We start from the raw sequence: 47,251 nt of genomic DNA on the forward strand, positions 1-47,251 counted from the left end.
GAAACATAAATACAAAAAACATCTTTACCTTTCTGATTTATAATTGTATCTATAGCTATAGCGGTTTTACCAGTTTGTCTATCTCCGATTATAAGTTCTCTTTGACCTCTTCCTATAGGAATCAAAGAATCCAACACTTTTAAACCGGTTTGAAGAGGGGTATCAACAGGTTTCCTAGTTACAACACCCATAGCCTTTCTTTCGATAGGATAAAAATCCTTGGTATTTATTTCACCCTTCCCATCCAAAGGCATACCTAAAGGATTAACCACTCTACCTAACATCTTTTCTCCGACAGGTACTTCTATTATTCTGTTGGTTCTAACTAATTTGTCTCCTTCCTTTATTCCTTTGTAATCCCCCAAGGTTATTATACCAACGTTATCTTCTTCTAAATTCATAGCTATACCGTAGACCTTTTCACCTTCAGATGTTTCTATTTCAACCAATTCGTTGGTCATGATATCCTTTAAACCGTAAGCCCTAACGATACCATCGCTTACCTGCATTACCCATCCTATTTCTTTTATCTCTCCACTTTCATAACTTTTTATACGTTCTTCTATTACTTTTGTCAACTCATCTGGATTAACTCTCAAATATTTTCACCTCCACCAACTGGGGCATAGGCGGATTGAATGTTCTGTAAAAATCCCTTTACGGAGAAATCAAAAAACTTATCCCCGATGTATAACTGTAATCCACCTATAAGATCTTCATTGAATTCTGTTACTAACTTAATTTCTCTTCCTGTTTTATTATGAATTGCCTGCTTAATTTGATTTATCACTTTATTAGTCGTCCTACTCGGAAGTATAAGCCGCACTTCTACAACTTTTTCTCTCTCTAAACTCTCTTGATACAAAATAAGAGACATAAAAGGGATCAAATTTTGACGCCTTTTATCAACTAAAGCTTCCAAAAATTGAATAAAAATCGTATCTTCAAATTCTGATACCTCTTTCATCCTTGTAACTATATGTTTTGTAGGAACCAACGGACTATAAACCAAATCTCTAAGAGTTTCACTACTATCGAGAGCTTTTTTTAACCTTTGAAACGCTTCTACGTACTCATCTAATCTAGAAATTTCACCCTTCTTTTCCAAAGTATTCAAAAGGGCTTGGGCATACTTTGAAGCCAAAAAATAAGAAGCTTTCATCACAATTCTCCTTTGTCTTTTAAACTGTTTATAGCCCTTCTTATCAACTCTTCGTTCTTCTTTTTATCGATCTGTTCCTTTAATATCATAGAAGAAATAGCAACAGCTAGAGAAACGATTCTCGATTGTAATTCTCTTGCTGCACTTTCTTTAATATCCTCAGCCTCTTTTTCTGCTTTGGCTAAAATAATTTTCCTTTGCTCTTCAGCCTCTTGTTGAGCAGACTTTACTATGGATTTGGCTTGTTCATCAGCATTCGCCAAAATTTCGCGTCTTTTATCGTCCGCTTCAGCCAACTGCTTATCCAACTCTTCTTTCTTTGATTGGGCTTCTAACCTCAATTTTTCCGCTTCGTTTAAATTCTTTTCTACTTCTTTTTTTCTTTTATCTGTGATATCAAAATACGGCTTGTACAACAACCTGTACATAAGAAACATAAAAGCCAGAAAACCTACTAGATTTACTATTGATGTTAAGTTAAAAGATATCATACTCTCACCTCTTTGGGGGGAAACTAAAAATTCTCAGCAAAATAAACACTTAAGGAAGAACAAACAACAAAATCAAAGCAACAACCAAAGAATAAAGACCGGTTGACTCTGTAACCGCCATTGCCAATAACATCCTCGTTGTTAAATTCCCACTCATCTCCGGCTGCCTTGCCATAGCGTCCATTGCGTGCGCACCAACGTTACCTTCTCCAACACCAGGACCTATAGCTCCTATTCCCATTGCAACGCCTGCTCCCAATAACTTTCCTAAATAATATAAACCCCATCCAATGGAACCACCTTCAGAAACTAAATTTTGAAGCATAGTAGATAAATCCATCTTTTTCTCCTCCTTAAACTAGTTTTTTCAGATTTAATAAATTTTGTTTTATTCTAATAAAGAACCAATATACGCAATAGTTAACAAAGCAAAAACAAAGGCCTGAATGAGCCCAATAAACCAACCAAAAAAACCCCATAAGAAAACTGGCAAAAGAAAATATTTCAGCATATAACTAATAATCAAAACCAATATCCCTCCACCCATGACGTTACCAAATAACCTTAATGAATGGGAAATTGGTTTAGCTAATTCACTTATTATGTTAATAGGGAACAACAACGGGTTTGGCTCAAAGAAAGATTTAAGCCATCTCAGCACACCTTTGGACCTTGCAGCAAAAAAATGACTGACCACTAAAACCATCAAGGCATATGTAAGATTCACATTTAAATCGGAGGTAGGTGTGTACCAGGTATCCGTGAATAATTGCAGATTTAACCCATTCTCAACAGGAACAACGTTTATTCCAGGTATTCCTCCAAGTACGTTTGAAACAGCTATATACAGAAAAAAGCTCATAGCTATAACGAAAGTTTGTTTCCTATACTTAGGATTGGGAACAGAATCTTCCACCATTTCCCAAAAATAATCAAAAAAGGTTTCTACAGCAGCCTGTAAGCCTCCGGGGATTCGCTCAAAATGTATGCTCCTTGCAACTAAAACCAACAGAAACATAATCCCAAATGACATAATTAGAGTCATGGGGTTCAATTGACCAAAGAACCCTCCATCACCAAAATAAACTATCCATCTATCCCCAACACCTTCTAAACTCATGTCAAAAACGAAAAAATTAATTAATCCCAAAACTATATAAGCACCAAAAAGAAAGATGGTAAATTTCTTCAATCTATCGTTCGTCAAAAGAACACCTCCTCCAACTACTTACCAAACTTATTTATATGATAAAAATGGAACAATCTTCAGATTAATCAAACCTACAAAAGCTAACAAAAGGGCATATGCTGAATTAATAGCAGCGATTCCCAATATCACACCATACAAAAGATACCTCATAAAAAAACCTGGTAAGATCTTCTTTGGTTTTGAACCAACCGTCATTTTTTTTATTTCTTCGGCAAGTGAATAAAAACCTATAACTGCTCCAATTCCTCCCCATAAAACCCAAAGAGCTTCGAAAGAAAAGAACAAAGAAAGAACAAAGGTCTCAACCAGAATTATCGCTATTGTTTTCATCTCTATCTCTTTCAGCTTTTTTTTCAGCTCTTTCATACTTCTCTACCTCTTTCAAAAGCTCCCTTATTCCAGAATATAATCCGGAAATTATTCCTAAAAACATCAACAAAACCATCCATATCTGCTGGTCGGTAAAACTGTATAATATATATCCTATCAAAAGACCAACAAATATATTTGACAGAACTATTACAGCAAAATAAATGATCATGTTCAAATGACTAAGTGAACGTAGATCGTGTTTTTTCAAGATAATACCTCCAAAAAACAACCATAAACAATTATACTATTTATTTGCCAAAATTTCAATTATTTTAAAATATTGGGGGCGGGGAGTGGGGAGCGGGGGAAGGGCGCTATAACGACTTTTATAAAGACAATAAAAAATTATTGAGAGGAGACGACCAACTAGTGCGTCTCCCAATTTTTGAAAGTATAAACTGTCGATGTTACTTTAAGGGGCTTCGCCCCTTAAGATCCCAAAAATCAAAGTTTATTGCATAGATCTGCAAAATGCATCATTTGCTTCGCAAATGAGAATTTGGAAGTTAATTCTAAGGCTTTATAAAAAACATTTTGCACAGATCAGCAAAAAGATTTTTTGCAAGAGTCAGCAAAAAACATTAATTAGAAAATGTAAAACTCTTTCTCAGCAACAATGGTTCACCATTTTTCTGTTCAATGGTCACAATCACTTCCCATTCTCCAACATCCAAAACTTCGTTAATTTCCACCCCTATTGAAGGATAAGTAAACGCTTGTGTGACCATTTCCCCTTTAGCTGGCACCTTTAAAAACAAATCTATAAAGATTTGAAAGTTCTCTCTGTTTATACTGATATCATTCAAAGAAAGATTGTACCCTCCAGTTTTTCTTTCGCCTGCACTAATACAAACAACGAACGGAACTCCAGTTACATTGTTAACTACAATATCATCTTTTTTGATTATAACATCAGGTATCTGACTCTTGTAATAACAATCTACAACCTTATAATTCTCCATACTTTCTCCTTTGTCAAAGGTGAATTCACCAAAAGTTCCTTCTTCTATTTTTGGTTTTTCAAGTTCATTTTCAACAATTGATTCATTGGTAACAGAAGGGAATTGATGAAGAAAAATATAGGTTCCTCCAATAATTAAACTAGATATCAAAATAATTAAAAGAATCTGATTAGTAGACAATCAACTCACCCCTTTTTTTGTTAAAAAGCCCATCATTTCTGATGGGCTTACTTTTGTATGTTGATTAAAACGTAGTAAACCAAGCATCTATTCCTTCTATTCCATCTATTATATTACCATCGTACAAGGAATGGACTATTTCTATTGCATTACCGTTAATATTTATGGTGCCAGTTATTGCATAGTCCATGTAATCTTCCGGCATTGGAACTATTTCAACGTTATCTATGTATGCAGTATCATCTCCCTCTGATACAGCTCCATCCTTCACATATGCGAAGGTTATTTCGTGTACTCCATCGGAAATTGGTAAAGAAACTGTATACCAACCTGTTTCTCCTGAATCAGAATATTTTAAATCACCATCAATATAGAGATAGAAGAAATCCCATCCCTCTTCACTTGAAACTTTAAGATCAAAATTCAAATTGTATCCATAAGTCGCATCAGGTAAGTCAAATGTTCCAGTTAGAGAACTATATTGGTCGTCTTTTAAAAGAGGACCTCCCAAAACAACTACTCCACCTTCGACATAAGGCAGTATATCTCCATCAAGGATCCAATCGTTAGGAATTCCTGCATCAAAATTTTCCTCGTAGAATGGCTCTGGGAACGTAAGTTCAGTGGTTACCTCACCGACTATATAAAATTGAAGAAAATTTGGTTTGCTAATTGTTAATTCATCTTTCAGTGGATACCTCACATACTTATCAGAGTTTACATCTAAAATTGTTATGGAGAAATCGCCCTCTCCAGATGGCTCTTTGAAAGTAGCTGAAAATTTACTTTTCAAATTTTCTATAACTACTTGTTCTCCATCTTGTACTTCATAATTATGATATTCACTAAATAATTGTTCTTCCATCCTGTAGTTAGGAGAATAAGGATCTAAATAATCTGGACCTCCTATATAAATGTCATATACATCAGGATCTATTTGATAGAATCCTGCTTCCCCATTGTAAACACTTCGACCATAATAACTAGGACCATCTTCTCTTTTTAAACTGACATAAACGTTGGGGATATTATATAAATAGTTACTAGCTGTAAAATAAATTACAAAATTTGCCCCTTTTTCTTCAGGCAAAGGCTGTTTTAGAGCCTTTTCGGCATCTATTCTACCATAACCATCATTCGCAGAAAAATCTTTGACGCCATCGACATCTACTGCACTGTTTTCAATCATTTTTCTTATTTGATAAGGTGAGGCATCGGGGTATTTTTCCAAAAGCAAGGCCGCCAACCCTGAAACAAAAGGAGAGGCCATAGATGTTCCTTGATAGTATTCCCAACCGCCAGGAACTGTGGAAAGTATTTTTTCCCCTGGGGCCACTACAGAAACAGAATCTCCTCTTGAAGAAAAACTGGAAATCTTATCATTCACATCTGTTGAACCCACTCCAATAACTCCAGGGATCGTGTTTGGAAAACCCCAATTCTCATCGATATGGGTATTTCCTGTTGAAACAACCACTACTACATCTTTTTTCAAGGCATAGTCGAAAGCGTCTTTTAAAATATTGGAAAAGCCAGGACCTCCCCAACTATTTTGAAGTATTTTGGCACCATTATCTACAGCCCATTTTACGCCATCTGCTACATATATATCCCCTATAAAACCCGGCTGAAAGATAGGTATAGGCATTATCAAAGCATCAGGAGCTAAACCAGCAACTCCATAACGGTCGTTCCTATTTGCAGCAACAATACCGGCGACGTGAGTTCCATGTGGATCGTAGGCAACCGATTTCCCTGCAGGGATAATATTCCCAGTAACAGGATTATAACCATCTACAAAAGAATTTAGAAAATCAGGATGAGAGGAATCCACTCCACTATCGATTATTGCAACAACCACATCTTTACCAGTTGATTCTTGCCATGCCTCTAAGGCTCCAACTTTTTGTAATCCCCATTGTTCTTCCCAATAGGGATTTGGGGGGTCCGCCAAGCCTGCTAGGGCATCTGTAGGATTGTATTTTGAATTCAATTTTTCACCGGATCTTTCATAATCAGGTAATTCTCTTTTTAAACTAGGTTCAATATATCTTATTCCATCAAAATTACGGTAATCTTTTAATTTTAAAAGAGCATTTTCAACCGTTGTATCTATTTTAATTAAAGCAGCTTTTTTGTTACCTTCGAATTCAACGACTTTTACTTCATCGGCTTTTAAATAATCTTTTAATTTTTCAAAGGATTCATCATCGGAATAGCCAACAATAAGCTCATTCTCATAGTAATCGTTTAAATTTATCTTATTAATAGCATCTCTTAAGATTGCTTCAGCACCTAATTGACTGTTGTTATTATTATTTGATAATGTATTAGATGAATCATTATTTAAATCTAACGTAGTACAGCCAGTAAAGATTAACAAAACAATTCCTAAAACCATTACAAACAAGTAAACCTTTTTCATAAATTACATACCTCCTTTCTAATGTCCAGTAGTAAAGTCTGCGTGAAGATCCGGTTCCATTCCATATGGATACGGATCTAACCCCCAACTATAATCTCTAAGTCTAAAATCAGCTGCTATCGATAACGCCCAACTGTCTTCATCTAAAACATCTGCATAGGCAACATTAACTCCCCAACCATAAGTTTTATTGGGTTGAAGTACTTCGTATTCATAAGGTACTACTGTCAGTCCGTATTCGTTAAAATGATACCAACTGTATCCCCAATTTTCTTCAGTATTGTAACCTGTGAATGGTGCAACTATTTGATTTGCTGAAGTAGTGGAAAATGTAAAGCCATTTAATTCCGAATCTAGATCTGAAAAAGGAGCTATTAAGTCGTTGTCAGCTTGAGTTCTATCGTAAATAAAGATGTTGTAATTATAGGTAACAGTGCCTTCAGACGAAGTTAATGTATTATCAGGTCTCCATTTGAATGTCGGAGCTCTTGAGACACCCGTACTTCCATCTAAAGGTTCTTCCAAAACAACATTGAATTTATCTAATGGCACAACCGATCCTAAGTCTACCATATCGGTTTCTTTGTCTCCATAAACCGATGTAACTCCATACCAAGTTTCCTTACCAGCTTCAAGTTCTGCAGAACCATCTACAAATAGAGGTGATAAATAATTCATAGGGTAACCATAATATAAATATAAATAACTCCAATAAGCATTTGCCATAACAAAGTCGCTACTTATATAACCAATCTTTTTGTAGTTTTCTCCATCAAAAGATCTATAAACGTTATAACCATCTGGTCTTAACTGACCTTCTTCGACAAGCCCAAATATACCAGATGAGTCATAATCAAACCAATAAAGTTGCACGAATAAATTCGCATCTTTCGGAGCAGAATAAGGTTCCCTAATTTCTTCTAATTCTTTAGAAATATTTTGTTTTAAATCAATTTTCTGATCAAAAGATAAGCCTCTTCCCTCTAAATTCGGTGTTGGAACTCCACCATAAAATTCAACACCTCTTCTTCTTGTAAAAGAGAATATATTGGGGAATCCTGCTTCACTCATAGGAATTGCCTCGTACATTTGATCAACTTCTATGTCTTTTTCAGACTTTAATACGTTAACATAAAAAACATATTGCAACCTATTGCCATTTTCGTCGTATAAAACAAGATAAAGCTTATTGAGACCATTATCTGCTGCGTTTATATCAACGTTGAATGTTGCTTCATCTCCATAAGCGATAGCCCTTTCAGGTGTCATCATCCCTGCCCTGGGAATTCTATTAAACAACGGAGAATATACGAACTGTGACTCCCATTTTGTCTTGTTAATTTTTACTGAAACTACAAAATCTCCTTTTATAATTTCTTCCTCAATATTGATCGGTGTTCCTTCAGGAGTCATAAATTCTATCTGAACTTCTGGAAACTCCTGGATAGAAGGATCTGAATTAAGTTCAGCGGTTTTTAAAACTATTTCTTCTTCGACCTTTTCACCATCTTCTAATTTTAAATCAACTAATTTACTGGCTCCGTGTCCTTCTTTTGTCACCAAGACATCTACAAATTCCGTTTCATGATACAACGGTACTTTGAGAAGAGTTGAATCACTTTCACTAGAGCTCTTAGAAGTCAACAGAACTTTGCCATCTGGGTCAACTACTTTGATATCTGCATCTTCTACCCTCGAACCTGAACTGTAACCAACCACTCTCAAATCCAAAGTAGCTTCATACGGAGCTTTTTCTTCAACTCTTGGTACACAACCAGCAATCAAAAATAGAACCAAAACCAACGAAACCATCCAAAAATACTTTTTCATACCATAATTCACCCCCATTCAACATTTTAAGGTCTTTCTTTGAAAAAAGGAAATCAAAAAACTTCTACAATAAACGTCTTTGTTAACTTGTCTTTTTTCAACCACCCCCCCTCGGCTTTATCAAAGTCACGTTATATTAACACCAATATTATTCTACCACAAAAAATTTACTTTTTTCAAGTATTTTTACATTTTTATTATTTTTTTATTCCAATTTTTAATGAAGTTAGAATTACTTATTTTACTTGTTCGTATCCTTTTTCCTTTTAAAAAATCAACTCATAAACGATATTTTATAGTATAATATCAATGAAAACAACCAAAGGAGTTGTGGATATGTCTAAAAAGCTTTTGAAGAATGCGTATGTTTTAATTAGTGCTGATGATGATGTAGAAAAATTTGATATATTAATAGACGAAGATGAGATCGAAGACTTACTTGTACCAGGTGATTCAACCCAGATGGATTTGGGAGATGTAGACGAGTATGATCTATCTGGGAAGTTGATCGTGCCTGGATTTATTAACACCCACACACATTCAGTTATGTCTTATTTTAGAGGTATTGCCGATGATTTATCACTTAACGATTGGTTGTTCAAAGAAATGCTGCCAAGAGAGGACTTTTTGGAAAGTGAAATGTCTTATTACGGCACTTTAGTTTCTATTTTAGAGATGATTTCTAATGGAATAACTACTTTTGTTGACATGTATATGTTTACTGATGAAATAGCCAAGGCAGCATACGATTTAGGAATTCGGGCATATATCTCAAGAGGGCTTTCTTATGATACCGACGAGGGCTGGAATAGGAGAATAAAGGAAAATATCGAAACATATGAAAAATACAGCGGATTAGATAACCGAATTTACATAGGTTTTGGGCCTCATGCCCCTTACACCGTTCCTATGGATAAATTAAAAGAAGTAGCTGAAATTGCAAAAAAGTATAATACTCACATTCAGATTCATCTGTTAGAATCAGCAAATGAAAGGGAGCAGTACAATCTTTTAGAGGTTGAAAATACGGGTTTGTTCGATCTTCCTACGATAGCTGCTCACTGTGTGCATGCTGATGAAAAAGATATCGAAGTTCTTTCAAGGAACGAAGTGAATGTGGCTTATAACCCTGTTAGTAATATGAAGTTGGGTAATGGGATCGCTCCCATAGTGGATATGCTTGATAAGAGTATAAATGTGACTTTTGGTACGGATGGTTCCGCAAGCAACAACTCTTTGAACTTTTTCAACGAAATGAAGTTTGGAGGTATATTGCAGAAATACAAGTATGGTCCTGATAGATTTTCAGTCGAACAGATTTTGAGGATGAGCTGGGAAAACGGAGGTTTTGCCTTAGAAAAAAATATCGGAAGGTTAGAACCTGAGTTCAAGGCGGATTTGGTTGTTTTAGATATGGATTCTTTTGAATTTTTACCTAAGGATTTATCAAGGTTAAAGTCTCATATAGTTTATTCTGCAAATCCTAAGAACGTTTTTGCAACGATGGTAGCAGGGAAATTCTTGTACTACGATGGAGAATTTTTAACTTTAAAAGAAGAAAAGGAGCAAATTTATGAGAAATTCCACAATTTTTACCAAAGAATCGAAGATAAGTATAATAATAGCGATCATTCTGATAGCCATAACGACGATAGGGATATCTAAACCCATCGATGATTACATAGAGTTTTCTCCTACAGGCTATGAGGAGATAAGTAGGATAGTCACCAGAAATGGGACGATAATAAACACAACGGTCCCAGATACTGGCGAACATTTGGAGATGAACTTCAAAAAGAATGGAGGTTTGTACGAAGTTCACATTGTTCATTTCGAGAATCCATTCGCTTTGTTGAATTTTTGGTATACCTTTGTTAGTGATTATTCTGATGGCTTAGCCGCTGCTTTTTCGGCTATTCCTTTTATATATGGCGAGTACAACGATGAGTATATGAAGATGCAAATCAGTGCATGGTATAGGGGAGTAAACAACTTATTTTTTGTCATTTATGGTCCAAAAAGAAGCGTTATAAACGACTTGAAACTTCAATTGAATAGATGGTGATTTTGTTGGATTTGTATAATAGGTTGAGTGAGTATTTTAAGAATAGATACGGTGAAAGGGTGCAAAGGTTACCAATCAACGCGGGATTTACTTGCCCAAATAAAACAGGTGAGAGAGGAAAAGGCGGGTGCATTTACTGCGATTTAACGGGGAGTGGGTTTGCAGCTTTTAAGCCTAAGGTGAGTATCGAAGAACAGGTTAAGGAAATGATTAATAGATACGAGAAAAAAGCTAATAAGTTCCTCGCCTATTTTCAGGCAAACACCAATACTTACGCCCCTGTTGATGAATTGAAAGAGAAGTATGAAAGTGCTTTGATAGACGATAGAATAGTAGGTTTGGATGTATCGACCCGACCTGATTGTGTCCCAGATGAAGTGATAACACTTTTAAAAACTTTTAAAGATAGGGTTGATGTTTACGTTGAGCTTGGTGTTGAGAGCACTAACCCTAACACGTTAAAGTATATGAACAGAGGGCATTCTTTGGCAGAGGTTATAGATTCTGTTAACAGGTTAAAAAAAGCTGAACTAGAGGTTATTCTGCATTACATAATAGATTTTCCTTGTGATACATTAGAAGATGTGAAAGAGATGGCTAAAGTTAGTTCAGCGTTGAAGGTTGACGGTGTAAAATTGCATTCTTTGTATATCGTTGAAAATACAAAGCTTGCGGATTTGTATAAAAGTGGGGAGTTTGTGCCCTTGACGTTGGATGATTTTGTAGAAAGGGCAATTACTTTCTTGGAATATTTGGATCCAAAGATTGTAATTCATAGGCTCGTTGCCGATCCTCCAAAAATTGGGACGTTACATGGAAATTGGGGGATTTCTAAAATAAAAATTTTAAACTTAATTGAAGATACGATGAGAGAAAGGGATTCCTATCAGGGAAAATTTTTTAATTATTTGAATAATTGAAGTAGGACGGTTGATCGCGAGTAGGCATACTTGGGCCTATTTTGAGGAAAGTCCGGACTCTAAGGGCAAGATACTGGTTAACAACCAGAGGGAGTGATCCCTGAATAGGGCCATAGAAAAGAAAACCGCCGAAAGGCAAGGGTGGAACGGTGAGGTAAGAGCTCACCAGTGTCAGAGCGATCTGGCAGCTTGGTAACCTCTATCTTGAGCAAGGTCAAACAAGAAGGCCAGAGGTTGCCCGCCGAGAGACTTTAGTGTCCGCCTTCTGGGTAGACCGCGTAGATTAATGGTCAACTTTACAGAATCCGGCTTATAGTCCTACTGATATATTTAACAATGACGCCCTTGCTGGGCGTCATTTTTTAAGTTATTCTTCTTTTGGGAGTAATTGGAGTATAGATAATTCCGAAGCGTCACCTTTTCTATAACCGATTTTTAATATTCTTGTGTAACCACCGTTTCTATTTTCGTATCGGGGTGCGATCTCATGTACTATTTTGTAGACTAGTTTTCTGTCGTTGAAGTGTTTGTTTATGTCTCTATTTAAAGCTACTCTTCTTTCTGGGAGATCGGTTGAATTAGCTTCCTTTGCCTTGGTGATTATTCTTTCAACAAGGGGCCTTACGGCTTTTGCTTTGGCGGTAGTAGTAATTATGCTTTCAGATTCAAATACACTTCTTGCCAAATTGTTCAACAAAGCTTTTCTATGGGAAGCATATCTATTTAATTTTTTAGTTTTGACTCTATGCCTCATCGAAGGTGTTCCCCCTTTCTTCTTGGTATAATTTTTCGTAATCTATATCAAATTTCTCTTTTAGCTCATTTTTTATCTCATCTAAAGATTTTCTACCAAAGTTTTTGATTTTGAGAAGGTCGGCGGGTTTTCTTTTTAATAGCTCTCCAATGGTGTCTATTTTTTCTCTTTTTAAACAGTTTTTGGCTCTTTTCGTTAAATCCAAAGAATCAAGCTGCGTTTCCATTAAATCCTTTGGCAATCCAAAAATATTTTCTTCCTCTTCTTCCTCTTCCTCTTCTTTTTCAACCGAAACTTCCATTTGTTCTATAGCGCCGACTTGTCCTTCTCTTTCCCAAAGTCTGGAAATGAAGTCAAAATGTTCCATCAAAATTTTTGTTGCTTCTTTCAATGCTTCAGTGGGGGTGATGTTTTTTTTCGTCCAAATTTCAAGTATTAGTTTATCGTAGTCGGTTCTTCTTCCAACACGGATATTTTCGGTTAAATAGTTAACTTTAAGAACGGGGCTGAACACTCCATCTATGAATATGTATTCGATGTCACTTTGAAATGTCAATTCTTGGGCAGGGATGAAACCTTTTCCTGCTTGAGCGTACAGTTCAAAGTCTACTTCCATATCTTTGTTCACATGAGCTATGACGAAATCTGGGTTAGCAACCTCTAATTCTGCCGGAGTTTTTATGTCTCCACTTTTTATGACTTGGCCTGCTTTGTACTTCTTTCTTAAACTTAATAAAATTGGATAATCAATCTCATTAATTTTTTCAATGTCGTCGACCTTTAATTGAACCTTTTTCAAGTTTAAAGTTATTTCTATGATGTCTTCTTTTATACCCTCAACTGTGTCGTATTCATGTAATTTTCCTGGGATACGTAGCCCGGTTATAGCCAAAGATGGAATAGAAGACAAAAGCACCCTCCTTAAAGCATTACCTAGAGTTATAGCGTACCCCTTTTCCAGAGGAAACAATTCGTATTTTGAGTAGTTATATTCATCTTGCTCTTCTTTTTGTACTATCCTAAATTTTTCTGGTTTTATTAATATCTCCATACTATCTCTGATCCTTATTAGGGAATCAGAGCACACCTCCTTTCCTGCCCTTATGAGCGAGGTGATATTTTGTGGTCCAAATAAATAATACTTTATTACTTAGAGTAAAGCTCTATGATGTTAGTCAAAGGTACAGGAACATCCATTTCATCAATCTTTGGTAGTCTTTGGAAAGTTCCTCTAAAATTTTCAATTTCAACGTTTAACCAATTGGGAATATTTCTATACCCTTCTTGCACTAGTTCTAATCCTTCGCGTACTTGTTGTATGTTACGGCTCTTTTCTTTGACTTCTATTACATCCCCTACTTTAACTCTGTAAGAAGGAATATTCACTTTTTTTCCATTAACTAATATATGTCCGTGAGTTACTATTTGCCTTGCGGTTCTTCTGTTTGGTGCGAACCCCATTTGATAAACTACTGAATCTAGCCTTCTTTCTAAGAGTTGCATCAAAACTTCTCCAGTTTCTCCACTTCTGGATCTTTCCGCTTCTTCAAAAGTGTTTCTGAATTGTCTTTCCATTAAGCCATACATTCTTTTTAAGGCTTGCTTAGATCTTAATTGTATAGCGTATTGAGTCAACTTTTGCTTTTGTCTTCCATGTTGCCCCGGAACATAATTCCTTTTTCTAAGGGCTGATTTCTCGGTGTAGCTTCTTTTCCCTTTTAAATAAAGGTTTATTCCTTCGCGTCGAGATAATTTTTCTAGTGGTCCTATGTACCTCGCCATTAATTCTTTCCCTCCTTAATTAGAATCTTTTCTTTTTTGGCCTACAACCGTTGTGAGGTATAGGGGTAACATCTTTTATACTTTCTACACTTAGACCAGCAGCTTGTAAAGCTCTAATCGCAGATTCTCTTCCTGAACCAGGTCCTTTAACATATACATCAACTCTTTTTACTCCCAGATTTATAGCTTCTTTTGCTACTTTATCTGAGGCCATTTGAGCTGAAAATGGAGTCCCTTTTTTGGCTCCTTTGAATCCAACATTTCCACCACTAGACCATATTATTGGCCTACCTTCAGTATCTGTTAATGTAACGATTGTGTTGTTGAAGGTTGAATGAATGTGTATTGCTGCTTTTTCAGGAGCAGCTTTCTTTTTTTTTGGTTCTTTGCTTTGCTCCACCTTTTGCCATTTATTTAAAAGCCTCCTTAAAAATTTTGTTTATTGTGTTAGCGCCCCTTCGCCCCGCTCCCCACCCATAAGGTTAAAGTAATTTTTATCCATTTACATAGCTTCCCACCCATGTGGAAGAGGGACCTGCGGTCCCTTAAACCCTACTACATACTTATAAGGATGATGTGAGGTTCCATTTTTGTTATCTCTTTTTGATCTTGGTTAGTCTTGGTCCCTTTCTGGTTCTTGCGTTGGAGTGGGTTTTCTGCCTCTTACGGGTAACCCCGCTTTGTGCCTTTTCCCCCTGTAACTGCCGATGTCTATCAAACGCTTAATATTTTTGTTAATTTCTTGCCTTAGTTCACCTTCAACTTTATAATTTTCGTTGATGTGGTGACTTAGTTTTGAAATTTCATCGTCGGTTAGTTCTTTTGCTTTTTTGTTTGGGTCAATCTCTAAGGTATTTAATATATCAAGTGCTGTTTTTCTTCCTATTCCATAAATATATGTTAATCCTACAAATAATGCTTTATTATCTGGTACTTCCACACCTAAAATACGCGCCATCCTTTTATCCTCCTTATAAAGAAATTCATATTATCCTTGTCTTTGCTTGTGCTTTGGATTTTTAGAACAGACAACCCAAACCTTTCCGCCTCTTTTTACTATTTTACAGTGCTCACATCGTTTTTTTACAGAAGCCCTCACCTTCATAATTAATTTCCTCCTTCTTGATTCTCATCATCTATATTAATCCATTTTTTCAATCTTTGTTGACTTTTTCCCTTTTAACAATTCTTCCTTTGTTTAAATCGTAAACGGAAACTTCCACAGTAACTCGGTCTCCTGGAAGTATTTTGATGAAATTCTTTCTCATACGCCCAGAAATGTGGGCTAATATTTCATGCCCATTATCTAATTTAACTTTAAAATTTGCATTAGGTAAAGCTTCAATGATGGATCCTTGCATAACAACGACGTCTTTTTTAGCCAATACAATCCCTCCTTTTTCAGGGATTTTTACTGTCATTAGAAACTGTAAAGTACGATTTAGCGTGCTTCCCCCGCTCCCCACCCATGTGGATGGGGGACCTGCGGTCCCTTAGACCCATTCGTTAAGGGGCAAGCCCCTTAAAAACCCCAAAATCTGTGTTTGTTTAAAAAAAGTTTTTTGCACAAGGCTGCAAAAGGGTAAACCCTTTAAGATCCCAAGTTCAAAATCAAAATCAACTTAAAAACATAGTTTGCATACTACAGCAAACAGTGCTCCGCCCTGTGACCCTTTTAAAACCAGATACTTAATTTTGGAAAATGATTTTTAGAACTTTTTATGTAAGCTGCGCTTAGTCCTTATTTGCGCCCCTTCGCCCCGCACCCCACCCTTCTTAGGAAAGGACCTGCGGTCCCTTAAACCCCTCAACTTACTCATAAGGATAAAAGAATTTTTATCCATTTCCACATCGCTGTCCGCCCATAAGGAAAAAGGGATGGAGGAGGGTTCCCCCGTGACCCTAAAAATAAACCCTTAAATTATAGTTGCGTTAGTATTTCTGGGCCATTTTCTGTCACGGCAATTGTATGTTCAAAATGCGCTGCTTTTGAGCTATCTCTGGTTACCGCTGTCCAACCGTCTTCTAAAATATCTACTTCATAGCTTCCCATAGATACCATTGGTTCTATTGCAAGGGTCATGTTTTTTCTTATTTTTGGACCCCTTCCTTGCCTTCCATAATTTGGAATTTGGGGATCTTCGTGCAATTTTCTTCCTACCCCGTGACCTACGTATTCCCTTATTACGGAAAAACCCTTACTTTCAATGTAAGTTTGAACTTCGTAACCAATGTCACCAATGGTATTACCAACAACAGCTTTTTTTATACCCATGTACAAAGACTCTTTGGTCGCTTCAACCAATTCTTTTTCCCTTTCAGAAACTTGTCCAATTATGTAGGTTCTGGCTGAATCTGCTATGTATCCTTTGTAAGTTAAACCACAATCTACAGATACAATATCTCCATTTTTTAAAACTTTACTTCTCAATGGAAATCCATGGACAACTTCTTCATTTACAGAAAAGTTGATCGCATATTTGTAACCATTATAACCTTTGAAGGTGGGTATAGCATCTTCCTTTTCCATGTATTCTAAAACATATTTTTCAATACTTTCTCCGTTAACGCCTTCTTTTACTATTTCAGGAAGTAAAGCGTCAAGAAGACGGGCAAGCTTCTTTCCAGCCCGTCTCATCATTTCTATTTCTTGATCAGTCTTAATTATTATCATTGTTTGTTAAAACTCCTTAGTATATTAAACAATTCTTTTGTAACGTCTTCAACATTTTGGGCACCGTCTATTGTAATTATTTTGTTATTTTTTCTATAATATTCTATTACGGGCTCGGTATTTTTCTTATATACTTTATACCTTTCTCTGACTACTTCTTCTTTGTCATCGTCTCTTTGAATTAATTTTGTACCACATACATCACATTTTTCGTCTTCTTTTGGTTGAAGGGTAATTAAATTATATACTTTTCCACAGTTTGGACAGACTCTTCTATTACTTATCCTTTTTACTATTTCTTCTTCGGAAACGTCAATTAGTACTGCCGCATCTATTTCTTTTTGTAACTCTTTTGTTGCTTGGTCTAAAAATTTTGCTTGGTCTAAAGTTCTGGGGTAACCGTCAAGAATAAAAGAATCTAATTCTTCCAATTTTTCTTTTACCAAACTGTTCATTATTTCATCCGAAACTAATTCTCCACGATCCATAATTGCTTTAGCCATTTTACCTAATTCTGTACCTTTGCTAACAGCATCCCTTAAAATATCTCCGGTGGATATGTGTACAATTTGAAACTCCTGGGCAACTTTTTTGGCTTGGGTTCCTTTACCTGCACCAGGCGGTCCGAAAAATAAAAGTCTCAAAGAAAATTCATCTCCTTCCTCGTAACCTTCCTTTTTTCATGAAGCCTTCATATTGTCTTACTATCATGTGTTGCTCCATCTGTTGGACAATATCTAAAGCAACTCCAACGGCTATTAGTGTACTGGTACCACCTATCCAGATTTGCTGCATCCCTGAAGCGCCTCTGATAAAGTAGGGAACCAAGGCAATTACTACTAAAAAGATCGCTCCTATGAAAGTTACCCTGGTCATGACTGAAGTGATGTAATTAACAGTCGGTTTTCCTGGTCTTAAACCTGGTATGAACCCACCATAATTTTGTATGTTATTTGCTACGTCGTTTGGATCCATAACAACAGAACTGTAGAAGTATGTAAAAAAGAAAACCAGCAAACCATACAACACAAGATAAAGTGGAGAACCTATGGCAAATAGTCTATCGTCTACGGTAGTGTTTGTTACCCCAGCAATCATACTGGGTAGGGTCATAATAGCGGAGGCAAAGATTATGGGAATTACCCCTCCACCATTTACCTTAATAGGTAAATATGTTGAGGAACCTCCATAAATTTTTGTGCCGACTACTCTTTTTGCATATTGAATATTAATCCTTCTTTCAGATGTTTGAACCGCTACTACAGCTATTACTATAAATATAGCAACAGCGGCTAAGAGTATCCATTCTAATGGGGTTAAACCTATGAGAGCTTCGGCTGCATATGTAGGGTATCTGGATACTATACCAGCAAATATTAAAACAGATACCCCGTTTCCTATTCCTTTTTCGGTGATTAATTCACCTATCCATAGTAAAAACATCGTTCCTGCAGCTATAGAAACGGTTGCTAAAGTTACAAAGAGAACTGGTGATAGATTGGGGGATCTGTAATTGTTGGCAGCTATGGACATTAGTAATCCTTGTCCAAAAGCTAATACTAACGTTAACATCCTCGTGTAGTGAGCGAATTTTTTTCTCCCACTTTCACCTTCTCTCAACATCTCTTTCAAACTAGGTATTATAGAAGAGAGAAGTTGAAAAATGATCGAAGCCGTAATATAGGGTGTCACTGAGAGAACAAATATTGATAAATTGCTTAACGCCCCTCCAGCAAAGACATCAAAAAAACCTATGAATCCTCCAACCGCTCCTTGGGATGCTCCACTTAAAGCAGCTTGCCAGGCTTCTACATTTATTCCCGGAATGGGGATGTATATACCTATTCTAAACCCTATCAACGCTAAAAAGGTGAATATAACTCTATCCCTTAATTCAGGAATCCTAAAAACGTTTCTAAAGGCTTTGAACATGTTATTCAATCACCTCTATTTTCCCGCCAACAGCTTCAATTTTCTCTCTAGCGGTTTGAGAGAAAATGTTAGCTTTGACAACAAGAGGTTTTGATATTTCTCCTTTTCCTAATATTTTTACTCCATCGTTCAATTTTTTTATCAATTTCTTTTCTAAAAGTATGTCTGGAGTTACTTCTTCATTTTCTGAGAAATACTTTTCTAATGTTTCTACGTTTACAACAGAATATACTTTTTTGAATGGTGCATTAGAGAATCCAAATTTTGGAGTTCTTCTAATAATGTTTGTTTGTCCACCTTCAAATGTTCTACCAATTTTACCTCTTCCTCTAGCCTTTTCACCTTTATGCCCTTTGCCAGCTGTTTTTCCTAATCCTGAGCCTATTCCTCTTCCTAACCTTTTTTTGGGTTTCCTTGATCCTGGTGTAGGTTTTAGATCTTCTATTTTAAGTGGCATGTATATAGCTCCTTATTTACAATTTGTTTAATTAAGAATCGATTTCTTCCCACTCAACTAAGTGATGTACAGTCCTTATCATTCCTCTAATTTGGGGATTGTCAGGTTTTATTACTACTTTATCTTTTCTAGTTAAATCTAAAGCATCGAGAGTAGCTAATTGTCTTTTGTCTTTGCCTGCTCTTCCTTTTACTAACTTTATCTTTAGACTTGACATTACTCATACCCCCTTGTGAGCGCCAAAGAATACTTGTTTAACAGTTAAATCTCTCAACTTTGCAATTTCTTGAGGAGATCTCAACTTTTTTAATCCATTGTAAGTGGCTTTAGCTAAATTTAATACGTTCGTTGAACTAATGGATTTACTTAGAATATTATCTATTCCGGCTAATTCAACAACAGCTCTTACAGCTGAACTGGCTATAACACCGGTACCTGGGCCTGCTGGGAACAGTAATACAGTGGAAGCATCTTGTTCACCGATTATTTCGTAAGGAATAGTTCCGTTTTTAACGGGGACTTCTATCATATTGTTCTTTGCATTTTCAATTGATTTTCTTATGGCTTGTGGAACTTCTCGGGCATTCCCGATTCCTAATCCTACTTTTCCATTTCGATTACCTACTACCGAAACTGCACGAAACGAAATGGTTTTTCCACCTTTAGTTACTTTGCTGACCCTTCGAATTTCGATTACTCTTTCTTCTAATTCATTTGCAGCATCAGTAGCTTTTACTTTCTGATCGTTCGGCATAAATTACCAACACCTCCTAAAACTTTAAGCCCGTTTCTCTTGCTGCTTCAGCAAGAGCTTTTACTTTTCCATGGTATTTGTAACCGCTTCTATCAAAAACAATTTCTGTTATACCTTTTTCTTTTGCTTTTTCGGCTATGAGTTTCCCTACTTCTTTTGCAGCGTTTTCATCCCATGTTTTTTCTAATTTTTCTTTCAGTTGTTTTTGGGTTGTTGAAGCTGACACCAAAGTAACACCTTTAGTGTCGTCTATAATTTGAGCATATATGTGCTTTTGACTTTTAAAAACTGTCAATCTTGGTTTTTCTGGTGTTCCTCTAACGTTTTTTCTCACTCTTAAATGCCTTTTTTGTCTAAGGGCTTTTTTGTCTAATTGTTTTATCAATTTAAAAGGGACCTCCTTTGCGGAAATGTTTTAAACTTTCTTTCCTTCTTTTCTTAAAACACTTTCTCCAACATATTTTATACCTTTACCACTGTAAACGTTAACTTTTCTTAAGCTTCTTATCCTTGCAGCGACTTCTCCGACTTTGTATTTATCTATACCTTTAACGACTACTATTGTGGGTTGTGGAACTTCTATAGTTATTCCTTCAGGGACTGGAAATTCTACGGGGTTTGAATAACCAAGATTCAAGATTAAGTTTTTACCTTGAAGTTGAGCTCTGTACCCAATACCGGCAATTTCCAATTCTTTTTTGTATCCTTCAGTTACACCTTTAATCATGTTTCTCACATGAGAGGTGAACGTGCCTCTTAGCGCTTTTAATCGCTTCTCGTCTGAACTTCTTTTAACTACGCCTTCTTTTGTTTTAATCATTAATTCGTTGTTATCTCTGTCAACTTCCAAATATTCGGGTAAATTGAGACTTAATTCACCATTTTTACCTTTGATTTTTATTGTTTGTCCATCCACAGATAATTCTACACCATCAGGAATAATTGTTGGTTTATCAGCTATTCTCGATTGTGGCATCTAGGCACCTCCTCACCATACATAACAGATTACTTCTCCACCAACTTTTTTCTCTCTTGCTTCTTTATCGGTCATTACTCCTTGGGATGTTGAGAGTATAGCTATACCTAATCCACCCTTGACTTTTGGTATGTTACGGGTATTAACATACACTCTTCTTCCGCTTTTTGAAACCCTTATGATCCCTTCCATTATAGGTTTTTTATCTCTTCTTGTACCTTTGTACTTCAAATAGACTTTGAGTATTCCTTGTTTACCATCGTCTATGAATTTATAATCATTGATAAATCCTTCTTTTTTCATTATTTCTAAAATGTCTTTTTTTAAGTTTGAAGCGGGTATTTCAACACTTTCTTTGAACACCGAATTGGCGTTCCTTATTCTGGTTAGCATATCAGCTACCGGATCGCTCCACATTCGTTTTTCCCTCCTTACCAGCTAGCCTTCTTAACTCCAGGAAGTTTACCTTCCAGAGCTTGTTCTCTGAAACATATTCTGCATAAACCAAATTCTCTATAAACAGCTCTTGGTCTACCACATACTTTACATCGTGAGTATTCTCTTGTTTTATACTTCGGAGTTCTTTTAGATTTTTCTATAAGTGCCTTTTTTGCCATTACTCACACCCTCCATTTATTTTTTTTGTAACGGGAAACCAAAATATTCTAATAATTTCCTGGCTTCTTCATCAGTTTTAGCTGTGGTTACGATTGTTATATCCATGCCTTGAATTCTACTTATATCATCAGGCCTGATTTCAGGAAAAATTAGTTGTTCAGGAATTCCGAAGGTATAATTGCCTCTTCCATCGAAAGAGTCGGCGGGTAGCCTCTAAAATCCCTCAATTTTGGGAGCACAACATGGTTTAATTTATACAAGAAATTATACATTTTCCATCCTCTCAAGGTAACTTTCACACCTATCGGCATACCCTCTCTAACCTTAAAATTGGCAACACTTTTCTTTGCTCTGGCTATTAAGGCTTTTTGTCCGACTATCTTCGTTAACTCTTGGGCATGTTTTTCAACAACTGCTCTGTTCCTGGAACCTTCTCCAACTCCCATATTAACAACTATCTTTACAAGTTTCGGCACTTGTAATTCGTTTTTGTAGTTAAATTCTTTCATCATTGAAGGTATTACTACTTCTTTGTACCTGTCTTTCAGAGGTATATACTGAACTTTCTCCATTGATAGTCCTCCTTTTTACTTCTTACCATACCTACTTGATTTTTACAAGTTTTCAAAATTTGAATGGATTAAGATTTTTCTACTATTTCACCACATTTTTTGCAATATCTTACTTTGCTTCCATCTTCAAGAAATTTAAATCCCACTCTGGTTTTTTGATTGCAGTTTGGACAGACTAACATAACGTTTGAAATATCAATAGGACTGGGTTGCTCAATAATTCCGCCTTCCCTCATCTTTTGAGTGGGCCTTTGATGCTTCTTGACGACGTTTACGTTATCCACAATGACTTTTTTGTCCTTTGGAATAACCCTCAAAACTTTGCTTCTCTTTCCTTTATCTTTTCCAGAGATCACTACTACTGTGTCGTCTCTCTTTATTTTATACATATTTTCACCTCACCAAACTTCTTTTGCTAACGATGCTATCTTCGCGTAGCCTTTTTCCCGTACTTCTCTGGCTACTGGACCAAAAACCCTCGTTCCTAAAGGTAACTTATTTTTATCAATCAGTACCGCAGCATTGTCATCAAATCTAATATAGGTTCCATCTTTCCTTCTTATCTCTTTTTTCGTTCTGACAATAACGGCTTGAACTACTTGACCTTTTTTCAAATCTGTGTGAGGTATGGCTTCCCTAACGGAGCAAACAACGGTGTCTCCGACGGTTCCTTTTGATTTATGAAACCCACCGAGTACTTTGATAACTCTTAATACTTTTGCTCCAGAGTTATCAGCAACTCTGATTTTACTCTCTAGTTGTACCATCAACCTCACCTCCAAAGGCTTCTTTTAATTCTTCTTCAACTGAGTCTGGTGTTTCAACTTCTTCCGATAAAATATTTTTTCTCACAATTCTTTTTAAAACAAAAGCCTTTGTTTTGGAAAGCTTCCTGGATTCTTCTATTTCAACAATATCTCCAATCTCACATTCGTTATTTTCATCATGTGCATGGTATCTTCTGGTTTTTCTGACAAATTTGTGGTATTTGGGATGTTTTGTAAGTCTATCTGTTTCAACTGTTATCGTTTTGTCCATCGCATTGCTTACAACTTTTCCAGTTATTATCTTTTTAGACATGAAATTTACCTCCTTATTCCGAGTTCCCTTTCTTTGAGGATGGTCTTTATTCGAGCTATATCTTTCTTAACTTGCTTGATACTTGAAGAATTTTTTAGTTGTCCAAGTTCGAGTTGAAACCTCAATTGAAATAATTTTTCCTTCAAATTGTTTAATTCTTGATTGAGCTCTTCGTCTGTTAATTCTCTCATCTCAGTTATTCTCATCAGAGCTCCCCTCCTATTTCATATCTTTGAACTATCTTAGTCCTTATCGGTAGCTTGGAGGCGGCATACTCTAAGGCCCTTTTGGCAGTTGCTTCATCGACTCCACCTATTTCAAACATCACTCTTCCTTTCTTTACAACCGCTACCCAACCTTCCACATCACCTTTACCTTTTCCTTGCCTTGTTCCAATTCCTTTAGAAGTTATTGGCTTATCGGGAAAAATGTTAATCCATATATTTCCCGTTCTTTTTAATGTCCTTACCATAGATAACCTACATGCTTCTATCTGTTGAGCGGTTATCCATGAGCTTTCCATCGCTTTTAATCCCCAGTCGCCGAAATGCACCAAACTAGCACCTTTTGTCATTCCCCTGACTGTTCCGCGTTGTTGTTTTCTGTATTTTACTCTTTTAGGCATCAACATTTAGGATTTCCTCCTTTTTACCATTTCTACGATCTTTAACTTGCTTAGCGCCCCTTCGCCCCGCTCCCCACCCATCAGGATGGAAGAAGGAGATCTTCACTACGTTCCCCACCTATAAGGACGGAAGAAGGAGATCTTCACTACGCTCTCTATCCATTTGGAAAGATTATTAAATCAGCGTATCACCATGATAGACCCAAACTTTTATCCCTATGGTACCATATTTAGTTTGAGAATGAACAACAGCGTAATCTATGTTTGATCTCAAGGTTTGAAGAGGCAATCTTCCCTCCATATACCATTCTGTTCTCGCTATTTCGGCACCACCGAGTCTACCAGAAACCATTATTTTCACACCTTTAGCGCCTCTTCTCATGGCGTTGGTTATAGCTCTTTTCATTGCAACTTTGTGCGAAACCCTTCTTTGCAGTTGACCGGATACATCTTCAGCTATGAGTTGAGCAACAACGTAAGGATTTTTTACTTCTTCAGCGTAGACCTTAATATTTTTATCCCCTACAATGTTTTTCAAATCATCTCTAATTTTTTTCATTTCTGCGCCTTTTCGTCCAATCAAAATTCCTAATCTGGCACCATAAATATCTATTCTTATTGACGAATCACTGGGTCTTTCAATTAATATCTCTGAAATTCCAGCAGCTTCGTAATTGGATTTTATATAATCTCTTATTTTTTCATCTTCATGCAAATAATCAGAATAATTCTTTTCGTTAAACCATACAGATTTCCAAGTTTTATTGTTTCCTAACCTGAAACCGTTTGGGTGCACTTTTGATCCCACTTATTTCACCTCACTTTATTTATCAGCACTTTTGTCTCTTACGGTTATATAAATATGGCTCATTCTTTTTTGAAGAATATCTGCTCTTCCATGAGACCTTGGCCATAATCTTTTGAGTCTAGGACCTTCATTCACCATTATCTCAGAAACATAGAGATTTTCAGCGTTTAATCCAAAATTATTTTCAGCATTCGCAATTGCGGACATCAAAGTTTTATATAGTATACGTGCGGATTTTTTTGGACTAAAAGTGAGTATTTGAAGTGCTTCACTTATATCTTTATTCCTTATTGAGTTTGCCATAGATCTAGCTTTTCTAGGTGATATTCTTACATATTTTGTGACTGCTCTAGCTTCAACAATTGGTTCAGAGGCTTCTTTCTCTTTTCTCATTCTGTGGTATACAGATCTTTTTACTTTTCTACCATCTTCTTGAACTCTGGAAACATTAGTATTAGTAGCCATGAACTACCCTCCTCAACCTTGCTTTTCTATCTTTCCTTTAACAGCTTTTTTGTCTGGATGTCCTCCAAACCTTCTGGTTGGAGAAAATTCTCCCAATCTGTGACCAATCATTTGTTCAGTTATATAAACCGGTATGTGTTTCATTCCGTTATGAACTGCTATTGTATGTCCAACCATTTCTGGCAGGATCATCGAGGCCCTTGACCAAGTTTTAATAACCTTTTTTTCACCCTTTTCGTTCATCTCTCTAATCTTTTTGATAAGACTTGGATGAACATAAGGACCTTTTTTTAAAGACCTTCCCACCTACTGCACCTCCTTGCTCTTCATTCTAGGTACCTTTAGAAACTCTAAAAGCTTGTTAATAGCGCCCCTTCGCCCCGCTGCCCACCCATAAGGAAGGGGTTTGCGGTTCCTTAAACTTCGCTCCCCACACATAAAGATAAAAATGCTTACTTTACTCTTCTTCTTACTATAAATTTATCGGATTGTTTTTTTCCTCTTCTTGTTTTATAACCTTTAGCAGGGGTTCCCCAAGGAGATTTAGGAATATGACCTTTGCTTCTTCCTTCTCCACCACCCATTGGATGATCTACTGGATTTTGTACCATACCTCTTACTTTGGGTCTTCTTCCTAACCATCTGATTTTTCCTGCTTTACCGTAAACTTCATTGGAGTGGTCTTCGTTCCCTACTACTCCGATGGTAGCCATACAACTTAAACGAACTCTTCTCAACTCACCAGAAGGCATTTTTAAAAGTGCATATTTGCCTTCTTTAGCCATTAACTGTGCATAAGTCCCTGCAGATTTTGCTATTTTTCCACCTCTACCAGGTTCAAATTCTATATTGTGCACAAGAGTTCCTAGAGGAATATTCTCCAAAGGTAAGCTGTTACCTACTTTGATTTCAGCTTTTGCACCACTCATTACAGTTTCTCCTACATGTAATCCCTTGGGAGATAATATATACCTTTTTTCTCCATCGGCGTATACCAATAGAGCTATCCTTGCACTTCTGTTAGGATCGTATTCTATTGAAGCAACTTTTGCAGGGATATTTATTTTGTCTCTTTTAAAGTCTATTATTCTGTATTTTCTTTTGTGCCCACCACCTCGATGCCTCATTGTAACTCGACCATAATGGTTCCTTCCACCTGTTTTTTTCAAGGGTTCGAGTAAACTTTTTTCGGGTTCGACTTTTGATAATTCAGAAAAATCAGATGTCGTCATATATCTTCGCGAAGGTGTTACAGGTTTGTATTGTTTTAACGCCATTATTTATCCACCTCTCTTACAGACTGCCTTGCAATTCTCTGATTACGTATCCTTCTCCTAATTTAACTATCGCTTTTTTCCATCCTCTTGTATATCCTTCACTTCTTCCCAATCTTTTTGGTTTGGGTTTCATATTCATTACGTACACTTTCTCTACTTTGACTTTGAATATTGTCTCAATGGCTTCCTTTATTTCTGGCTTGGTAGCTTCTTTCATGACTTCAAATGTATATTTGCGTTCTTGCATGAGAGAATAGGTTTTTTCTGTTAAGATCGGCCTAGTAATTATATCATAAGCTTTTTGAAGTTCCATCAGCCGATCACCTCCTCGATTTTATTCACCATTTCCTTGGTAAGCACAATTTTCTCGTTATTTATTAAATCAAATACATTTAAACCGTCTACATTCTTTTTGTTTTGACCAGGGTTATCCGCTATAATTACTTTGACTTTTGGCAAATTTCTTGCAGATAGCTTAAAGTTTTCGTATTGTTCCTGGTGATAAGGAAATAAAAATAAGACCTTTGTATCTTCCATACCAAATTTAGCTAAAATATTTTTTACATCTTTCGTTCTTGGTTTTTCGAATTTAACCTCATCTAAAACAATTAAATTGTTTTCTCTATACCTGACACTCAACGCAGATTTTAAAGCTAGTCTTTTCATTTTTTTGTTGAGATCTTTGTGAAATTCCCTAGGTTTTGGTCCAAAAGTTACTCCACCGTGTCGGAAAAGAGGAGATCTAATTGATCCGGCTCTTGCTCTACCTGTATGCTTTTGAGGCCATGGTTTTCTGCCTCCTCCACTGACTTCACTTCTTGTCTTTGTCGAAGCTGTTCCTGCCCTTTTGTTGGTCAATTGCATATCAACGTATCTATATAGTACATCCATATTTGGGTCTATATTAAAGATTTCGTCTTTAATATCTAACGTGCCAACTTTTTCATTTTGAATATTGTATATATCTATCTGCGACATTTACTAATCAACCTCCCTACTTCGTTTTTGGGCGTTTTGCCTTTACGGCTTCTCTTATTGTTACCAATCCGCCCCTCGCTCCTGGAACTCCACCTTTGACCGCTATTAGATTGTTTTGTACATCAATGTAAACTATCTCTGAGTTTTGAATGGTTACTCTTTCATTTCCGTATTGACCTGGCATCTTTTTTCCTTTGAAAACTTTTGAAGGAAATGTTGCCATTCCTGTAGATCCTAAACCTCTATGAAATTTTGAACCGTGTGTGTCTTCACCACCTCTAAAATTCCATCTTTTCATAACTCCTGAGTATCCTCTTCCTTTTGAATTGCCTATTAAATCAATCTTTTCTCCTTCAGAAAAAATTGTTACATCAATTTTTTGACCGATTTCGTAATCATCTACGTTGTCTACTCTAAATTCCCTTAAATACCTTAAAGGTTGCACTTGTGCTTTTTTGAAATGACCCATCAATGGCTTGTTTGCTTTTCTTTCTGGTATCTCTTCAAAACCTATCTGTATAGCGTTGTAACCATCTGTTTCTACAGTTTTCTTTTGAACTACCACACATGGTCCAGCTTTGATGACTGTCACCGGGATGGCTTTATCATCTTTAAAAACACGAGTCATTCCAACTTTTTTACCTAAAATACCTTTCATTTTTACACCTCCAGAGCCCGAATGATATCCGTCTTATTTTTTTAAAATTTACAATGACATCAAGCTTTTATGTCTACAGATACTCCCGCTGGAATATTAACTTTCAACAGTTTAGTAACCGTATCGGATGAAGCATTGTATATATATATCACTCTTTTATGAACAACCTTTTCAAATTGTTCCATTGAATATGAATATTTGTGCGGGGACCTTATAACTGAATACACGGTTCTCTTATTTGGCAGTGGAATTGGACCAGAAACTTTAGCTTCGGTATCTTTTACAGCATCGATGATTTTTTTTGATGATTCGTCGAGTAATCTATGGTCGTATCCTTTCAGCCGTATTTTTATGTACTTATTACTGGCCATATTTTTTTAAAAGCCTCCTTTTAACTCATTAGTAAGGGGAGCTGAAGCTCCCCGTACAATTATACTTTCAGATTTATTATTCAATTATTTCTGTAACAACACCAGCACCTACTGTCCTTCCGCCCTCTCTTATAGCGAATCTCATACCTTCTTCGAGAGCTACAGGATATATCAATTCTACTGTCATATTGATATTGTCGCCAGGCATTACCATCTCTGCACCACTGGAGAATTCTACAAGAGTCCCTGTAACGTCGGCTGTCCTAATATAAAATTGAGGTCTGTAACCTTTAGTGAAAGGTGTGTGTCTTCCTCCCTCTTCCTTTTTCAATACGTATACCTCAGCCTTAAATTTTTTATGTGGAGTGATTGAACCTGGAGCAGCAAGAACCTGACCTCTTTTTACTTCATCTTTTTCTATACCTCTTAAGAGACATCCAACGTTATCTCCTGCTTCACCTTCATCCAATATCTTTCTAAACATCTCAACACCAGTTACAACGGTCTTTTTTGTTTCATAGCTCAAACCAATTATTTCAACTTGATCTCCAGTGTGAACGACACCTCTTTCAATTCTTCCAGTGACAACTGTTCCCCTTCCAGTAATACTGAAAATATCTTCTATGGGCATTAAGAAAGGTTTGTCGATTTCTCTTACTGGATCTGGGAAGTAAGAATCAACTGCATCCATAAGTTCATATATCTTTTGTGTCCAAGGACCATCTGGGTTATCTTCTTCCAACGCCTTTAGGGCTGAACCCCTTATAACAGGAACTTCATCTCCAGGAAATTCATAGCTGTTTAGGAGATCTCTTACCTCCATTTCTACTAAGTCAATTAATTCTTCGTCGTCAACCATGTCAACTTTGTTAATGAATACAACTAAAGCTGGAACGTTAACCTGCCTTGCCAACAAAACATGTTCTCTAGTTTGTGGCATAACACCATCAGTTGCGGCTACAACTAAGATAGCTCCATCCATTTGAGCTGCTCCGGTTATCATATTTTTTATGTAGTCCGCATGACCTGGACAATCTATATGTGCGTAATGTCTTTTATCTGTTTGATATTCAACGTGTGAAACGTTGATGGTGATTCCTCTTGCTTTTTCTTCAGGGGCTTTATCTATCATGTCAAAAGGTGTGAAATCTGCCCCACCTTTGTAAGATAAAGCCTTGGTAATAGCAGCGGTTAAAGTTGTTTTCCCGTGGTCAATATGACCGATAGTCCCTACGTTCATGTGAGTCTTTGCCCTAACAAACTTCTCTTTAGCCATTGTTCTATCTCCTCCTTGTAAATTATATTATCAAACTTATTCTCTACTTAATAGTTTTTGAGTTACTTGCTCCGGAACTTCCTCGTAATGAGAAAATTGAATAGAACTTGTTGCCCTTCCTTGAGAAAGAGATCTCATTATGGTGGCATATCCGAATAATTCTGATAATGGAACCTGAGCGTGAACTACTCTGGTATTTGTCCCTCCAACGTTTTCAAAACTTTCTATTCTTCCTCTTCTTGAACTTAAATCTGCAATTATATCTCCCATATATTCTTCTGGAGTAGTAACGTCCACTTTCATGACTGGCTCTAATAAAACAGGCTTAGCTTTTTTTATGGCGTCTTTAAAAGCCATAGATGCAGCTATTTTAAATGCCATTTCTGAAGAGTCAACTTCATGGTAGGAACCATCAAAAACCTCGACTCTAATAGCAACCATCGGATAACCTAGTAAGACTCCATCTTGCATACTTTCTTTTACACCATTTTCTATGGCCGGTATATATTCTCTTGGTATGACTCCTCCTACTATTTTATCGACAAATTCGAATTCTTTTTCACTATTCAAAGGCAGTGGCTCAACTCTAAGTTTAACATGTCCATACTGCCCTCGACCTCCCGTTTGCCTGATATATTTGCCTTCAGCTTCGGATGGGAGTTTAATAGTTTCTTTGTATGCCACACGCGGCTGACCTACTTTAACGTTTACCTTGTATTCTCTTTTAATTCTATCAATTATTATTTCTAAGTGCAATTCTCCCATTCCAGATAATATGGTTTCTCCAGTATCGTGGTCGACGTAGCTTCTTAAACTTGGGTCTTCCTCTGTCAAAGCATTTAGAGCTTTCCCCAATTTAGCTTCATCATCTTTGGTTTCAGGTTCTATAGAAACAGAAATAACAGGTTCTGGGAATTCAAGTTTTTCTAAAACCAAATTGCATTCTTTATCTGAGAGTGTATCACCAGTGGAAGTATCTTTTAAGCCAATTAATCCTACGATGTCTCCAGCCCTTATGTAATCAACTTCTTCCCTTTTGTCGGCATGGAGAAAAACAAGTCTAGATACCCTTTCTGTTTTATTTTTAGTTGTATTAACTACGTAGCTTCCTTTATTTAAAGTACCCGAATAAACTCTAGCAAAAGTTAACTTACCAATAAAAGGATCCGCCATTATTTTAAAAGCCAACGCAAAAAAGTCTCCATCTTCGAATGGAAGAATATCTTTTACGAACTCTCCCGTCGTTCCATCAAAAGCCTTAACAGGAGGCATATCTAAAGGCGAAGGCAGGTAATCAATAACTGCATCCAACAAAGGTTGAACTCCTTTGTTTTTAAACGCACTTCCACAAAGAACAGGTACAATTTTGCTTTGTATGGTTGATGTTCTTATGGCTTCTTTTAATTTATCTACAGGAATTTCTTCCTCTTCTATGTAAAGCTCCATTATATTTTCATCAACTTCGGCAACTGCAGCAATTAAGTCTTCTCTCTTAGATTCACAAAAATCTATTAAATTGGACGGAATACTCCTTTTCTCAATTATTTGACCATTTTCATCTGTCCAATAAAGTGCTTCCATAGTTAGTAAATCAACTACACCTTCAAACTCAGCCTCAGAACCAATTGGAACTTGCAAAGCTATAGGATTAGCCCCCAACTTATCTTTCATTGTTTGTATAGCATTAAAAAAATTCGCTCCAATTTTATCCATTTTATTCATAAAGGCGATTCTCGGCACTCTATACCTATCAGCTTGACGCCACACTGTTTCAGATTGTGGCTCGACCCCAACTTGAGCGTCGAAAACAGCAATAGCCCCATCTAAAACACGTAATGATCTTTCTACCTCAACGGTAAAATCAACGTGTCCTGGTGTGTCAATTATATTTATTCTATGATCCTTCCAAAAAGCAGAAGTCGCTGCAGAGGTTATGGTAATTCCTCTTTCTTTTTCTTGCTCCATCCAATCTGTTTCGGTTGTGCCTTCATCAACATTTCCTAATTTGTGTTTTGTCCCCGTATAAAATAAAATTCTTTCGGTAGTAGTTGTTTTTCCTGCATCTATATGAGCAACTATTCCTATATTTCTTATTTTTTCTATGGGGTATAATCTTTCTTTCAAAACAATCCCTCCTACTAAGCTGCTAAACTACCATCTGAAATGTGCAAAAGCTCTGTTTGCTTCAGCCATTCTATGAACGTCTTCTTTCTTTTTCACAGAAGGTCCCGTATTGTTGTAGGCGTCTATCAGTTCTTGAGATAATTTACTAACCATATCTCTGCCTTTTTTTGATTGTGCAGAGGTAACTATCCATCTTATTGCTAAAGATGTGGCTCTGTTTTCCGGTACTTCAAAAGGTACTTGATATGTTGAACCCCCCACCCTTCTTGATCTTACTTCTACCACAGGTTTAACATTATCTATCGCTTTATGAAAAGCCTCTATTGGATTTTCTTTTGTAGCTTCAGCCAACCTCTCCAAAGCAGAATACACTATTTGTTGTGCTAAAGATTTTTTTCCATCATACATCAACCTGTTTATAAATTTGGAAAGTAAAATATCCCCATAAATAGGATCTGGAACTATGTTTCTTTTTTCAGCAGTCCTTCTTCTCATTCAGTAAAGAGCCTCCTTATTAAGCCTTGGGTTTTTTGGTACCGTATTTACTTCTACCTTGTTTTCTACCTTCAACACCGGCAGCATCCAAAGTCCCTCTGATTATCTTATACCTAACACCAGGTAAGTCTTTTACCCTTCCACCTCTTACCAAAACGTTAGAGTGTTCTTGTAGGTTATGACCTTCTCCAGGTATATAACAAGTTACTTCGATTCCATTCGATAGCTTAACCCTTGCAATCTTCCTTAAAGCTGAATTAGGTTTTTTCGGGGTCATAGTTGAAACCCTTACACAAACACCTCGTTTTTGAGGGTTACCTCGTAATGCAGGAGATTTGGTCTTTTTCTTTACAGATGTTCTTCCGTACCTTATTAATTGATTAATCGTTGGCACTTAGATTTCTCTCATTTCAAGGGAAGCCATTAAATAAATGCCCTCAAAAATGAGAGTTCACCTCCTTCTGCTTTATTTTAATTTATATTAGTGTAATATATATTTTTCGTATATTTGAAAAAATAAGAAAACGCCAGTGGATATTTTACATTATTGGACCTTAATTAAAAATTAATTAAATATAACAATTTAAATAATTTACGGTTATTTATATTTGATTTTCAAACGATTGACCGTTTCCTCCGGAATTTTTTTGATAAAATCGTTTTCTTTTTTTACAAAATAAAATGAATTTTTTAGATACGGGTTGGTTGTACCGGTTAGCTGTTTCAAAATGTATAATTCATTCTTTGCTCTTGTTATGGCAACATAGAAGAGCCTTTCTTCTTCATCTAATTTTTGTTCTTTAATTGCAAGTCCGTTGGGAAAATCTCCTGGATTCACCGATATGAGAATAACTACTTTCCATTCCAATCCCTTAGCCCCATGAATCGTTGTGAGCGTTAACTTATTCTCATCTTTATCCCTACTCGCAGGTATTACTCCTATCTCTTCACTAAGCGTCAAATCTTCTATAAAAGCGCTTACCGAATCATAACGACTGGCAATTTCACTGAATCTTTCAATATCCATGTTCCTTGATTTAGAATCTGCATAAGTTAAGAAAGAATATTCTTGGTAGAAATCTTTATAAATGGTATCTATCAACTCATCAGGACTACTTTCTTTATTATCGAAAAGTTTTGTTAATAATTCCAAGGGTGTTTTGAACTTATTTATTTCAGTTTCCTTCAATATATTTGAGATGTTATCTTTTTCTTCTCCTTGACCCCGCTCGGGGCTTTTCCCTATTCCAGTTTCAATCTCTTCATAGATCTTAGATGCAGTTTTGTTACCAATTCCAGGAAATAATTTTAAAATCCTACTCCACGAAATCTTATCTAAAGGATTGTTTAATACCTTTAAAAAAGCCAATATATCTTTTATATGTGCCGTTTCGATGAATCTCAATCCTGATAGTATTCTGTAAGGGATACCTTTTGAATCCAATTTTTGTTGTAACACCATAGATAACGAATGCGATCTATATAGCACAGCGATATCTTTATAATCTAAACCTTCTTTTAATTTATCTTCTATGATTTTGACTACGGCATCTGCTTGTTCCAAATCGTCAAAAGTTTCCACAACGAAAGGTTTTAAATAACTTTTTCTCTTAGGTTTAAGGACTTTAGGAACAGAATTAGAAGGTATTAGGTGATTAATCAAACCAACTATATCAGAGGTACTTCTGTAATTACTTTGTATCTTGAAAACCTTTGTTCTTTCATCGTCTATAAAATCTTTTACGTTTTTAAATAAAGCTCCTCTGAATGAATATATACTTTGAGAATCGTCTCCAACAACTATCAGATTCCCATGAACCGATGATAAAGCCTCAACCAATTCTATTTGAATTTTGTTGGTATCTTGAAATTCGTCAACTAAAACATATTTAAATTGGCTTGAACACTTGTTTAGTACTTCTGGATGAGTTTTGAATAAAACTAAAGTATTTACTAACAGATCATCATAGTCCATTGCATTCATATCTTTTTTTAATTGGATATATATACTCCATATTTGCTCAATATCTCTTTCAAAATTCAACAAATATGGGGCTCTTTCAAGTATTGATTCTCTTAAAGAGGTCAATGTGTTACATGAATAACTTATAATTTTCATTATTACTTCTTCTTTTGGAAGCTTGTAATTATCACTGATTTCTTTGATGTACTCGCTTTTAGCCATTTTTAACAAATCTTTTGAATCTTCTTTGTCGAGGATGCTGTAATTATTTTTATAGTCTAAAAGCGTGGCGTACTTTCTAAGAATAGAATTACATACATGATGGAATGTACCAGCTAGCATTTTATCTATATTTCTATTGGTAACATTCTTTACCCTTTCTATCATTTCCCTTGCCGCAGCCCTGGTGAAGGTGACTAATAAAATATTTTCAGGTTCAACTCCATTATTCAACAAATAAGCAATTTTATAGGTTATTACTCTAGTTTTACCAGAGCCAGGACCAGCAACTATTATCGATCTTCCTTCTGATTTTATAACAGCTTCTCTTTGTTCTTCATCCAACTCATTTTCGAATAAAGATGACGGGCTTCCGCCACTTAAGGAGGGGAATTTTTCCTTGACCCCGTTCGGTGTGTTTCCTTGAACTCCCTTCGGGGTGTTCTCCTCAACCTCGTTCGGGGTGTTTCCTTGAACCCCCTTCGGGGTGTTTTTTTCTCCCAAAAAGAGGAAATCATTCCCCTTGTTTTTCGCCATTTATTTCCACTCCCGTTATATGTCCTTCTTTTCTATCATATCGCTTATTTCTTTTAATTGCAAGCTTCTGGAGGGATGCCTTAACTTCCTTAAGGCTTTTACTTCAATCTGCCTTATCCTTTCTCTTGTTACGTTGAAGAAGTTTCCAACCTCTTCCAGTGTTTTCATTTTACCGTCAAGCAAGCCATATCTCATTTTTAACACCGTAGCTTCCTTGGGCCTTAAAGATTCCAAAACTTTTTCAATTTCTTCTTTAAGTATCATTCTCACCGCAATTTCCTCTGGTTGATCAGCTTCAGAGTCCTCTAAAAAATCACCTATATAAGCTTCTTCATCATCAGAACCACTTATTGGTGCATCAACGGAAATGATCTCTTTAGTTGCCAATAAAATTTCATCCATTTTTTCTAAAGGTTTATCCAGTAATTCTGCTAACTTTTCGGTAGAGGGGTATTCACCTGTTTCTTGGAGGTGTTTTCTAATAACTATGTTCATCCTGTTTATAGATTCAACCAAATGAACAGGTATTCTAATTGTTCTAGCTTGATCGGCTATAGCTCTGGTGATAGCTTGCCTAACCCACCAAGTAGCATAGGTTGAGAATTTAAAGCCTCTTTTCCAGTCAAATTTTTCTACGGCTCTAATTAAACCTATATTCCCCTCTTGAATCAAATCCAAAAAGGTTAATCCTCTTCCTGTGTATCTTTTGGCTATACTAATCACCAATCTTAGATTTGCCTTCACCAATTCGTCTTTGGCTTTTTTGTCGCCTTTCTTAGCTCTTATAGCAAGCTGCCTTTCCCTGGAGGGAGTTAAAAGTTTGATTCCCCCTATTTCTCTCAAATAAATCTTTATGGGTTCATTTACGGCAGAGTTGTCGAATATCTGAGATTCCCTTTCTTGAAAAAGCTCCTCTAACCCATCGTTAAAAAATTCTTCTTCCTCTTGGATTTGGTCCTCTTGGGAGGATTCTATAATTTCTATCCCTTCTGATTCGAGCTTTTCATGGATCTTATCTAAAAAGCTGCCGTCAATCACATCAGATAAGTTATGAGGTATGCATTCATCTATATCTCGATAAGTTATGGTATTGTTCTTCTCTTTAGCTATTTCAATAAGTTTTTCTAAACCTCTCTCAAGTTCTTCTATATAACATTCTTTGTCTCTTTTAACCCTTATTTTATCTTGATCAACGATCTCAATTTTTTCAATTTCTTCTATTAATTCTGAAAAATCCACCTTTTTCTCAAGCTTTTCCATAAAAAAATCTGCAGGGGACTCACCACTTTAATGGTGAGAGGAACGCAGAATCTTTCCTCCTTTTAAGATATTTGATATCCATAACCGTCATTTTTTTGTAGTAATGTAAGATATTTTGGATGTACATCACCAACACCATTTAATAAAAAGCTTGGCCTATGTCGTATTGCAATGCGTCCAATATGGATACCCATATTTTTTCCTTTTGGTATAACTGCCAACACTATATCGCCTGTTTTGTATCCCATATATGTTCGTTCTTTTGGACGATATTTTTTTGGGAATCCGTATTTATCTACAAAACACATTCTACGCATTCCATGACCCATTGCTTTGATCTCTAAAACTTGCATATCAGGTTCAATTTGAACGTTTTGACCACTTTCTCCAACACAAGCTGCATCTATCCAATGCTTTTTAGGATAGTTTTGTGTCTCACGATTGTACTTTGTTCGTCCTCCTGTTCCAACTTCAATAGGTAATTCTTCCTTACCTGCCGTGAGGCTGTTTCCTCGTAATTGATTGAATATATACCAACGTGTAGCATTGAGTGCTGCTGTATCTTTGAGTGGTCTCTTTGATTCTGATTTGATCTGTTTCAGCCTTTCTGGATTATTTGTTAAAAATTCTTCAATTGATTGATTACCTTTCTTCTGATTGCATTCGTGGCAAGCTAATGTAAGGTTACTTATCCTGTCACTTCCACCTTTAGATTTAGGTACGATATGTTCTATTTCTAACGGTACATTCTCTTTACCACAATATACACATTTCCTACCCCATTTCTCAAGAAGGTACTCTTTTATTTCGTATCCATACAACGTTCCTCGTTGATACTCTATTCCATTAATTTCTGGATCTTGTAGTTTTTGAGTATCAAAACGTACTAATTCCAATGAAATACCTGTAATTGGTGAAAAGCGTCGAATACGTTTAATCCATGTGAGTATATTTTCTACACGGCTTATAAGACTAGGTGGTAACCAACCTTTTGAACGTTTTCTGTTGTCAAACCTTGCTATACGATACCTTATCTTTCGGTTTCTTCGTGAACGTCTTACACCTCTACGAGTATCTAATGCTTTTTTGATACTTTGACCTCTGTGATGAATCTCAGCACCCCAAATTACTTTCTTACCGTTCTTAAAATCGCCTACTAAAGTAACTCCAGTGATCTTACTTCCAGGATCGATCTTAACCTGTATAGGTTGCGTGTCGCCGCCTTCACGATCTTTTAGAATAATTGTGAATGGATGGTATCGAAATACTGCTGCTTTACCTTTCTTCAATAACTCTCTTGCCCTAGCAGGATGACATGGCATAAGTGGTTGTTTGTTTTTATCTAATACAAAAACTCGTTGTACAGATTCCTTTTCCATGGAAGTTACCTTCCTCTCCCTTTCGGGTTAAAGTGAGCCTCGCCAATGTTATTCTGGCTTTTTACATTCAACACACTGGTTTCAACCCCGTATACCTGTTTAATGTTGAACGACAGGGCTTGGAACTGGCTCCAGCATTCCAAGGTGTCATGACCAGAATAACGTAGTTCTTCAAATTTGCCGTGAGGCTGTCTTCGAACTTAGGCTGGTCAACTCCGAGGCTTCAAGCCTCCGTCTTTAGACGGGGGTAGTTGACAGGGAACGTTATTAGATCGCTTAATAAACAAATAAAATTCTAATTTTAAAGTGTGTAATATACTATTCAATTGACTATTTTTAATTTTGAATAAAGTTGTATGATTTGAGACGTAATATTCGTCTTTTCCGAAAGATCTTTTGTTTCATGAAGTTTTTTCTTCAACTCTTCTATTTGTTCATTTATTTTTGTTCTCCTAATACTTTCTTTTAAAGAAGAAAGAATCCTCTCAGGATTAAAAAAATATTCAATCTTCCAAACCTCTACTATCAATTCACTTAGTTCTTTTGAAGAATTTTCAAGTAGAAACCCAATATCTGAACTTTGTGAGGTTAAAGTAAAAAATTCTTTGAGCAACTGACTAGAAAAATCTTCCTCGCTGAAATAATTTTTGAGTATCTCTCTATAGTGAGGATATTTAATCCATAGGTATAAATAAGATTTCGCAATATCGTATCTTATATCCTTTTCTACGTAAAGAGTATCTTTCGTTTGAGAATTAGACTCATTTGAAGCAGAACTTACAGGTATTAGTGCAGAAGTTCTTTCTAGTATTTTTTGAATATACTCGGTACCTTTTCCCGTTTTTTTTGAAATATTTTCAATAAAACTTTGTAAATAACTTATTCTTCCAACATCTTCAAATTTTTTGTACCATCTTGACATCTCTTTTAAGTATTTCTCTAAAGCAAATTCATTACTTAAATCGTATTTTTCTGAATAATAATCAACGATGAACTCATGAAATTTGTAGGAGTTTTTTAATATTTCGGCGATGTATTTGTTATCGTGCTTCTTGGTTAGTTCGTCAGGATCTTTAGTAGGATACTTTGAAACTGCTATTTGGAAATCCTTAGCAAATAAAGCATCTATGGTGGATAAAGTGGCTTTTTGACCAGATTCATCCATATCGTACATCGTAATTACTTTGTTAGTTGCTTTCAACAATTCAACGGCGTGATCTTTTGTAAAGGCAGAACCTAAAATACCCACAACATTTTTGAAATCTAATTTGTACATGGAAATTACATCAAAGTAGCCTTCAACCAGTATTACAAAATCATTTTCTTTTATGAATTTTTTGTTTTTATGATACCCGTAAAGTATTTTAGATTTTTTAAAAAACTTATTTTCAGGAGTATTCAGATACTTGGGTGCATTCGTGTCTTCTTCTATTTGCCTACCTGCAAAGCCAACTAGCTCTCCATCATTGTTTCTTATTGGGATAATTAAACGATTATAAAAAAACTCTTTTTCTCCATTGATCAACAAACCAGTATTCTTTGCAATGTCTTTATCAAAAAGATTTTCTTCGATCACTTTTTGAATTTCTGAGCCCGTGGCAAACCCTAATTCAAATTCTTCTACTAACTCTCTAGTTATCTCTCTCTTTTTCAAATACTGCCAAACTTTATGATTAGAAGAGAGGTTGAGAAGATTATAGTTATAAAGTTTGGAAACTTCTTCATTAAAAATTATCTCCACAGGTTTTTCTTTTTGAGTTATATCTAATTCAATTCCCGCATAAGTAGCTATTTTTTTTAAGGCATCCAAAAAACTAATTTGTTCATACTTTTCCAAAAAAGTGATCACATCACCATGAGCTCCACATCCAAAGCAATGGAAGGTTTGGGTTTCAGGAAATATATAAAAAGATGGGGTATCTTCTGCATGAAAGGGGCATAAAGCTGTGTAATTTTTTCCCCTTTTAGAAAGAGACAAATAAGAATTGACGAAATCAACTATATCAACTTTATTTTTAATTTCGTCAATTACTTTTTTCAGACTATCATAATTTCTGCTCATAAACTTCACTATTCCTTAAAAATACGAAACAGATAAAACAGTACTCATCTTTTTGAAAATTGAGCTCTTTTTCTAGCTTTTCTCAAACCATATTTCTTTCTTTCTACTTCTCTTGGATCTCTAGTTAAGAGACCTTCTTTCTTCAAAATAGGTCTGAAGGATTCATCGTAGGAAAGTAAAGCCCTGGCAATTCCAAGTCTAATGGCACCAGCTTGGCCACTCAATCCTCCACCATTAACCCTTATAACTAAATCAAATTGTCCATTTGTAGATGTGACGGTGAGTGGTTTTAAAGCTTCTATTTCCCATACCTCGTTGCCTCTTAAATATTCTACCAAACTTTTGTATTCTTTTCCATTTATTTTTATCTTACCGTTGCCTGGCCTTAAATGTACCCTTGCCACGGCTGTTTTTCTTCTCCCGGTACCGTAATATTCGATAAGTTCTGCCATTCGAATACCTCCTGATTAAATATTTTCTATTTTTATCTCTTTTGGATTCTGAGCTTGGTGTGGATGATCAGGACCAACATATACCTTTAGTTTCTTCATCATATGCTTGGCTAAAATAGTTTTGGGCATCATACCTTTTACAGCTAGCTGAATTATCCTTTCAGGGTGCTTACTTTGCATCTGTTCAAAAGAAATTTCCTTGAGCCCTCCAGGATAACCACTGTATCTTCTGTATATTTTGTTTTCTTTTTTGTCCTTCGAAAGTTTTATTTTTTCCGCATTCACTACAACAACAAAATCCCCACTATCTATATATGGTGTATAGGTCGGTTTGTGTTTCCCCTGTAGTATTTTTGCAATCCTCGATGCCAGTCTTCCTAGTGTGTAGTCTTTTGCATCGATCAAGAACCATTCTCTTTTTATATCTTCTTTCTTAGCGGTATATGAAGGCTGCACTAATTTAGAATTCATTTCAAAAACCTCCTCATTCTTCTGATTTTGTTTGAGCGAAACTTGTTATTTTAGTTTTTTTCAATAAAAAATGCGAAATAGACGAATCCACAAAAAACTTAATGAAATTAAACAATAGAACTAGTAAAAAAAACAATTGCAAACTTATGCCTATGTTGCTAACGAATTGTGATGTTGGTTGATTAGTATAAACTGGTATCGCTACAAAATAATTCAACCCGTACGCTACAACCCCCGTCAGTAAAGAAGAAATTACGTAATTAATCCAGTTGTTCAACTTAACAAAATTTTTTAATAGATACAACGTCGTTATAAAAGCGGTTCCAGCTATAAAATTCATCAATATGCCGATTAAACCACCATCACCCGCTCTAAAAATAAATAAAAAGCTTTTTATTACAAGGGTGAAAAAACCCGGGAAAAAACCATAGGCCATTGTAACCAAAATAATCAAACTGTCACTGGGATCGAATTTTAGAAACGGCAACAAAGGTATTATTGGAAATTCTATAAAAGTTAAAAGAAATGAAAGTGCCCCAAAAATCCCGACAATTGCTACTCTTCTACCATGCATAAACGAATCAGTCCTTTAGGGCATAAACATCTACAAACTTCCTGTTGTTTTTTGTTTTAAACTTAACTACACCGTCTATTTTAGCAAATATGGTGAAGTCTCTCCCTATTCCAACGTTTTCCCCAGGATGAATTTTAGTGCCTCTTTGCCTAACAATTATTGTACCGGCTCTAATTTTTTTTCCGTCAGAAGCCTTCACTCCAAGATACTTGGGGTTGCTATCTTTTTTATTTACATCAGAACTTTTTTTGGCAAAAAGTTGTAAATCTATTTTCATAATCTTATCTAACCTCCACTTTAAGATTTCTTGGGTAATCTTTAGATATGGCAACCAAACTTTTTAGCAAGTAATCTAATAACAAATTGGAGAGGTGAGTTTCTTGCTTGAGCGAAATCTTTAAATAACCCTCTCTTTTCTCAATATGACCTAAACTTTCATTTTTTAGAATTTCAGCAACAAATTGAGTTAAAACACTGACAGCACTGCAAACTATATCGTTACCAAAAGAAGAAAATTCAGCATGTCCAAAAATTTCTACACTGGGTCTTTCAGAATTGTTATAAATTGCCGTAATCATTGGCGTTATCCTTCAATTTCTTTTATTTTTAGAGCAGTATACTCTTGTCTATGACCTTTTTCTCTTCTATAATTTTTTCTTCCTTCAAATTTGATTATTTTTACCTTCCTATCTTTTCCATGCTCTACAACTTCGGTAATCACTTTTGCTCCCTCAACATAAGGTTTCCCAGCTTTCTTTTCTTCTTCTTTACTTAGATAAATAACTTTGTCTAATACTACCTCGTTACCTGGATCCACATCTTTTACTTTTTCAGTGTAAATCACTTGATCTTTTTCTACCTTGTATTGTTTACCATTAAAATAAACTATAGCGTACACTTTTGCACCTCCGATCTCTCAAAATTTTCTAAAATCCATTTGCCTATTTTACCATCTAAATAAACGGGTAGTATTAATTAATTGTTAATTTTAAAAAAATAAAACTAGACATTTTTTACTATAAGAACTTTTCGATTACTTTAGCTTGATCAGGATATATGTATTTTATTTGATTATAAATTTCCAGTAATTGTGTTTGCACATCTTTATCAATATTGATGCCGTTCAAGTAACTTTCCAAATCGTAACCGTTTTGAATGAAGGAAAATGGTTCTTGAAAGAAATCCGTCAGATTCTCTTTTTTCCATTGCTCGATTTCTTTCGCCACATCAGGATAAAGATATTGAATTTCTCTCAAGGCTTCATTTATCTTTTTTTCAAGTTCTTTAAACGGATAATCTAACTTGACCGAATTTAAATATCCCACAATGTTTCCTCCTGTGGAAACGAAATCAATAGGGCTTTCAAAAAAAGAAATACTTTCTTGTATACTTTTTAAACTCAGATAAACATAAACCTCTTCACTTTGACCATAATAAAGTAAAGAAGTGGCAATTTCTCTTGCCCAGGGAACTGCGTTGTACGAAGATAAAAGATCTTCTCCTTTAACCATAGTGGACAACACCTCACTACCGGTGTAACCCATAAACCATGCTGATAAATCAGAAGTTCCAGTTTTACCATGTAAATCTAAATCTAAGACGTTTGCTCTTTGACCTGTTCCTTCCAGTACGACTTTTCTCATCAAAGTATTCATTGTGGCATATGAATCATTGGAAACACCTTCAATTTTTCTTTCAACATTTGGATATCTTTTATATATTAAATTCCCTTTCTTATCGTAAACTTCTGAAATTATGTACGATGATGGAATGATACCGTAATTTGGGAAGATTGAATAAGCTTTTGTAAACTCGTATGGACTTGTCTCTAAAGTTCCCAACGCTAAAGTTAAATCATTCGGATATTTACCTTGAACTCCCACTACATTTGAAAGAAAATTTTTAATAGTTTCTATAGACCTTTGAGGAGATATATCTATATGAGAAGCAAGGTAGATTGATGGAATGTTTATAGAATCGACTAACGCTTCTTCTAAAGTAACCGTTCCTCTATATATTTTATCAAAGTTTTCTGGAGCCCAATCACCAAATTTCATAGGCTGATCGGGAAGTGTTGTATCTTTATCATAGCCATTTTCCAAAGCCAAAAGATAATAAAATGGTTTAATAGCAGAACCAACCTGTTGTTGAGAATAAAAAACATCGTATTCTCCACCCCAAAAACTTAATATCTCACCTGTTTTGTTGTTGATAACAATTGCGGAGGTTGATGAGTCTACAGTAACAGTATCAAATAGATTTTTATTAAAGGTGGTCTTTACAGTATAACCACCTCCTTTTAAACCTATAGCTTCTTCCTCCGCTTTGATTCTATAAATTAAATTTAAATACCTTTCATCGTAAGTCTGAGGATAAAAAACCATCTTATTTATTTTTTCTTTAACGTCGTCTTTTTCTTCCATTATGAAATTGTTAGGCAACGAATTTAAAACTATCATCCCCTGATTTTTAGCTCTTTCTGGGTATTTATAGGGATTGTAAACTTCTGGTCCGTTTATGATCCCTATTAAAACTAGCATCTCTTCATAACTTAAATTTTGTAGCTCTTTTCCGTAATATCTTTCCGCTGCAGCCCCAAATCCTGAAATGTCGTTCCCCAAATAAACACTGTTCATATAAGCTTCCAAAATTTCTTCTTTGGTATAAGACCGTTCCAGAAAAAAAGCAAGCATAATATCCATTATTTTTCTCTTAATAGTTCTTTCATTTGTGAGATAAACAGTTTTGGCAAGCTGTTGAGTCAGGGTGCTCCCACCTTGGACTATAGAAAAGTTCTTTATGTTTGTTAATGCTGCTCTGGTTAAAGACTTAACATTGATTCCATTATGTTCGTAAAACTCCCTATCTTCCGTCCACAAAAGGAAGTATATTAATTCTGGAGGCATCTCGTCTAACTTAACATACTTGTATTTTGTAGAAAGTATTTGTTCTCCATTATCGAATAGATAAGTGTTGTACTTTGGATCAACAAGAAAAATAGATGTAGAATCGTTGTAATAATCGTATACATAGAAGAATAAAGCTAAAAAAATTACCATTCCGGTAAAAAAGCCTATAATGAAACTCTTTATAAAAAAACACCTCCACTTGTTTGCAGCCTTATGCAAAAAGTTTTTTGCTGCTTTATGCAAAATGGTTCTTTATAATGCCTTAGAACTAACTTCCAAATTCTCATTTGCGAAGCAAATGATGTACGGGGACCTTAAGGGGGTCACCCCTTAACGTTTAAGGATATCATACCATATTTTGATTTATATTTTTTGAAAATTTGAGTAATAAATTATATTATAAAAAATATTTTGCTTGTTTTTCCAAATAAAAAATGTTAAAATAATGGTGAAAGAATTTATAAGTACAACAAATTTCTCATAAAAGTTAAAAAATAGCAATTAAATTGATAAAAAACAAAAATGCTTATGTAATCCTTAAAAGTATAATAGTTTTTGTCAAAAATTTAATTGGCTCAAAGAACCGCAATAAAAATAATTTATTCATTGTTTGTGAGGAGGTTGAATATTATGTCAGGACATAATAAATGGGCAAATATTAAACACAGAAAGGGCGCACAAGATGCAAAAAGATCCCAAATGTTTACGAAACTCATCAGAGAGCTTACAATAGCTGCTAGAGAAGGCGGAGGAGATCCAGAATCTAATCCACGCTTAAGAACCGCGGTAGAAAACGCCAAAGCAGCTAACATGCCTAAAGACAAGATCGAATCAGCTATCAAAAAAGGAACCGGTGAATTAGAGGGTGAAGAACTCACCGAAATAATGTACGAGGCATACGGTCCAGGCGGAGTTGCACTCCTAATTTCAGTTGTAACCGATAACAAGAATCGAACTGCTCAAGAAGTTCGCCATGTTCTTTCAAAATGGGGAGGAGCTTTGGCAGAATCAGGTTCTGTTTCATGGAATTTCGAACGAAAAGGACTAATAACCATCCCCAAAGAAGAAGTTGAAGATATTGACGAGCTAATGTTACTTTCGGTTGAAGCTGGCGCAGAAGATTTAGATGAAAACACCGATCCTTTAGAAATTATAACCGCCCCGGAAAATCTGACTCAGGTGAGAAATGCTTTAAAAGAAGCAGGTTATACCGTCTCTGAAAAATTAACCTTTTTGCCTAAAACAACCGTTAAGCTTTCTGATGAAGACGCTGAAAAGTTATTAAAATTGTTAAACGCCTTGGATGATATGGATGACGTCCAAGAAGTATTCGGAAATTACGAGATCGACGATGAAGTAATGGAAAGACTTGCTGCAAATATTTAAGAGCCCATAAATGGGGACGAAAGTCCCCATTTTAAATTATTTGGTAATTATTTGGGAAAGGATAATTGCAAATGAAAAGATTTCCCTTAGTACTTATATTAATTACATTAATATTCTCCACCTTGAATTTTGCCTCTAGTCCCTCTAAGGTACTTTTTCTAAGTGATTTTACTCAATCTTTAAAAAACGAATTAATTTTTGATTTAAAGTTTGAAGATATTTACGAAACTAGGTTTAGTTTTGACTTTGAATCTTTAGAAAACGAAGTTAAATTATCGAACGTAGATAACGTAATTAATTATTTCAAATTTGATCAAGCAGGCTTCGAATTTTCGTATAGAAATCCCGGAAATAGAAAAGACCCATACTTTTTAACAGAAAGTTTTGATAGTTTTAGCATGGTATTGGACGATTATTTTGTACTAACCTTCAATGATTTGAAAATTGGGATTATCTTTAAAGAATCCCTTTTTAACATGTCCTTTTGGACTGAGGTTACAGACCTTTCTCAATCAAAAGTTGCCATGACTTTAGCAACTCCAAACAACTTGGGCATATCTCTAGGATTTGAAGATATTATGAAGTATTATTTTAGAGCCGGAGATTTACTTTTTTCTTTAGATGATAATGCTCTTGACTCTGTTTATATTTTGAACCAAGATTTTTTATTGGAGTACAATGCAAGCACCCAATCTCTTTGGGTTGATTCGATATATTTCGATAAAAATGATGAAAATTTCTATTTTCGAATACCTGTTACCAAAAATTTATTTTTTACTTATTCCAATCTTGGAATAGGAGTTTCTTTCTATGTAGAACTTTTAGGTGAAAATAACTAAATTTGGAGGAAAAAGATGTCAGAATTTTATTCTTCCCCTTTTGATGACGAAGACTATAAATTATTCTTGAAAAAGTTGGTAACCCATTTCAATCTAGATCTTTCTGGATACAAACAACACAGAGTAAGACGGAGAACGGATATATTACTCAAAAAATATGGTGTCAATTCGTATTCGGAGTATCTAGAATTATTACAGAAAAATAAGGACAAATGGCTCGAATTTTTAGATAAGCTCACAATCAATGTCACGGAATTTTTTAGGAACCCAGAGAAGTGGGAATATTTAAAACAAGAAATAATACCCGAATTCATTAAAAACTACAAGCCGAAGATAAAACTCTGGAGTGCAGGTTGTTCTACCGGGGAGGAACCGTACACCCTTGCTATCGTGTTAAATGAATTAGGTATCTCTGGCAAATCAACAATAATCGCTTCAGATTTTGACGAGGGAGCTTTAAAGCAAGCCAAACGTGGTATATATAATGAAAAAAGTTTAATAAACTTAAACGACGAATACATAAGAAAGTACTTCACAAAAACAGGAGAAGATAAATACGAAATAAAAGATTTCATCAAAAATAGCGTTACTTTCAACAAAATAAACCTCCTATTTGACGAATTTGAAAAGAATTTTGATTTAATCATATGTAGAAATGTCGTTATATACTTTGACAACGACGCTAAAGAAAAATTATACAAAAAATTTTATGATGCTTTGAATCCTGGAGGAGTGTTGTTCGTTGGCTCCACGGAAAGAATTTTCAATCATAAAGCCTTTGGTTTTACTTCCATTGCCCCTTTTTTTTACAAAAAAATTATTTAGTTAAGGGGGTAAAGCTTTCTGTTCTTCCCTATGTTGGGGAGCGGGGCGAAGGAGCTAATTCTTCTAAGCTTCCTTATGGGTG

60 protein-coding genes, 1 other RNA gene and 2 pseudogenes (1 of these 63 running past the window's edge) are annotated in these 47,251 nt (G+C 35.6%); 7 read left to right on the forward strand and 56 right to left on the reverse strand.

What is annotated here, in order from left to right:
* From atpA to NAAC61_RS06715, 10 genes are all read right to left on the reverse strand, one after another.
* Window positions 1–599, reverse strand: partial view of a F0F1 ATP synthase subunit alpha gene (atpA, locus tag NAAC61_RS06670; RefSeq protein ID WP_202695560.1) — the 5' end (the start) only. 916 nt of this gene lie to the left of the window's left edge; the window shows 599 of its 1,515 coding nt (coding positions 1–599); the start codon lies at window positions 597–599; the stop codon falls past the left edge of the window.
* A complete protein-coding gene (gene atpH, locus NAAC61_RS06675) occupies window positions 596–1,162 on the reverse strand; it encodes an ATP synthase F1 subunit delta (protein WP_202695561.1) in 567 nt (188 codons plus the stop codon). The genes atpA and atpH overlap by 4 nt, the downstream gene beginning before the upstream one ends.
* Window positions 1,162–1,653, reverse strand: a complete 492-nt coding sequence (atpF, locus tag NAAC61_RS06680; RefSeq protein ID WP_103066407.1) for a F0F1 ATP synthase subunit B — start codon at window positions 1,651–1,653, stop codon at window positions 1,162–1,164. Before atpF ends, atpH begins: the two co-directional genes overlap by 1 nt.
* Window positions 1,654–1,702: 49 nt before the next feature.
* Complete coding sequence (locus NAAC61_RS06685; protein WP_199171171.1) at window positions 1,703–1,993, reverse strand: F0F1 ATP synthase subunit C; 291 nt, start codon at window positions 1,991–1,993, stop codon at window positions 1,703–1,705.
* A 48-nt stretch (window positions 1,994–2,041) separates the two neighbouring features.
* Window positions 2,042–2,860 (reverse strand): F0F1 ATP synthase subunit A, encoded by an 819-nt coding sequence (gene atpB, locus NAAC61_RS06690; protein WP_103065127.1) that lies wholly within the window; start codon window positions 2,858–2,860, stop codon window positions 2,042–2,044.
* 30 nt (window positions 2,861–2,890) lie between these two features.
* Entirely contained in the window at window positions 2,891–3,229 is a 339-nt protein-coding gene (locus tag NAAC61_RS06695; protein WP_202695562.1) for a hypothetical protein, read from the reverse strand.
* Window positions 3,165–3,443: an AtpZ/AtpI family protein gene (locus NAAC61_RS06700; protein ID WP_202695563.1), complete on the reverse strand. Its 279-nt coding sequence runs from the start codon at window positions 3,441–3,443 to the stop codon at window positions 3,165–3,167. The genes NAAC61_RS06695 and NAAC61_RS06700 overlap by 65 nt, the downstream gene beginning before the upstream one ends.
* A gap of 373 nt (window positions 3,444–3,816) precedes the next feature.
* Window positions 3,817–4,377, reverse strand: a complete 561-nt coding sequence (locus NAAC61_RS06705) for a protease complex subunit PrcB family protein (RefSeq protein ID WP_202695564.1) — start codon at window positions 4,375–4,377, stop codon at window positions 3,817–3,819.
* A 64-nt stretch (window positions 4,378–4,441) separates the two neighbouring features.
* Window positions 4,442–6,802 (reverse strand): S8 family peptidase, encoded by a 2,361-nt coding sequence (locus NAAC61_RS06710; RefSeq protein ID WP_202695565.1) that lies wholly within the window; start codon window positions 6,800–6,802, stop codon window positions 4,442–4,444.
* Window positions 6,803–6,820: 18 nt separating this feature from the next.
* Window positions 6,821–8,632 (reverse strand): hypothetical protein, encoded by a 1,812-nt coding sequence (locus NAAC61_RS06715; protein WP_202695566.1) that lies wholly within the window; start codon window positions 8,630–8,632, stop codon window positions 6,821–6,823.
* A gap of 336 nt (window positions 8,633–8,968) precedes the next feature.
* On the opposite strand from NAAC61_RS06715, the gene NAAC61_RS06720 reads away from it, so the two are divergent.
* The 4 genes from NAAC61_RS06720 to rnpB all read left to right on the forward strand — a co-directional run bounded on the left by NAAC61_RS06720 (window position 8,969) and on the right by rnpB (window position 11,946).
* On the forward strand, window positions 8,969–10,297 hold the full coding sequence (locus NAAC61_RS06720) for an amidohydrolase (RefSeq protein WP_202695567.1): 1,329 nt from the start codon (window positions 8,969–8,971) through the stop codon (window positions 10,295–10,297).
* Window positions 10,206–10,697: a hypothetical protein gene (locus NAAC61_RS06725; RefSeq protein WP_121958961.1), complete on the forward strand. Its 492-nt coding sequence runs from the start codon at window positions 10,206–10,208 to the stop codon at window positions 10,695–10,697. Before NAAC61_RS06720 ends, NAAC61_RS06725 begins: the two co-directional genes overlap by 92 nt.
* A complete protein-coding gene (locus tag NAAC61_RS06730; protein ID WP_443146886.1) occupies window positions 10,691–11,617 on the forward strand; it encodes a TIGR01212 family radical SAM protein in 927 nt (308 codons plus the stop codon). Before NAAC61_RS06725 ends, NAAC61_RS06730 begins: the two co-directional genes overlap by 7 nt.
* An RNA gene (gene rnpB / locus NAAC61_RS06735) (RNase P RNA component class A) lies at window positions 11,616–11,946 on the forward strand. The genes NAAC61_RS06730 and rnpB overlap by 2 nt, the downstream gene beginning before the upstream one ends.
* A gap of 38 nt (window positions 11,947–11,984) precedes the next feature.
* Here rnpB and rplQ read toward each other — a convergent pair.
* The 46 genes and pseudogenes from rplQ to NAAC61_RS06965 all read right to left on the reverse strand — a co-directional run bounded on the left by rplQ (window position 11,985) and on the right by NAAC61_RS06965 (window position 44,269).
* A complete protein-coding gene (gene rplQ / locus NAAC61_RS06740; RefSeq protein ID WP_012208588.1) occupies window positions 11,985–12,371 on the reverse strand; it encodes a 50S ribosomal protein L17 in 387 nt (128 codons plus the stop codon).
* The gene (locus NAAC61_RS06745) at window positions 12,361–13,422 is read right to left on the reverse strand and encodes a DNA-directed RNA polymerase subunit alpha (RefSeq protein WP_103065139.1); all 1,062 of its coding nucleotides are present in this window, start codon (window positions 13,420–13,422) and stop codon (window positions 12,361–12,363) included. The genes rplQ and NAAC61_RS06745 overlap by 11 nt, the downstream gene beginning before the upstream one ends.
* Before the next feature lie 95 nt (window positions 13,423–13,517).
* Window positions 13,518–14,153, reverse strand: coding sequence for a 30S ribosomal protein S4 (rpsD, locus tag NAAC61_RS06750; protein ID WP_121514863.1), 636 nt, complete (start codon window positions 14,151–14,153; stop codon window positions 13,518–13,520).
* Window positions 14,154–14,172: 19 nt separating this feature from the next.
* Window positions 14,173–14,553 carry a 30S ribosomal protein S11 gene (gene rpsK / locus NAAC61_RS06755; protein ID WP_202695569.1) on the reverse strand — a complete coding sequence of 127 codons (381 nt, stop codon included), beginning with the start codon at window positions 14,551–14,553 and terminating at the stop codon, window positions 14,173–14,175.
* A 193-nt stretch (window positions 14,554–14,746) separates the two neighbouring features.
* Window positions 14,747–15,111: pseudogene (gene rpsM, locus NAAC61_RS06760) on the reverse strand (30S ribosomal protein S13).
* 30 nt (window positions 15,112–15,141) lie between these two features.
* Entirely contained in the window at window positions 15,142–15,258 is a 117-nt protein-coding gene (rpmJ, locus tag NAAC61_RS06765) for a 50S ribosomal protein L36 (protein ID WP_012208593.1), read from the reverse strand.
* Between the two features lie 49 nt (window positions 15,259–15,307).
* Entirely contained in the window at window positions 15,308–15,538 is a 231-nt protein-coding gene (gene infA / locus NAAC61_RS06770) for a translation initiation factor IF-1 (protein ID WP_202695570.1), read from the reverse strand.
* Between the two features lie 536 nt (window positions 15,539–16,074).
* Window positions 16,075–16,827, reverse strand: a complete 753-nt coding sequence (gene map / locus NAAC61_RS06775) for a type I methionyl aminopeptidase (RefSeq protein WP_121514864.1) — start codon at window positions 16,825–16,827, stop codon at window positions 16,075–16,077.
* The gene (locus tag NAAC61_RS06780) at window positions 16,824–17,471 is read right to left on the reverse strand and encodes an adenylate kinase (RefSeq protein ID WP_202695571.1); all 648 of its coding nucleotides are present in this window, start codon (window positions 17,469–17,471) and stop codon (window positions 16,824–16,826) included. The genes map and NAAC61_RS06780 overlap by 4 nt, the downstream gene beginning before the upstream one ends.
* 7 nt (window positions 17,472–17,478) lie before the next feature.
* A complete protein-coding gene (gene secY / locus NAAC61_RS06785) occupies window positions 17,479–18,759 on the reverse strand; it encodes a preprotein translocase subunit SecY (protein ID WP_012208597.1) in 1,281 nt (426 codons plus the stop codon).
* Window position 18,760: 1 nt separating this feature from the next.
* Window positions 18,761–19,216 carry a 50S ribosomal protein L15 gene (rplO, locus tag NAAC61_RS06790; protein WP_012208598.1) on the reverse strand — a complete coding sequence of 152 codons (456 nt, stop codon included), beginning with the start codon at window positions 19,214–19,216 and terminating at the stop codon, window positions 18,761–18,763.
* Between the two features lie 31 nt (window positions 19,217–19,247).
* Window positions 19,248–19,433 (reverse strand): 50S ribosomal protein L30, encoded by a 186-nt coding sequence (rpmD, locus tag NAAC61_RS06795; RefSeq protein ID WP_012208599.1) that lies wholly within the window; start codon window positions 19,431–19,433, stop codon window positions 19,248–19,250.
* A 3-nt stretch (window positions 19,434–19,436) separates the two neighbouring features.
* Window positions 19,437–19,970 carry a 30S ribosomal protein S5 gene (rpsE, locus tag NAAC61_RS06800; protein WP_012208600.1) on the reverse strand — a complete coding sequence of 178 codons (534 nt, stop codon included), beginning with the start codon at window positions 19,968–19,970 and terminating at the stop codon, window positions 19,437–19,439.
* Window positions 19,971–19,986: 16 nt separating this feature from the next.
* On the reverse strand, window positions 19,987–20,355 hold the full coding sequence (gene rplR, locus NAAC61_RS06805) for a 50S ribosomal protein L18 (RefSeq protein WP_121958966.1): 369 nt from the start codon (window positions 20,353–20,355) through the stop codon (window positions 19,987–19,989).
* A gap of 30 nt (window positions 20,356–20,385) precedes the next feature.
* Window positions 20,386–20,946, reverse strand: a complete 561-nt coding sequence (gene rplF, locus NAAC61_RS06810) for a 50S ribosomal protein L6 (protein ID WP_103065575.1) — start codon at window positions 20,944–20,946, stop codon at window positions 20,386–20,388.
* A 12-nt stretch (window positions 20,947–20,958) separates the two neighbouring features.
* Complete coding sequence (gene rpsH, locus NAAC61_RS06815) at window positions 20,959–21,363, reverse strand: 30S ribosomal protein S8 (RefSeq protein ID WP_012208603.1); 405 nt, start codon at window positions 21,361–21,363, stop codon at window positions 20,959–20,961.
* 14 nt (window positions 21,364–21,377) lie between these two features.
* Entirely contained in the window at window positions 21,378–21,563 is a 186-nt protein-coding gene (locus tag NAAC61_RS06820; RefSeq protein ID WP_012208604.1) for a type Z 30S ribosomal protein S14, read from the reverse strand.
* Window positions 21,564–21,579: 16 nt separating this feature from the next.
* A pseudogene (rplE, locus tag NAAC61_RS06825) lies at window positions 21,580–22,136 on the reverse strand (50S ribosomal protein L5).
* 68 nt (window positions 22,137–22,204) lie between these two features.
* On the reverse strand, window positions 22,205–22,525 hold the full coding sequence (gene rplX, locus NAAC61_RS06830) for a 50S ribosomal protein L24 (protein WP_012208606.1): 321 nt from the start codon (window positions 22,523–22,525) through the stop codon (window positions 22,205–22,207).
* Between the two features lie 9 nt (window positions 22,526–22,534).
* Window positions 22,535–22,903: a 50S ribosomal protein L14 gene (rplN, locus tag NAAC61_RS06835; protein ID WP_012208607.1), complete on the reverse strand. Its 369-nt coding sequence runs from the start codon at window positions 22,901–22,903 to the stop codon at window positions 22,535–22,537.
* Complete coding sequence (rpsQ, locus tag NAAC61_RS06840; RefSeq protein WP_012208608.1) at window positions 22,884–23,216, reverse strand: 30S ribosomal protein S17; 333 nt, start codon at window positions 23,214–23,216, stop codon at window positions 22,884–22,886. The genes rplN and rpsQ overlap by 20 nt, the downstream gene beginning before the upstream one ends.
* 5 nt (window positions 23,217–23,221) lie before the next feature.
* A complete protein-coding gene (gene rpmC, locus NAAC61_RS06845) occupies window positions 23,222–23,422 on the reverse strand; it encodes a 50S ribosomal protein L29 (protein WP_012208609.1) in 201 nt (66 codons plus the stop codon).
* On the reverse strand, window positions 23,422–23,847 hold the full coding sequence (rplP, locus tag NAAC61_RS06850; protein ID WP_012208610.1) for a 50S ribosomal protein L16: 426 nt from the start codon (window positions 23,845–23,847) through the stop codon (window positions 23,422–23,424). Before rplP ends, rpmC begins: the two co-directional genes overlap by 1 nt.
* A 169-nt stretch (window positions 23,848–24,016) precedes the next feature.
* Entirely contained in the window at window positions 24,017–24,649 is a 633-nt protein-coding gene (rpsC, locus tag NAAC61_RS06855) for a 30S ribosomal protein S3 (RefSeq protein WP_012208611.1), read from the reverse strand.
* A 15-nt stretch (window positions 24,650–24,664) separates the two neighbouring features.
* On the reverse strand, window positions 24,665–25,114 hold the full coding sequence (gene rplV / locus NAAC61_RS06860; protein WP_012208612.1) for a 50S ribosomal protein L22: 450 nt from the start codon (window positions 25,112–25,114) through the stop codon (window positions 24,665–24,667).
* A 12-nt stretch (window positions 25,115–25,126) separates the two neighbouring features.
* A complete protein-coding gene (gene rpsS / locus NAAC61_RS06865) occupies window positions 25,127–25,420 on the reverse strand; it encodes a 30S ribosomal protein S19 (protein ID WP_012208613.1) in 294 nt (97 codons plus the stop codon).
* 146 nt (window positions 25,421–25,566) lie between these two features.
* Window positions 25,567–26,391: a 50S ribosomal protein L2 gene (gene rplB / locus NAAC61_RS06870; protein WP_103065578.1), complete on the reverse strand. Its 825-nt coding sequence runs from the start codon at window positions 26,389–26,391 to the stop codon at window positions 25,567–25,569.
* Between the two features lie 16 nt (window positions 26,392–26,407).
* Entirely contained in the window at window positions 26,408–26,704 is a 297-nt protein-coding gene (rplW, locus tag NAAC61_RS06875) for a 50S ribosomal protein L23 (RefSeq protein ID WP_012208615.1), read from the reverse strand.
* Window positions 26,704–27,369, reverse strand: coding sequence for a 50S ribosomal protein L4 (gene rplD / locus NAAC61_RS06880; RefSeq protein ID WP_121514867.1), 666 nt, complete (start codon window positions 27,367–27,369; stop codon window positions 26,704–26,706). Before rplD ends, rplW begins: the two co-directional genes overlap by 1 nt.
* A 16-nt stretch (window positions 27,370–27,385) precedes the next feature.
* Window positions 27,386–28,027, reverse strand: coding sequence for a 50S ribosomal protein L3 (gene rplC / locus NAAC61_RS06885; RefSeq protein ID WP_121514868.1), 642 nt, complete (start codon window positions 28,025–28,027; stop codon window positions 27,386–27,388).
* 59 nt (window positions 28,028–28,086) lie between these two features.
* Complete coding sequence (gene rpsJ, locus NAAC61_RS06890) at window positions 28,087–28,398, reverse strand: 30S ribosomal protein S10 (RefSeq protein ID WP_121514869.1); 312 nt, start codon at window positions 28,396–28,398, stop codon at window positions 28,087–28,089.
* Between the two features lie 76 nt (window positions 28,399–28,474).
* Window positions 28,475–29,674: an elongation factor Tu gene (gene tuf / locus NAAC61_RS06895; protein WP_012208619.1), complete on the reverse strand. Its 1,200-nt coding sequence runs from the start codon at window positions 29,672–29,674 to the stop codon at window positions 28,475–28,477.
* A 36-nt stretch (window positions 29,675–29,710) separates the two neighbouring features.
* A complete protein-coding gene (gene fusA / locus NAAC61_RS06900; protein ID WP_012208620.1) occupies window positions 29,711–31,798 on the reverse strand; it encodes an elongation factor G in 2,088 nt (695 codons plus the stop codon).
* A 27-nt stretch (window positions 31,799–31,825) separates the two neighbouring features.
* Window positions 31,826–32,293, reverse strand: a complete 468-nt coding sequence (rpsG, locus tag NAAC61_RS06905; protein WP_012208621.1) for a 30S ribosomal protein S7 — start codon at window positions 32,291–32,293, stop codon at window positions 31,826–31,828.
* A gap of 19 nt (window positions 32,294–32,312) precedes the next feature.
* The gene (rpsL, locus tag NAAC61_RS06910; protein ID WP_012208622.1) at window positions 32,313–32,687 is read right to left on the reverse strand and encodes a 30S ribosomal protein S12; all 375 of its coding nucleotides are present in this window, start codon (window positions 32,685–32,687) and stop codon (window positions 32,313–32,315) included.
* A gap of 204 nt (window positions 32,688–32,891) precedes the next feature.
* On the reverse strand, window positions 32,892–35,012 hold the full coding sequence (locus tag NAAC61_RS06915; protein WP_202695572.1) for an ATP-dependent helicase: 2,121 nt from the start codon (window positions 35,010–35,012) through the stop codon (window positions 32,892–32,894).
* A gap of 15 nt (window positions 35,013–35,027) precedes the next feature.
* Window positions 35,028–36,272: a sigma-70 family RNA polymerase sigma factor gene (locus NAAC61_RS06920; RefSeq protein WP_012208624.1), complete on the reverse strand. Its 1,245-nt coding sequence runs from the start codon at window positions 36,270–36,272 to the stop codon at window positions 35,028–35,030.
* 62 nt (window positions 36,273–36,334) lie between these two features.
* A complete protein-coding gene (iscB, locus tag NAAC61_RS06925) occupies window positions 36,335–37,651 on the reverse strand; it encodes an RNA-guided endonuclease IscB (protein ID WP_012208625.1) in 1,317 nt (438 codons plus the stop codon).
* Window positions 37,652–37,973: 322 nt separating this feature from the next.
* A complete protein-coding gene (gene dnaG, locus NAAC61_RS06930; protein WP_012208626.1) occupies window positions 37,974–39,713 on the reverse strand; it encodes a DNA primase in 1,740 nt (579 codons plus the stop codon).
* A 44-nt stretch (window positions 39,714–39,757) separates the two neighbouring features.
* Window positions 39,758–40,165, reverse strand: coding sequence for a 30S ribosomal protein S9 (gene rpsI / locus NAAC61_RS06935; protein ID WP_012208627.1), 408 nt, complete (start codon window positions 40,163–40,165; stop codon window positions 39,758–39,760).
* A 15-nt stretch (window positions 40,166–40,180) separates the two neighbouring features.
* Window positions 40,181–40,636, reverse strand: a complete 456-nt coding sequence (gene rplM / locus NAAC61_RS06940; RefSeq protein WP_012208628.1) for a 50S ribosomal protein L13 — start codon at window positions 40,634–40,636, stop codon at window positions 40,181–40,183.
* A gap of 13 nt (window positions 40,637–40,649) precedes the next feature.
* Window positions 40,650–41,210 carry an ECF transporter S component gene (locus NAAC61_RS06945; RefSeq protein WP_202695573.1) on the reverse strand — a complete coding sequence of 187 codons (561 nt, stop codon included), beginning with the start codon at window positions 41,208–41,210 and terminating at the stop codon, window positions 40,650–40,652.
* 7 nt (window positions 41,211–41,217) lie between these two features.
* Window positions 41,218–41,487: a 50S ribosomal protein L27 gene (gene rpmA / locus NAAC61_RS06950; protein WP_012208630.1), complete on the reverse strand. Its 270-nt coding sequence runs from the start codon at window positions 41,485–41,487 to the stop codon at window positions 41,218–41,220.
* 4 nt (window positions 41,488–41,491) lie between these two features.
* Entirely contained in the window at window positions 41,492–41,788 is a 297-nt protein-coding gene (locus NAAC61_RS06955; RefSeq protein ID WP_012208631.1) for a ribosomal-processing cysteine protease Prp, read from the reverse strand.
* Between the two features lie 5 nt (window positions 41,789–41,793).
* Window positions 41,794–42,108 (reverse strand): 50S ribosomal protein L21, encoded by a 315-nt coding sequence (rplU, locus tag NAAC61_RS06960; RefSeq protein WP_012208632.1) that lies wholly within the window; start codon window positions 42,106–42,108, stop codon window positions 41,794–41,796.
* 118 nt (window positions 42,109–42,226) lie between these two features.
* Window positions 42,227–44,269 carry a transglycosylase domain-containing protein gene (locus tag NAAC61_RS06965; protein WP_202695574.1) on the reverse strand — a complete coding sequence of 681 codons (2,043 nt, stop codon included), beginning with the start codon at window positions 44,267–44,269 and terminating at the stop codon, window positions 42,227–42,229.
* Between the two features lie 480 nt (window positions 44,270–44,749).
* Here NAAC61_RS06965 and NAAC61_RS06970 point away from each other — a divergent pair, with 480 nt between their 5' ends.
* From NAAC61_RS06970 to NAAC61_RS06980, 3 genes are all read left to right on the forward strand, one after another.
* Window positions 44,750–45,505 carry a YebC/PmpR family DNA-binding transcriptional regulator gene (locus tag NAAC61_RS06970; RefSeq protein ID WP_103065587.1) on the forward strand — a complete coding sequence of 252 codons (756 nt, stop codon included), beginning with the start codon at window positions 44,750–44,752 and terminating at the stop codon, window positions 45,503–45,505.
* Window positions 45,506–45,576: 71 nt separating this feature from the next.
* On the forward strand, window positions 45,577–46,344 hold the full coding sequence (locus NAAC61_RS06975) for a hypothetical protein (RefSeq protein ID WP_121958976.1): 768 nt from the start codon (window positions 45,577–45,579) through the stop codon (window positions 46,342–46,344).
* Window positions 46,345–46,359: 15 nt separating this feature from the next.
* Window positions 46,360–47,169, forward strand: coding sequence for a CheR family methyltransferase (locus NAAC61_RS06980; protein WP_202695575.1), 810 nt, complete (start codon window positions 46,360–46,362; stop codon window positions 47,167–47,169).
* Window positions 47,170–47,251 lie beyond the last annotated feature (82 nt).

The sequence above is a fragment of the Petrotoga sp. 8T1HF07.NaAc.6.1 genome (assembly GCF_016772115.1).
Lineage (GTDB): Bacteria > Thermotogota > Thermotogae > Petrotogales > Petrotogaceae > Petrotoga > Petrotoga mobilis.

Bases quoted from the DNA above. Each gene is read 5' to 3' on its own strand.
- iscB (WP_012208625.1), bottom strand. From the start codon at position 37,651: ATGGAAAAGGAATCTGTACAACGAGTTTTTGTATTAGATAAAAACAAA.
- rplM (WP_012208628.1), bottom strand. From the start codon at position 40,636: ATGAATTCTAAATTAGTGCAGCCTTCATATACCGCTAAGAAAGAAGAT.
- atpF (WP_103066407.1), bottom strand. From the start codon at position 1,653: ATGATATCTTTTAACTTAACATCAATAGTAAATCTAGTAGGTTTTCTG.
- map (WP_121514864.1), bottom strand. From the start codon at position 16,827: ATGATAATAATTAAGACTGATCAAGAAATAGAAATGATGAGACGGGCT.
- rpmC (WP_012208609.1), bottom strand. From the start codon at position 23,422: ATGAGAATAACTGAGATGAGAGAATTAACAGACGAAGAGCTCAATCAA.
- NAAC61_RS06920 (WP_012208624.1), bottom strand. From the start codon at position 36,272: ATGGAAAAGCTTGAGAAAAAGGTGGATTTTTCAGAATTAATAGAAGAA.
- NAAC61_RS06720 (WP_202695567.1), top strand. From the start codon at position 8,969: ATGTCTAAAAAGCTTTTGAAGAATGCGTATGTTTTAATTAGTGCTGAT.
- rpsI (WP_012208627.1), bottom strand. From the start codon at position 40,165: ATGGCAGAACTTATCGAATATTACGGTACCGGGAGAAGAAAAACAGCC.
- NAAC61_RS06710 (WP_202695565.1), bottom strand. From the start codon at position 6,802: ATGAAAAAGGTTTACTTGTTTGTAATGGTTTTAGGAATTGTTTTGTTA.
- rplV (WP_012208612.1), bottom strand. From the start codon at position 25,114: ATGGCTACTAATACTAATGTTTCCAGAGTTCAAGAAGATGGTAGAAAA.
- rpsH (WP_012208603.1), bottom strand. From the start codon at position 21,363: ATGTGGAGCGATCCGGTAGCTGATATGCTAACCAGAATAAGGAACGCC.
- rplD (WP_121514867.1), bottom strand. From the start codon at position 27,369: ATGTCGCAGATAGATATATACAATATTCAAAATGAAAAAGTTGGCACG.
- rpsJ (WP_121514869.1), bottom strand. From the start codon at position 28,398: ATGGCCAGTAATAAGTACATAAAAATACGGCTGAAAGGATACGACCAT.
- rpsG (WP_012208621.1), bottom strand. From the start codon at position 32,293: ATGAGAAGAAGGACTGCTGAAAAAAGAAACATAGTTCCAGATCCTATT.
- rplB (WP_103065578.1), bottom strand. From the start codon at position 26,391: ATGGCGTTAAAACAATACAAACCTGTAACACCTTCGCGAAGATATATG.
- NAAC61_RS06945 (WP_202695573.1), bottom strand. From the start codon at position 41,210: ATGCATGGTAGAAGAGTAGCAATTGTCGGGATTTTTGGGGCACTTTCA.
- NAAC61_RS06970 (WP_103065587.1), top strand. From the start codon at position 44,750: ATGTCAGGACATAATAAATGGGCAAATATTAAACACAGAAAGGGCGCA.
- NAAC61_RS06725 (WP_121958961.1), top strand. From the start codon at position 10,206: ATGAGAAATTCCACAATTTTTACCAAAGAATCGAAGATAAGTATAATA.
- rpsD (WP_121514863.1), bottom strand. From the start codon at position 14,153: ATGGCGAGGTACATAGGACCACTAGAAAAATTATCTCGACGCGAAGGA.
- NAAC61_RS06695 (WP_202695562.1), bottom strand. From the start codon at position 3,229: ATGAAAGAGCTGAAAAAAAAGCTGAAAGAGATAGAGATGAAAACAATA.
- rpmJ (WP_012208593.1), bottom strand. From the start codon at position 15,258: ATGAAGGTGAGGGCTTCTGTAAAAAAACGATGTGAGCACTGTAAAATA.
- rplC (WP_121514868.1), bottom strand. From the start codon at position 28,027: ATGAAAGGTATTTTAGGTAAAAAAGTTGGAATGACTCGTGTTTTTAAA.
- NAAC61_RS06730 (WP_443146886.1), top strand. From the start codon at position 10,691: ATGGTGATTTTGTTGGATTTGTATAATAGGTTGAGTGAGTATTTTAAG.
- NAAC61_RS06980 (WP_202695575.1), top strand. From the start codon at position 46,360: ATGTCAGAATTTTATTCTTCCCCTTTTGATGACGAAGACTATAAATTA.
- rplO (WP_012208598.1), bottom strand. From the start codon at position 19,216: ATGCCACTTAAAATAGAAGATCTAAAACCTACACCAGGATCAAGGAAA.
- rpmA (WP_012208630.1), bottom strand. From the start codon at position 41,487: ATGAAAATAGATTTACAACTTTTTGCCAAAAAAAGTTCTGATGTAAAT.
- NAAC61_RS06820 (WP_012208604.1), bottom strand. From the start codon at position 21,563: ATGGCAAAAAAGGCACTTATAGAAAAATCTAAAAGAACTCCGAAGTAT.
- rplQ (WP_012208588.1), bottom strand. From the start codon at position 12,371: ATGAGGCATAGAGTCAAAACTAAAAAATTAAATAGATATGCTTCCCAT.
- rpmD (WP_012208599.1), bottom strand. From the start codon at position 19,433: ATGTCAAGTCTAAAGATAAAGTTAGTAAAAGGAAGAGCAGGCAAAGAC.
- rplF (WP_103065575.1), bottom strand. From the start codon at position 20,946: ATGCCACAATCGAGAATAGCTGATAAACCAACAATTATTCCTGATGGT.
- rplN (WP_012208607.1), bottom strand. From the start codon at position 22,903: ATGGTACAACTAGAGAGTAAAATCAGAGTTGCTGATAACTCTGGAGCA.
- dnaG (WP_012208626.1), bottom strand. From the start codon at position 39,713: ATGAGCAGAAATTATGATAGTCTGAAAAAAGTAATTGACGAAATTAAA.
- rpsQ (WP_012208608.1), bottom strand. From the start codon at position 23,216: ATGTCTAAAAAGATAATAACTGGAAAAGTTGTAAGCAATGCGATGGAC.
- NAAC61_RS06915 (WP_202695572.1), bottom strand. From the start codon at position 35,012: ATGGCGAAAAACAAGGGGAATGATTTCCTCTTTTTGGGAGAAAAAAAC.
- tuf (WP_012208619.1), bottom strand. From the start codon at position 29,674: ATGGCTAAAGAGAAGTTTGTTAGGGCAAAGACTCACATGAACGTAGGG.
- NAAC61_RS06975 (WP_121958976.1), top strand. From the start codon at position 45,577: ATGAAAAGATTTCCCTTAGTACTTATATTAATTACATTAATATTCTCC.
- rplW (WP_012208615.1), bottom strand. From the start codon at position 26,704: ATGGAACTTCAAAAAGCTTATGATATAATTACTAGGCCGATCTTAACA.
- rplP (WP_012208610.1), bottom strand. From the start codon at position 23,847: ATGTTGATGCCTAAAAGAGTAAAATACAGAAAACAACAACGCGGAACA.
- NAAC61_RS06685 (WP_199171171.1), bottom strand. From the start codon at position 1,993: ATGGATTTATCTACTATGCTTCAAAATTTAGTTTCTGAAGGTGGTTCC.
- secY (WP_012208597.1), bottom strand. From the start codon at position 18,759: ATGTTCAAAGCCTTTAGAAACGTTTTTAGGATTCCTGAATTAAGGGAT.
- NAAC61_RS06955 (WP_012208631.1), bottom strand. From the start codon at position 41,788: ATGATTACGGCAATTTATAACAATTCTGAAAGACCCAGTGTAGAAATT.
- NAAC61_RS06745 (WP_103065139.1), bottom strand. From the start codon at position 13,422: ATGGAGATATTAATAAAACCAGAAAAATTTAGGATAGTACAAAAAGAA.
- NAAC61_RS06965 (WP_202695574.1), bottom strand. From the start codon at position 44,269: ATGGTAATTTTTTTAGCTTTATTCTTCTATGTATACGATTATTACAAC.
- NAAC61_RS06715 (WP_202695566.1), bottom strand. From the start codon at position 8,632: ATGAAAAAGTATTTTTGGATGGTTTCGTTGGTTTTGGTTCTATTTTTG.
- rpsE (WP_012208600.1), bottom strand. From the start codon at position 19,970: ATGCCGAACGATCAGAAAGTAAAAGCTACTGATGCTGCAAATGAATTA.
- rplX (WP_012208606.1), bottom strand. From the start codon at position 22,525: ATGTATAAAATAAAGAGAGACGACACAGTAGTAGTGATCTCTGGAAAA.
- atpH (WP_202695561.1), bottom strand. From the start codon at position 1,162: ATGAAAGCTTCTTATTTTTTGGCTTCAAAGTATGCCCAAGCCCTTTTG.